This window comes from Actinomadura sp. SCN-SB (genome assembly GCF_043906805.1).
Lineage (GTDB): Bacteria > Actinomycetota > Actinomycetes > Streptosporangiales > Streptosporangiaceae > Spirillospora.
Map to the genome: position 1 here is coordinate 1 of NZ_JBIMPP010000011.1, position 54,438 is coordinate 54,438.

Annotated in this window: 60 protein-coding genes (1 of these 60 only partly in view); 14 read left to right on the top strand and 46 right to left on the bottom strand. The window is 71.2% G+C overall.

Going from position 1 to position 54,438, the window contains the following annotated elements:
- The first annotated feature begins 251 nt into the window (after window positions 1-251).
- From ACGWYJ_RS09515 to ACGWYJ_RS09525, 3 genes are all read left to right on the top strand, one after another.
- Window positions 252-566, top strand: a complete 315-nt coding sequence (locus ACGWYJ_RS09515) for a hypothetical protein (RefSeq protein ID WP_395105317.1) — start codon at window positions 252-254, stop codon at window positions 564-566.
- Window positions 567-583: 17 nt separating this feature from the next.
- Complete coding sequence (locus tag ACGWYJ_RS09520; protein WP_395105318.1) at window positions 584-1,477, top strand: hypothetical protein; 894 nt, start codon at window positions 584-586, stop codon at window positions 1,475-1,477.
- 77 nt (window positions 1,478-1,554) lie between these two features.
- A complete protein-coding gene (locus ACGWYJ_RS09525) occupies window positions 1,555-2,358 on the top strand; it encodes a hypothetical protein (RefSeq protein ID WP_395105319.1) in 804 nt (267 codons plus the stop codon).
- A 2-nt stretch (window positions 2,359-2,360) separates the two neighbouring features.
- Here ACGWYJ_RS09525 and ACGWYJ_RS09530 read toward each other — a convergent pair whose 3' ends face one another.
- The 8 genes from ACGWYJ_RS09530 to ACGWYJ_RS09565 all read right to left on the bottom strand — a co-directional run bounded on the left by ACGWYJ_RS09530 (window position 2,361) and on the right by ACGWYJ_RS09565 (window position 10,581).
- Window positions 2,361-2,813: a YbaB/EbfC family nucleoid-associated protein gene (locus tag ACGWYJ_RS09530; protein WP_395105320.1), complete on the bottom strand. Its 453-nt coding sequence runs from the start codon at window positions 2,811-2,813 to the stop codon at window positions 2,361-2,363.
- A gap of 167 nt (window positions 2,814-2,980) precedes the next feature.
- Window positions 2,981-4,504 carry an NADH-quinone oxidoreductase subunit C gene (locus tag ACGWYJ_RS09535; RefSeq protein ID WP_395105321.1) on the bottom strand — a complete coding sequence of 508 codons (1,524 nt, stop codon included), beginning with the start codon at window positions 4,502-4,504 and terminating at the stop codon, window positions 2,981-2,983.
- Window positions 4,501-5,982 (bottom strand): proton-conducting transporter membrane subunit, encoded by a 1,482-nt coding sequence (locus ACGWYJ_RS09540; protein WP_395105322.1) that lies wholly within the window; start codon window positions 5,980-5,982, stop codon window positions 4,501-4,503. Before ACGWYJ_RS09540 ends, ACGWYJ_RS09535 begins: the two co-directional genes overlap by 4 nt.
- Entirely contained in the window at window positions 5,982-6,641 is a 660-nt protein-coding gene (locus ACGWYJ_RS09545; RefSeq protein ID WP_395105323.1) for a hypothetical protein, read from the bottom strand. Before ACGWYJ_RS09545 ends, ACGWYJ_RS09540 begins: the two co-directional genes overlap by 1 nt.
- Window positions 6,638-7,585, bottom strand: coding sequence for a respiratory chain complex I subunit 1 family protein (locus ACGWYJ_RS09550; protein WP_395105530.1), 948 nt, complete (start codon window positions 7,583-7,585; stop codon window positions 6,638-6,640). The genes ACGWYJ_RS09545 and ACGWYJ_RS09550 overlap by 4 nt, the downstream gene beginning before the upstream one ends.
- Before the next feature lie 5 nt (window positions 7,586-7,590).
- Entirely contained in the window at window positions 7,591-9,621 is a 2,031-nt protein-coding gene (locus ACGWYJ_RS09555; RefSeq protein ID WP_395105324.1) for a proton-conducting transporter membrane subunit, read from the bottom strand.
- On the bottom strand, window positions 9,618-10,106 hold the full coding sequence (locus ACGWYJ_RS09560; protein WP_395105325.1) for an NADH-quinone oxidoreductase subunit B family protein: 489 nt from the start codon (window positions 10,104-10,106) through the stop codon (window positions 9,618-9,620). Before ACGWYJ_RS09560 ends, ACGWYJ_RS09555 begins: the two co-directional genes overlap by 4 nt.
- Window positions 10,107-10,227: 121 nt before the next feature.
- The gene (locus tag ACGWYJ_RS09565) at window positions 10,228-10,581 is read right to left on the bottom strand and encodes a helix-turn-helix transcriptional regulator (RefSeq protein ID WP_285702006.1); all 354 of its coding nucleotides are present in this window, start codon (window positions 10,579-10,581) and stop codon (window positions 10,228-10,230) included.
- A 422-nt stretch (window positions 10,582-11,003) separates the two neighbouring features.
- Between ACGWYJ_RS09565 and ACGWYJ_RS09570 the strand changes: the two genes are divergently transcribed.
- The gene (locus tag ACGWYJ_RS09570; protein WP_395105326.1) at window positions 11,004-11,402 is read left to right on the top strand and encodes a hypothetical protein; all 399 of its coding nucleotides are present in this window, start codon (window positions 11,004-11,006) and stop codon (window positions 11,400-11,402) included.
- 53 nt (window positions 11,403-11,455) lie between these two features.
- Here the strand turns inward: ACGWYJ_RS09570 and ACGWYJ_RS09575 are convergent, their stop codons facing one another.
- On the bottom strand, window positions 11,456-12,148 hold the full coding sequence (locus ACGWYJ_RS09575; protein WP_395105327.1) for a hypothetical protein: 693 nt from the start codon (window positions 12,146-12,148) through the stop codon (window positions 11,456-11,458).
- A 123-nt stretch (window positions 12,149-12,271) separates the two neighbouring features.
- On the opposite strand from ACGWYJ_RS09575, the gene ACGWYJ_RS09580 reads away from it, so the two are divergent.
- Both ACGWYJ_RS09580 and ACGWYJ_RS09585 read left to right on the top strand, forming a co-directional pair.
- A complete protein-coding gene (locus ACGWYJ_RS09580; RefSeq protein ID WP_395105328.1) occupies window positions 12,272-12,637 on the top strand; it encodes a DUF488 domain-containing protein in 366 nt (121 codons plus the stop codon).
- 88 nt (window positions 12,638-12,725) lie between these two features.
- Entirely contained in the window at window positions 12,726-13,019 is a 294-nt protein-coding gene (locus tag ACGWYJ_RS09585) for a hypothetical protein (protein ID WP_395105329.1), read from the top strand.
- Between the two features lie 161 nt (window positions 13,020-13,180).
- Here ACGWYJ_RS09585 and ACGWYJ_RS09590 read toward each other — a convergent pair whose 3' ends face one another.
- From ACGWYJ_RS09590 to ACGWYJ_RS09700, 23 genes are all read right to left on the bottom strand, one after another.
- A complete protein-coding gene (locus tag ACGWYJ_RS09590; protein WP_395105330.1) occupies window positions 13,181-13,675 on the bottom strand; it encodes a beta-class carbonic anhydrase in 495 nt (164 codons plus the stop codon).
- Between the two features lie 40 nt (window positions 13,676-13,715).
- Window positions 13,716-14,480, bottom strand: a complete 765-nt coding sequence (locus tag ACGWYJ_RS09595; protein ID WP_395105331.1) for an alpha/beta hydrolase — start codon at window positions 14,478-14,480, stop codon at window positions 13,716-13,718.
- Between the two features lie 212 nt (window positions 14,481-14,692).
- Window positions 14,693-15,625, bottom strand: a complete 933-nt coding sequence (locus ACGWYJ_RS09600; RefSeq protein WP_395105332.1) for a DMT family transporter — start codon at window positions 15,623-15,625, stop codon at window positions 14,693-14,695.
- 10 nt (window positions 15,626-15,635) lie between these two features.
- Window positions 15,636-15,824, bottom strand: coding sequence for a hypothetical protein (locus tag ACGWYJ_RS09605; protein ID WP_395105333.1), 189 nt, complete (start codon window positions 15,822-15,824; stop codon window positions 15,636-15,638).
- Window positions 15,825-15,854: 30 nt separating this feature from the next.
- A complete protein-coding gene (locus ACGWYJ_RS09610) occupies window positions 15,855-16,448 on the bottom strand; it encodes an ABC transporter permease (RefSeq protein ID WP_395105334.1) in 594 nt (197 codons plus the stop codon).
- Entirely contained in the window at window positions 16,445-16,609 is a 165-nt protein-coding gene (locus tag ACGWYJ_RS09615) for a hypothetical protein (RefSeq protein ID WP_395105335.1), read from the bottom strand. The genes ACGWYJ_RS09610 and ACGWYJ_RS09615 overlap by 4 nt, the downstream gene beginning before the upstream one ends.
- Window positions 16,554-17,126 carry an ABC transporter substrate-binding protein gene (locus ACGWYJ_RS09620; RefSeq protein ID WP_395105336.1) on the bottom strand — a complete coding sequence of 191 codons (573 nt, stop codon included), beginning with the start codon at window positions 17,124-17,126 and terminating at the stop codon, window positions 16,554-16,556. Before ACGWYJ_RS09620 ends, ACGWYJ_RS09615 begins: the two co-directional genes overlap by 56 nt.
- A 237-nt stretch (window positions 17,127-17,363) precedes the next feature.
- The gene (locus ACGWYJ_RS09625) at window positions 17,364-17,900 is read right to left on the bottom strand and encodes a 3-isopropylmalate dehydratase (protein ID WP_395105337.1); all 537 of its coding nucleotides are present in this window, start codon (window positions 17,898-17,900) and stop codon (window positions 17,364-17,366) included.
- Window positions 17,897-19,177 carry an aconitase family protein gene (locus ACGWYJ_RS09630; protein WP_395105338.1) on the bottom strand — a complete coding sequence of 427 codons (1,281 nt, stop codon included), beginning with the start codon at window positions 19,175-19,177 and terminating at the stop codon, window positions 17,897-17,899. The genes ACGWYJ_RS09625 and ACGWYJ_RS09630 overlap by 4 nt, the downstream gene beginning before the upstream one ends.
- Window positions 19,174-20,436, bottom strand: a complete 1,263-nt coding sequence (locus ACGWYJ_RS09635; RefSeq protein ID WP_395105339.1) for an aconitase/3-isopropylmalate dehydratase large subunit family protein — start codon at window positions 20,434-20,436, stop codon at window positions 19,174-19,176. The genes ACGWYJ_RS09630 and ACGWYJ_RS09635 overlap by 4 nt, the downstream gene beginning before the upstream one ends.
- Entirely contained in the window at window positions 20,433-20,990 is a 558-nt protein-coding gene (gene leuD / locus ACGWYJ_RS09640) for a 3-isopropylmalate dehydratase small subunit (RefSeq protein WP_395105340.1), read from the bottom strand. The genes ACGWYJ_RS09635 and leuD overlap by 4 nt, the downstream gene beginning before the upstream one ends.
- Window positions 20,987-22,066: an ornithine cyclodeaminase family protein gene (locus ACGWYJ_RS09645; RefSeq protein WP_395105341.1), complete on the bottom strand. Its 1,080-nt coding sequence runs from the start codon at window positions 22,064-22,066 to the stop codon at window positions 20,987-20,989. Before ACGWYJ_RS09645 ends, leuD begins: the two co-directional genes overlap by 4 nt.
- Entirely contained in the window at window positions 22,063-23,124 is a 1,062-nt protein-coding gene (locus tag ACGWYJ_RS09650; RefSeq protein ID WP_395105342.1) for an aminopeptidase P family N-terminal domain-containing protein, read from the bottom strand. Before ACGWYJ_RS09650 ends, ACGWYJ_RS09645 begins: the two co-directional genes overlap by 4 nt.
- Entirely contained in the window at window positions 23,121-24,260 is a 1,140-nt protein-coding gene (locus ACGWYJ_RS09655; protein WP_395105343.1) for a M24 family metallopeptidase, read from the bottom strand. Before ACGWYJ_RS09655 ends, ACGWYJ_RS09650 begins: the two co-directional genes overlap by 4 nt.
- Window positions 24,257-25,036, bottom strand: coding sequence for an ABC transporter ATP-binding protein (locus ACGWYJ_RS09660; RefSeq protein ID WP_395105344.1), 780 nt, complete (start codon window positions 25,034-25,036; stop codon window positions 24,257-24,259). Before ACGWYJ_RS09660 ends, ACGWYJ_RS09655 begins: the two co-directional genes overlap by 4 nt.
- Window positions 25,037-25,047: 11 nt before the next feature.
- On the bottom strand, window positions 25,048-25,983 hold the full coding sequence (locus tag ACGWYJ_RS09665; protein ID WP_395105345.1) for an ABC transporter permease: 936 nt from the start codon (window positions 25,981-25,983) through the stop codon (window positions 25,048-25,050).
- Window positions 25,980-27,035, bottom strand: a complete 1,056-nt coding sequence (locus ACGWYJ_RS09670) for an ABC transporter substrate-binding protein (protein WP_395105346.1) — start codon at window positions 27,033-27,035, stop codon at window positions 25,980-25,982. The genes ACGWYJ_RS09665 and ACGWYJ_RS09670 overlap by 4 nt, the downstream gene beginning before the upstream one ends.
- 162 nt (window positions 27,036-27,197) lie before the next feature.
- Window positions 27,198-27,608 carry a MarR family winged helix-turn-helix transcriptional regulator gene (locus ACGWYJ_RS09675; RefSeq protein WP_285697797.1) on the bottom strand — a complete coding sequence of 137 codons (411 nt, stop codon included), beginning with the start codon at window positions 27,606-27,608 and terminating at the stop codon, window positions 27,198-27,200.
- A gap of 246 nt (window positions 27,609-27,854) precedes the next feature.
- Window positions 27,855-28,682: an HpcH/HpaI aldolase/citrate lyase family protein gene (locus ACGWYJ_RS09680; RefSeq protein WP_395105347.1), complete on the bottom strand. Its 828-nt coding sequence runs from the start codon at window positions 28,680-28,682 to the stop codon at window positions 27,855-27,857.
- On the bottom strand, window positions 28,675-30,144 hold the full coding sequence (locus ACGWYJ_RS09685; RefSeq protein ID WP_395105348.1) for a dihydroorotase family protein: 1,470 nt from the start codon (window positions 30,142-30,144) through the stop codon (window positions 28,675-28,677). Before ACGWYJ_RS09685 ends, ACGWYJ_RS09680 begins: the two co-directional genes overlap by 8 nt.
- Entirely contained in the window at window positions 30,141-31,586 is a 1,446-nt protein-coding gene (locus tag ACGWYJ_RS09690) for an MmgE/PrpD family protein (RefSeq protein WP_395105349.1), read from the bottom strand. Before ACGWYJ_RS09690 ends, ACGWYJ_RS09685 begins: the two co-directional genes overlap by 4 nt.
- Window positions 31,579-32,463: a cyclase family protein gene (locus ACGWYJ_RS09695; protein ID WP_395105350.1), complete on the bottom strand. Its 885-nt coding sequence runs from the start codon at window positions 32,461-32,463 to the stop codon at window positions 31,579-31,581. The genes ACGWYJ_RS09690 and ACGWYJ_RS09695 overlap by 8 nt, the downstream gene beginning before the upstream one ends.
- A gap of 45 nt (window positions 32,464-32,508) precedes the next feature.
- A complete protein-coding gene (locus ACGWYJ_RS09700; protein ID WP_395105351.1) occupies window positions 32,509-32,706 on the bottom strand; it encodes a hypothetical protein in 198 nt (65 codons plus the stop codon).
- Window positions 32,707-33,091: 385 nt separating this feature from the next.
- Here ACGWYJ_RS09700 and ACGWYJ_RS09705 point away from each other — a divergent pair, with 385 nt between their 5' ends.
- Window positions 33,092-34,129: a nitrilase-related carbon-nitrogen hydrolase gene (locus tag ACGWYJ_RS09705; protein ID WP_395105352.1), complete on the top strand. Its 1,038-nt coding sequence runs from the start codon at window positions 33,092-33,094 to the stop codon at window positions 34,127-34,129.
- A gap of 21 nt (window positions 34,130-34,150) precedes the next feature.
- Entirely contained in the window at window positions 34,151-34,603 is a 453-nt protein-coding gene (locus tag ACGWYJ_RS09710; RefSeq protein ID WP_395105353.1) for a DUF3598 family protein, read from the top strand.
- On the opposite strand, the gene ACGWYJ_RS09715 is transcribed toward ACGWYJ_RS09710, so the two are convergent.
- Entirely contained in the window at window positions 34,604-35,356 is a 753-nt protein-coding gene (locus tag ACGWYJ_RS09715; RefSeq protein WP_395105354.1) for a FadR/GntR family transcriptional regulator, read from the bottom strand.
- A gap of 124 nt (window positions 35,357-35,480) precedes the next feature.
- On the opposite strand from ACGWYJ_RS09715, the gene ACGWYJ_RS09720 reads away from it, so the two are divergent.
- Window positions 35,481-36,974, top strand: a complete 1,494-nt coding sequence (locus ACGWYJ_RS09720; RefSeq protein WP_395105355.1) for a class I adenylate-forming enzyme family protein — start codon at window positions 35,481-35,483, stop codon at window positions 36,972-36,974.
- Between the two features lie 32 nt (window positions 36,975-37,006).
- Window positions 37,007-38,236, top strand: a complete 1,230-nt coding sequence (locus ACGWYJ_RS09725; RefSeq protein WP_395105356.1) for a DUF4437 domain-containing protein — start codon at window positions 37,007-37,009, stop codon at window positions 38,234-38,236.
- Between the two features lie 85 nt (window positions 38,237-38,321).
- Here ACGWYJ_RS09725 and ACGWYJ_RS09730 read toward each other — a convergent pair whose 3' ends face one another.
- The 8 genes from ACGWYJ_RS09730 to ACGWYJ_RS09765 all read right to left on the bottom strand — a co-directional run bounded on the left by ACGWYJ_RS09730 (window position 38,322) and on the right by ACGWYJ_RS09765 (window position 45,925).
- Window positions 38,322-39,053 (bottom strand): ABC transporter ATP-binding protein, encoded by a 732-nt coding sequence (locus ACGWYJ_RS09730; protein ID WP_395105357.1) that lies wholly within the window; start codon window positions 39,051-39,053, stop codon window positions 38,322-38,324.
- A gap of 6 nt (window positions 39,054-39,059) precedes the next feature.
- Window positions 39,060-40,940, bottom strand: a complete 1,881-nt coding sequence (locus ACGWYJ_RS09735; RefSeq protein WP_395105358.1) for an ATP-binding cassette domain-containing protein — start codon at window positions 40,938-40,940, stop codon at window positions 39,060-39,062.
- Entirely contained in the window at window positions 40,940-41,809 is an 870-nt protein-coding gene (locus ACGWYJ_RS09740) for a branched-chain amino acid ABC transporter permease (protein ID WP_395105359.1), read from the bottom strand. Before ACGWYJ_RS09740 ends, ACGWYJ_RS09735 begins: the two co-directional genes overlap by 1 nt.
- Window positions 41,806-42,996, bottom strand: coding sequence for an ABC transporter substrate-binding protein (locus ACGWYJ_RS09745; RefSeq protein ID WP_395105360.1), 1,191 nt, complete (start codon window positions 42,994-42,996; stop codon window positions 41,806-41,808). The genes ACGWYJ_RS09740 and ACGWYJ_RS09745 overlap by 4 nt, the downstream gene beginning before the upstream one ends.
- Window positions 42,997-43,187: 191 nt before the next feature.
- Window positions 43,188-43,961 carry an IclR family transcriptional regulator gene (locus ACGWYJ_RS09750; protein WP_395105361.1) on the bottom strand — a complete coding sequence of 258 codons (774 nt, stop codon included), beginning with the start codon at window positions 43,959-43,961 and terminating at the stop codon, window positions 43,188-43,190.
- A gap of 6 nt (window positions 43,962-43,967) precedes the next feature.
- On the bottom strand, window positions 43,968-44,312 hold the full coding sequence (locus tag ACGWYJ_RS09755) for a hypothetical protein (RefSeq protein WP_395105362.1): 345 nt from the start codon (window positions 44,310-44,312) through the stop codon (window positions 43,968-43,970).
- A 36-nt stretch (window positions 44,313-44,348) separates the two neighbouring features.
- Complete coding sequence (locus ACGWYJ_RS09760; protein ID WP_395105363.1) at window positions 44,349-44,957, bottom strand: cupin domain-containing protein; 609 nt, start codon at window positions 44,955-44,957, stop codon at window positions 44,349-44,351.
- A complete protein-coding gene (locus ACGWYJ_RS09765) occupies window positions 44,954-45,925 on the bottom strand; it encodes a VOC family protein (protein ID WP_395105364.1) in 972 nt (323 codons plus the stop codon). The genes ACGWYJ_RS09760 and ACGWYJ_RS09765 overlap by 4 nt, the downstream gene beginning before the upstream one ends.
- 138 nt (window positions 45,926-46,063) lie before the next feature.
- Here ACGWYJ_RS09765 and ACGWYJ_RS09770 point away from each other — a divergent pair, with 138 nt between their 5' ends.
- Complete coding sequence (locus ACGWYJ_RS09770; protein ID WP_395105365.1) at window positions 46,064-46,510, top strand: hypothetical protein; 447 nt, start codon at window positions 46,064-46,066, stop codon at window positions 46,508-46,510.
- A gap of 37 nt (window positions 46,511-46,547) precedes the next feature.
- Here ACGWYJ_RS09770 and ACGWYJ_RS09775 read toward each other — a convergent pair whose 3' ends face one another.
- Window positions 46,548-46,994 (bottom strand): YybH family protein, encoded by a 447-nt coding sequence (locus tag ACGWYJ_RS09775; protein WP_395105366.1) that lies wholly within the window; start codon window positions 46,992-46,994, stop codon window positions 46,548-46,550.
- Window positions 46,995-47,126: 132 nt separating this feature from the next.
- On the opposite strand from ACGWYJ_RS09775, the gene ACGWYJ_RS09780 reads away from it, so the two are divergent.
- Complete coding sequence (locus tag ACGWYJ_RS09780; RefSeq protein WP_395105367.1) at window positions 47,127-47,945, top strand: IclR family transcriptional regulator; 819 nt, start codon at window positions 47,127-47,129, stop codon at window positions 47,943-47,945.
- A gap of 15 nt (window positions 47,946-47,960) precedes the next feature.
- On the opposite strand, the gene ACGWYJ_RS09785 is transcribed toward ACGWYJ_RS09780, so the two are convergent.
- A complete protein-coding gene (locus tag ACGWYJ_RS09785; RefSeq protein ID WP_395105368.1) occupies window positions 47,961-48,674 on the bottom strand; it encodes a hypothetical protein in 714 nt (237 codons plus the stop codon).
- Window positions 48,675-48,778: 104 nt separating this feature from the next.
- On the opposite strand from ACGWYJ_RS09785, the gene ACGWYJ_RS09790 reads away from it, so the two are divergent.
- Window positions 48,779-50,194, top strand: coding sequence for an aldehyde dehydrogenase family protein (locus ACGWYJ_RS09790; protein WP_395105369.1), 1,416 nt, complete (start codon window positions 48,779-48,781; stop codon window positions 50,192-50,194).
- 1 nt (window position 50,195) lies between these two features.
- On the opposite strand, the gene ACGWYJ_RS09795 is transcribed toward ACGWYJ_RS09790, so the two are convergent.
- Window positions 50,196-51,032: a VOC family protein gene (locus tag ACGWYJ_RS09795; RefSeq protein WP_395105370.1), complete on the bottom strand. Its 837-nt coding sequence runs from the start codon at window positions 51,030-51,032 to the stop codon at window positions 50,196-50,198.
- A gap of 118 nt (window positions 51,033-51,150) precedes the next feature.
- On the opposite strand from ACGWYJ_RS09795, the gene ACGWYJ_RS09800 reads away from it, so the two are divergent.
- Window positions 51,151-52,584 (top strand): FAD-dependent oxidoreductase, encoded by a 1,434-nt coding sequence (locus ACGWYJ_RS09800; protein ID WP_395105371.1) that lies wholly within the window; start codon window positions 51,151-51,153, stop codon window positions 52,582-52,584.
- Window positions 52,585-52,633: 49 nt separating this feature from the next.
- Here ACGWYJ_RS09800 and ACGWYJ_RS09805 read toward each other — a convergent pair whose 3' ends face one another.
- Window positions 52,634-53,566: an ABC transporter substrate-binding protein gene (locus tag ACGWYJ_RS09805; RefSeq protein WP_395105372.1), complete on the bottom strand. Its 933-nt coding sequence runs from the start codon at window positions 53,564-53,566 to the stop codon at window positions 52,634-52,636.
- Window positions 53,567-53,619: 53 nt separating this feature from the next.
- A protein-coding gene (locus tag ACGWYJ_RS09810) for an ABC transporter ATP-binding protein (RefSeq protein ID WP_395105373.1) crosses the window boundary here: on the bottom strand, window positions 53,620-54,438 show its 3' portion. It continues 12 nt past the right edge of the window; the window shows 819 of its 831 coding nt (coding positions 13-831); its start codon lies beyond the right edge, outside the window; it ends in the stop codon at window positions 53,620-53,622.

Sequence of the window (54,438 nt, forward strand, 5' to 3'; positions counted from 1 at the left end):
GGTGATGGCACGGGGGCAGCATTGTCTGTAAGCGAACTGGGTCTGGCATGGACAAAACCGGCTGAGCTCGCGAGCGGAAATCGTGCTGGCAGTGCAGAGGATCTCGTTGGCCCGTTTGAGCTCGCTGTTTCTTTGTGCAGCCGTTTGGGCTCTTCGTAGGGTTTGGTGGGGGAGGAGGTGCCTTTTTGAGGGGTTGCGGTCTAGGCTGTTGGGCGCGCGGCAGGAGTGCGGGCGCGGACGTGGGGGTGCGGATGAGTCCGGGTGACGGAGCGGACCGCAGGGCGGCGCCGGAGCGGATGGCGCAGCACGGCCGGGATCTGCATCGCAATGTCAACCAGCATCTTCAGGCCGCATGGAACAACCTCCAGGGGTCGCGGGGAGTCACTCAGAGCAATTTCACCGCGACGTCGTATGTCCTGGCGATGGCCTACACCGCGGCGATCGACGTCGCGGAGGAGGATCTGGAGACCAAGAAGAAGGTGCTCAACAGGTTCCGTGACCTGCTCGCCGTTTCGGCGACCAACTGGGCCTCCGCGGAGGTCAAGAGCACGCTCAGCCGTCCCTGAGGCGGGATTGGAGCCCGATGTCCACGACGAGCAGCGCGGCGCTGACGGCCCTGGTCGCCACGCAGGCCAGCGCGATCTTCGTTCCGCCCGCCTGGTCGACCGCGATCGTGATGTACCTCAATCAGTGCGATCCCGAGGCCATCTTCGACGCGGGCATGAAGTGGCTGGAGAACTACGACAAGCTGGGCTCCGCTCAGGAGGCCGCCAACAACACCGGCCTTCCCGAGACCGAGTGGTCCGGTGACGATCGCCGGGCCTATGACGAGCGAATCGACGAGTACCGGTCGCAGCTCACCGGTTCCAAGCAGCTCGCGTTCGCCGTCGGGACCTCCATGACCATCACGGGCGCGCTGCTCTTCCTGGTCGTGGTGTGCATGTGCGTCATCGCCGCCATTCTGGTGGCCTGCGCGGTCTATGTGGCGGCGGCCATGGCCGGTGTCTTCACCTACCCCGCGGCGCTCGCCCAGGCGTCCTCGATCGCCGTCGAGTGCACCAGCTACCTGGAGACGGTGTCGGGCATCGTCACCAAGGTCGCCGCCGGTGGGGCCGCGGTGATCACGGCCGCGATGGCGCTGGACGTCGCGTGGCAGAAGGCGCATGGCAACGACGCGGCGCTCGACGATTTCGCGGGCGGTCTGCGGGACGCCTCCGACAACATGATCTGGGGCACGCTGTCCCGGCTGGAGCGCATGATCATGGTGGCCGGGATGAAGACCGGCGGGCCCACCCTCGGGAAGGGCGACCCCGGTCTGCGGCTGCCCAACCCGGTGCCCGGACGCCAGCGTGGCTTCGGGGCGGGCGGCACGGTCAGCGGCGTGGCCGGAGGCAACCTCACCGACCAGATCCAGAAGCGCGTTCCCGACTACAACAGGCGCGACGAGGGCCTGTTCGACGACCCGCCGGACAGTTGATCGGCCGCGCTCGCCGCCGGCGGGTCGCGCTTCTGGTGGCACCCGTCCTTTTGGCCTTCCCGCTGTGGGCGGGGACGGTGATCTACACGCACCTGTGGGGCCAGGAGGTGCGGGTGACGGTCGAGCAATGCTCGCACTCGCGCAGTGGCTGGAAATGCCAGGGGTCGTGGAACGACTCGCGAGGGAGGCGGCATTCCGGCGAGGTCGCGCACACCGACATCGATGACAAGGGAACGTCTGTTAAGGCGCGGTCCAGTGTGTTCGGCGTTCACGCCGGAAGTCTGTGGCAGGACGCGCCGCTCCTTTTCGCCGCCGGTCTGTTCCTGGCCGGGGCAGCCGCGATCGTGGTGATGAGCCGGTTCGTCAACCGCGAGGTGGCACGGGTCGCCCAAGGAATCCTCGCTGATTCCGGACCGGCGCTCACTCTGCTGGTCGATCACAGCATGGCTCGGCGTCCCGATGGGCAGGAGTACGCTTCCCTCCGGTTCGGTGACCCGGAATCACCGTCCCTGGGCACTGGGCGCTTCGCGACCGTGCGGCGTTCCGACGGCCAAGCGTCTTTCAGTCTCACCTGGGGCGACGATGAAGTCCGGGTCTTGAAGCCCGGCCAGTTGACCGTCGAGGCCAGAATTCCGCACCTCGCTCTCCAGTCGGGACGGCCCCGGATAGAGAGCGCGGATGGCCGGCTTCTCGCGGAGATCGTGGGCGCCCCCGGTCAGACCGGGAATGTTCACCGCATCGCGGCCCCGGATGGGACGGAGCTTGGAAGGTTCGCCCGGTATCGCCGCCGCACCTGGGCGCTACGGCTGGAGCCGGGCTGCTCCGGCCTCGTGGCGGACACGGTCTTGGCTTATCTCTTCACCGCCGGCCGTGCGGCGTGACGTCACTGGCCTAGGCGCCTGCGTACCTCGTCCATGAGGGCGGTCGTGTCCTTGGACAGGCCCGAGAAGATGTCGTTCATGTCCTGAAGCGATTCCTTCAGCTTCTCGGCGTCGGGTGGGGTGGCGGCCTCCGGATCGTTCCCGTAGACCTGTCGCGCCGCCTCCTGCTTCTGCCGTTCCAGATCCGCCACGGCCTCCCGGGTGAGCCGCTGGATGGTCTCCGCGAGTTCCTCCGACCCCATCCGCATCGCCCGCGGATCGATGTGGAGCTCGGGCAATCCCTGTTCAGGGGAGAATGCCAGCCGCACCCGGCCGTCCTGGCTCTCGGCGCGCCCGACGAGCCCGGACAACCGCTCGTTGAGTGCCGCGGATTGCTCGGCGACGCGCCGTGCCTTCGCGGCCACGGCCTCCATGTCGATGCCGAGCAAGTGCTGGAAATCCGGGAGACCCTGCATGACCGGATATCACTCCTCGTCATGAGCGGCGGCGATCGGCAGAGGCGGGGATGCGGACCAAAGACCACCGGCCGGAAACAGGTAGGCGGCTCATGCTGCCACAAAACCCTCATATGAGCCAGGGCATCGGCCGACGTGCGGAACCGCTGGTCGCGAGCCGGGTCACGTCACAGGTCGTTGCCGGCGTAGGAGAGGTTGAAGCTCTTGTTGACCAGGGGGAAGTCGGGGACGATCGCGCCCGTCAGGGCGATGGGCAGGGCCGGCCAGTTGAAGAACGAGGGGTCAACGATCTTGGTGCGGGTGAGGGTGCCGCCGGGGGCGAGTTCGACGCGGTGGACGATGGTGCCGCGCCAGCCCTCGACGATGCCGACGCCGGAGGCCGGGCCGGTCGGCGGGGCGGGTGGTGAGGCGAGCGGTTGCCCGTAGGTACCCGGGCCGAGGTCGCCGGTCAGCTCGTTGATGAACGCGATGGAGGCGGTGATCTCGCGGGCGCGGATCTGGAAGCGGGCCAGCACGTCCCCGGTGTCGGCGGTCGGGACGGCCGGTGCCGCGCGCAGGTCGGCGAAGGGGTGGTCGCGGCGCGCGTCGGCGTCCAGTCCGCTGGCGCGGGCGACGTAGCCGAGGGCGCCCAGGTCGCGTGCGGCTTGGGTGCTCAGCGGCGCGGTGCCGGTGAAGCGGTCGGCGACCACGGTGTGGCCGAGCGCCAGTTCGACGATCTCGCCGATGTCGGCCTCGATGGCGCCCAGCGTCCCGGGGTCGGGGACGGCGCGCAGGACGGCGCCGCCGAGGTGGACGCCGCCGCGCAGCAGCCGGTGCCCGGTGACCTGGGCGTTGAGGCGGAGCAGCCGCTCGCGGACGCGGCCGAACTGGGCGTTGAGGATCGAGTGGCCCACGTCGTTGCACAGCGCGCCCAGGTCGGTGACGTGGTTGTAGAGGCGTTCGAGTTCCAGCAGTATCGCCCGCGCGCGTTGCGCTTCGGGTGCGATACGCGCTTGGGCGGCCTCTTCGACGGCCAGGCAGAAGGCCAGGGTGTGGCCGACGGTGGTGTCGCCGCTGACGCGCTCGGCGAGCGGCACGGCGTCGGCGGGGAGCCGTCCCTGGAAGAGCTTCTCGATGCCTTTGTGGACGAACCACAGGCGGGCTTTGAGCTTGAGGATGCTCTCACCGACGACGGAGAAGCGGAAATGGCCGGGTTCGATGAGCCCGGCGTGCACGGGCCCGACCGGGATCTCGTACACGCCCGTGCCTTCGACCTGGACGAACGGGTAGGGCCCTTCCGGGTCGCCGAACCGCGGTGGTGGTCCGGCGTCGTCCCGCATCGGGTACCAGCCGCGGGGCCAGTGGTGGTGGCGGACGAGGCGGCGCGGAAGCGGATGATCCTGCGGGACGATGCCGTACAGGTCGTGCATCTCGCGTTCGAAGCGGCCCGCCGGGAAGCTGATGCCGGCCAGGCTGGGCAGGGTCGGATCGGCGGCGTCCAGGCGGACGTGCAGTTCGGTGCGGCGGTCCGGCCCGGTGCGGGTGAACAGGTACACCACGCGCAGGCCGCCGGGATCCTGGTGTGCCGCCACGAGGGCCAGGCGGGCGCCGTCGCCCAGCAGGGCGGCCGCCTGTTCCGGTAGCGCGGCGGCGTCGATCTCGGCGCTGGTACGTTCCGGCCGGGGCACGGCCACGTCGTCGGTCGAGCTCATCGGTGTGCTCCCAGGACGGCGGCGGCCTGGTCCAGAAGGTCGTGCAGCGGGCCGAGGCCGATTCCGATCGCGGCGCACCCCAGGAGCCCCAGGACGAGGGCCGCCGTCCCCGTTCTGGACGGTCGGAGGGGGAAGGCGGCGGCACCGGGGCCGGTCCGCGGGGCGCCGAGCAGCATCCCGCCCGTCCGGGCGGCGAGGGCGGCGGTGATGACCAGGAGCAGGACCAGCGCGGCGGCGACGGCCCAGCCGAGCCCGGCCGCGAAACCGGCGCGGAAGACGCCGAGTTCGCTCGCGAACGGGCCGAACGGCGGGAAGCCGAGCAGCGCGATCACGGCCGCGCCGAACCCGCAGGCCACGACCGGGGAGCGGGCGGCGAGACCGCGCACGGCGTCGATCCGGCTGCTGCCGACGGCCTGGTGGATGTGCCCGGACGCGAGGAAGGCGACCGACTTGGCCAGGCCATGCCCGAGGATGTGCAAGAGCACGGCCATCACGGCGAGGCGTGACCCGATCGCGGCGCCCAGGGCGAGCAGGCCCATGTGCTCGATGCTGGAGTAGGCGAGCATCCGCTTGAAGTCGCGCTGGGCCAGCAGGAGCATGGTGGCGATGCCGAGCGAGGCCAGCGCGAGGATCAGCAGCAGCGTCCGCGCGGGACCCGTGCCGAGCGCGGCGTCGGCGATCATCTTGACCCGCAGGACGGCGTAGAAGGCGACCGGCAGAAGGACGCCGGACATCAGCGCGGACACGGGTGCGGGGGCTTGGCTGTGCGCGTCGGGCAGCCAGGCGTGCAGGGGCGCGAGGCCCGCCTTGGTGCCGAAGCCGAGGATCAGCAGGGCGGCGGCCAGGCGCGTCACGTCCGGGTCCAGTTGCCCGGCGTGTACGGAAAGCCGCATCCAGTCCAGCGCCCCCGAGGACGGGACGTGCGCGTGCCGGGCGGCGAAGTGCAGCAGGACGATGCCGAGGAACGCCAGCGCGATACCGGTGGAGCAGATCACCACGTACTTCCAGGCGGCCTCGGTGGCGTTGCGCGTGCGGCGGTGGCCGACCAGGAACGCGGTCAGGATCGTGGTGGCCTCGATCGCGATCCACAGGACGCCCAGCCCGGAGGCGAGCACCGCCAACGCCATCGCGGCGACGAACCCCTGCGTGAGAACCCCGTAGCGGCGCATGTCCCGTGCGGTGCTGTGCCCGGCGGCGTGCTCGGCGTCCAGGTAGCCGGGGCTCGTGAGCATCGCCGGCAGCGTGACCGCGCCGATCACGATCAGCATGAACGCGCTGAGGGCGTCCGCCCGCAGCAGCCCGCCCAGGCCGGTGACCGGCGCGTCCATGGCGCGGACGGCCAGCGCCACGGCGCTGGCCAGCAGCGCGGCGGCGGCGACGGTGCCCAGCCAGGCCGTGGCGCGCCGCCACCCCAGGGCGGCGTACGCACCGGCCGCCAGCGCCGGCGCCCCGACCGGGGCGATCAACAGCAGCGTCATCAGTCCCGCAACTCCCGCAGGTCGTCCAGGTCGGTGTCGCCGAACGCGGCGCGGATCCGGGCGGTCAGCACCTGGAGCACCAGCACGGCCAGCAGCACGTCCAGCGAGACCCCGAGCTCGACGATGAGCGGCACTCCCGAGGTGGTCAGGAACGCCACCGCCGTGATGCCGTTGTCCACCAGCAGGAACCCCACGACCTGCGACAGGGCGCGCCGCCTGGTGACCAGCACGAAGAAGCCGATCAGCACCACGGTCAGGGCGACCGGCACCGCCTGCACCGCGGGCGAGGGGGCCAGGCTCACCACCGGGCGGGTCACGGCGTAGGCGAGCAGGGCCAGCAGGGCGGCGATGACCAGCGAGGCGGCCACGTTCACCCGGGGATCGGTCTCCCGCACCGCGCCGCCGGCGCCCATGGCGCGGCGCAGCAGCCAGGGCAGCGCGACCGCGCGCAGCAGCCCTATGCCCGCCGCGAGGCCGATCACCTCCGGGTCGCCCTCTTCGACACCGAGCACGGCGACCAGGCAGGCGAGCGCCACGCCCTGGGCGGCGAACAGCCGTACGATCGCGGCCAGGTCGCGCCGCCACAGCACCAGCACCCCGGTGAGGAGGAACGCCCCGCAGGCCAGGTCCAGTAGCTGCACGTACAGGGTGTGGTTCACGGGGCCGCCAGGAAGTAGGACGCGGCGACCGCCAGCAGCGCCAGCACGAAGGAGCCGGCGAGCAGCTCGGGCACGCGGAACATGCGGAGCTTGGCCATGAACACCTCACCGGCGGCGAGGGCCCCGCCGAGCAGCGCGACCTTGGCGGCGAAGGCGGCGAGCGCGATGGGCAGCATCGCCAGGGACGCGCCGGCGATCCCCCAGGGCGCGAACAGGTTGGCGACCAGGCCGAGCAGGATCGTCAAGCGCATCGCCGACGCCCACTCCACCAGTGCCAGGTCCGGGCCGGAGTACTCCAGCACCATCGCCTCGTGGATCATCGTCAGTTCCAGGTGCGTGGACGGGTTGTCCACCGGGATCCGCCCGGTCTCGGCGATGGCCACCACCGCCAGCGCGACCGCGGCCAGCACGCTCACCGGGGAGACGACGCTCTGCGGGTCGTGCAACGTGGAGGTGACGATGGCGCCCAGGTTGGTGGAGCCGACCCGTACCGACAACGCGAAGATCGACACGAGGATGGTGGGCTCGACCAGCGCCATCACCGTCATCTCGCGGCTGGCGCCCATCCCGCCGAAGGCGGTGCCGGTGTCCAGCCCGGCCAGCGCGAGCGCGACCGTGCCCAGCGCCAGCAGGGCGGTCACCGCGAACAGGTCCGCGGCGCCGTCCAGCGGCGACGCCGTGGTGGCGATCGGCATCACGGCCGCGATCACCAGTGCCGTGCCCGCCGGCACCAGCGGCGTGATCCGGAAGACCGGGCCCGTGCCGTCCGGGGTGATCGGTTCCTTGCGCAGGAGCTTGCGCAGGTCCCGCCACGGCTGGAGGACACCGGCCCCCGCACGTCCCTCCAGACGGGCCCGCACCTGCCGCATCACGCCCACCAGCAGCGGCGCCCCGGCACCCACCAGTGCCACCTGGGCGGCCGCCGCCACCGTACCCGCGACCATCGTGCTCACCGCAGCACCGCCAGCACGATCAGCACGCCGGTGAACGCGGAGAACCCGTACCCGAGGTAGCGGTGCACACTGCCGTTGGCCAGCGGCCGTGCCGCCCGCCCGGTCCACGCCACCGCGGCCAGCACCGGCCGGTACAGCCGGTGTTCGATCCGATCACCCACTTGCGCCTGGTAGGTCACGCGCTCCACCAGGTACGCCGACTCGGCGCGCGGCGTGACGTCCAGGTCGGTCTCGGGCGCCAGCACGTCGTCGAACACCCGCTGCAGCGGCTCGGCGAACGAGGTCGCGGTGTACTCCATCCGCGCCGACATCGGTCCGGCACCGCAGTCCCACAGGCGTGCGCGCCGCCGCGCCCGCCGCGACGCGACCGCGCGCAGCAGGGCGACCAGCCCGACCACCGCGACCAGCAGCGCGACCGCGATGATGAGCGGGGACATGGTGCTCGCCGGCCCCGCCAAGTGCAGCGTCGCCGCGCCGGTCACCGCCTCCGGCCCCGGGGCCGCCACCGCGATCGCGCGGGACAAACCCGACGCCGCCCAGCCTGGGGCCAGCGCGAGCGCCAGACAGCACACGGCCGCGATGGCCATCCCCGCCACCATCGTCGCCGGACTCTCGTGGGCCTGCCCGGCCGCACGGGTGCGCGGCCGGGCCAGGAAGCCCACACCGAACGCCTTGACGAACGTGGCGATCGCCAGGCCCGCCGACAGCGCCACCACCGCCACGGCCAGCGGCATCACGACCGCCGCGATCGTGCCGCCCGAGGGCAACGCGTGGATCAGGCTCTGCACCAGCAGCCACTCGCTCACGAACCCGCTGCCCAGCGGAAGCGCCGACGCCATCAGCGCCCCGATGCCGAACAGCACGGTGGTGGCCGGCATCGGCGACCGCAGCCCGCCCAGCGCGTCCAGGTCCCGGGTCCCCGTGGCGTGCAGCACCGAACCCGCCGCCAGGAAGAGCAGCGTCTTGAACCCCGCGTGGTTGACCAGGTGCAGCAACGCGGCGGTCATCGCCAGCGCCGCCAGCGGACGCGCCCCCAAGGCGGCGAAGAAGCCGCAGGCGCCGACCCCCACCAGCACCAGACCCATGTTCTCGCAGGTCGAGTACGCCAGCAGGCGCTTCAGATCGGTGGCCACCGCCGCCTGCAAGATCCCGTACAACGCCGACACCGCGCCCGCCCCGAGCACCACCAGCCACCACCAGACGGGGCCGCCTCCCAGCAGGTCGAACCCCACCCGCACGATCCCGTACACGCCCAGGTTGACCATCGCCGCGCTCATCAGCGCCGACACGTGGCTCGGCGCCTCGGGATGGGCGCGCGGCAGCCACACGTGCAGCGGCACGATGCCCGCCTTCGACGCGAAACCGACGAAGGTCGCGACGAACACCGCGTCGCGCACCGGCGAGGACAAGCCCTCGGATGCCACGCGCAGCCGCGCGAACGTCTCCCCGTCCGCCGCCGCCGCGAACCCGGCCAGGCCGGCCAGGATGACCACCAAGCCCAGGTGCGTCATCACCGCGTACCACAGCCCGGCCTCGGCCACCGCCACCCGCCGCCGATGCTCCGCCACGACCAGCAGCAGCGAGGCCAGCGCCATCAGCTCCCAGGCGACCAGGAACGTGCTCACACTGGCCGCCGCAGGCACCAGCAGCATCGCCGCCACGAACAACGGGACCATCGCCTGGGTGATCCGGCCGTCCAGACCCGGACCATCGGATCCGGGGCGGGCGTAGCCAACTCCGTACACGGCGACGCACACCGCCACCGCACCCGTGACCGCGAGGAAGACCCCGCTCAGCGGATCGACCGCTAACCAGACCCCGGCCAGCGGCAGCAGATCCGGCACCCTGGCCTCCCAGGAGTGCCCGGTCAGCGCCGCCACCCCTGCGACCACGCCCGCCGCCCCCGCGGCACCCGTCCCCAGCGCCGTCCCCGCACGGCGGGCCTTTCGCGGCAGCAGCGTCCCCGCCCCAGCGGCGACCAGACTTGCCCCAAGCCCAGCGGACAGCGCCCCACCCGTAAGGCTCATCGGCCGGAAAGCGCTCGCAACGTGGCCACGATCGCCTCCGGCTCCGGCGGGCACCCGGGCACCTCGGCGTCCACCGGCACCACGTCGCCCACGGCGCCGGCCACGCCGTACGCGCCGGCGAACGCCCCGCAGTTCCGGGCGCAGTCCCCCAGGGCGACGACGACCTTCGGCTCGGGGACGGCCTCATACGTTCGGCGCAACGCCACCTGCATGTTGCGGGTCACCGGCCCGGTCACCAGCAACGCATCGGCATGCCTCGGCGAGGCCACCAGCCGCACCCCGTACCGCTCGGCGTCGTAGACCGGGCCGAACGCCGACGCGATCTCCACCTCACAGCCGTTGCACGACCCCGCGTCCACGTGCCGGACCTGCACGGAACCGCCGAGCTCCCGGACGTGGGCCGGGGATGCGCCCTCTTGGCGCTGGGGCGGCGGCTCCGCGACCCGGCCCGTCTCACGGATCTTGCGCAGCAGACGTTTCACCATGCCCCTCAACGTGAGAATCGCGCCCACGGCGCCAGCCCGCAGGAAGGACTAGCATCCTGCGCAATTGCCAACATTAGCAACTCGTGGCACAGCGGAAGGACTGGTCCCACGGGCGACGGGCTCAGGAGCGGCCGGACCCCTCGGCGGTACCGGCGGCCCGCAGATCGTCCAGCAGCTCCGCCTGCACGGAGAGCACCCCCGACAGGATCTCCCGGGCGACGGCCAGCAGCTCGGCCACGCGCGGGCTGGTCAGCGAGTAGATGACCGTCGAGCCCTCCTTGCGGTAGACCACCAGTCCCGCACGGCGCAGCACCGCCAGTTGCTGGGACAGATGAGCCGGCTCGATCCCCACCTCGGGAAGCATCTCGGCCACCGCGTGATCCCGCTCACTGAGCAACTCCAGGACCCGGATCCGGGCCGGATGCCCCAGCGTCTTGAAGAACTCAGCCTTCAGCTGGTACAGCGGCGCGCTCACCGTGCTCGATCCCCTTCCGCTCACCCTCACGCCAGATTGCGACGCGCCGACCCAACTGACAACATCGGCAATTTCCAACATTAGCAAGCGGGTTTTCCGGACCGGGGCACCCGAGCGGCACGCGCGCGACCGCACCATGAGCGATCTTCGGCCCGGAGATCGTTATGCCGGCGGCGCGCTCACCGTGAGCACTCGTCGCGGACCGTGGTCCGCGTGCGAGGGCTCGCCGAGCCCGTGGTCCGGAGGACCGACCGAAGCAGAGGTCCGAGCCGCGCACAACGAGTACGTCCGCCGGATCAAGACCTGACCGACCCGGCCGCTCATGCCGCCGAGATCTTGTCGGCGGGAGCCGCAGTTCTTTCAGTCTTCGGCCGCTGGTGATGACTTCCGTTCGGCAGCGTCTTCTTCCGTAGGCTGTCCGCGTGGCCGGCGATCGCGACATGGTTGGGTACGAGCCGCTCGCGACCGGGATGTCCTTATCGCTGCGGCTGCGACGTGATTTCACCGTCGCCGATGCCGACCGTCTCCTTGCCGCCGCGCGCCGCATCTACGGGGAGCTTAACCCGGGCGCCGACGCCGCCGAAGCCGTTGAGGCGGTGACCTCCGCCGCGGACGCGCTGTTCGTCATCCTCGAACACGCCGGTCTGCTCGGCGACGCGACCGACGACCGGCTCGCCGACCATGCCGCGGACGGCCTCACGATGGGCGGCTGGCGCGCCGAGATCGTGGTCAATGAGCCGTTCCCCCTGTCACCCGGGCCCAGGAGCAACTGCCTGCGCGGCGACGTCTTCGCCCTTCCCCCCAACGACGACCAAGCCTGATCGCGGCCAAGCGCCAGGAGAACCAGATCGACGGTGCGGCGACCTCGCGCCGGTCAGGTTCGCGCGCCGCCGTCAGGTGCCCTGTTGTCATCGTCGGCCTCCACGGGCACCAGGTATGCGTCGAGCGGAACGATTGTCACGTGCGGGGCCAGGCGTTCGATCCAGGTGCGGATTTCCTGCCACTTGTCGTCGAACATCGTCCATTGCAGTTTCAAGACGACCCGGTCGGCCGTCACGCCGGGTGGAGGATCCGCATCCTTGCGCAGCCAGACGACGAGGTGCGTGGAATTGCGAAGGATGTTCTCGATGCGCTCTACGCAGTCCCAGGGAATGTGGACGTCCACCTGCATGCCGAGGCGAATGCCTGACTCTCCCATCGCGAGTATCAAACCGTCAGGGATGGCTCGCCTACGTCGGCGGAAAACGAACGCGGACACAACCCCCAGGATCAGCGCGCCGCCGACCGACAGCGCAGCCAAGCCCCGCCACAGGGACCCCCAGCCCGGCCACTCAAGCCCGAAGGGAAGCAACACGAGCGATCCCAGGACCGACACGAGCAGGACTATGGCGATCGAGGCCGCGTACATGGCCACGCCGTTGAGCAGGCGCTGCCACCAGAGCCAGCGGTAGACGTACTGGTAGAGACCATCTCTGTCGAGCCCAAGGCCGTCCACGGCGCCTCCTACGGTGAGTTCCGGCCCGATAGCCCGATTGTCGATCCCCATACATGACACGGCCAGCCCCATGGCATCCGCGGTCCTCGCCTTGTGCCAGTACGCGGGTGGGCGTGCGAGGGTAGGTGACCAGGCGAAAGGGCATGACACTGGGCAGCCTCTCCAGCCGGGAGCCAGAGAAGAGGAGGAGACGACATGGCCGCCAAGAAGGCTCGCGTCAAGGTGGGCCGGGTCTACGACGGACCGGCGCAGGAGGACGGTGTGCGGGTTCTGGTGGATCGTGTGTGGCCCCGCGGGCTCAGTAAGGAGAAGGCCCACGTGGACGAGTGGTGCAAGCAGATCGCGCCGTCCACAGAGCTGCGCAAGTGGTACGGCCACGACCCGGAGCGGTTCGACGAGTTCACCCGCCGGTACCGGTCCGAGTTGCAGGAGGATGAGCGGGCCGAAGCGCTGGAGCACCTGCGGAGCATCTCCCGCGACCAGCCGGTGACGCTGCTGACCGCCACCAAGAACGTCGACATCAGCCAGGCCGCGGTACTGGCGGAAATGCTCCAGAGCTGACCTCTATTGCGGTGCGGATTTCCTCTCCGTAATGGTGGGCGTCTCCTTCGACTAGGGTTGCGGTATGCGTCCGATGCCGTCGTCCGACATGGTCAGCCTGATCTCGTTTCTTGCCATCTTGTTGATCTTTTTCAGCATCGATGTGCGTTCGAGGGTCTCGGCGTCTTCCAAGCCGTTGCAGCTTCGATTGTTCGAATGGGCATCCCGTATCGGAGGGATGGCCACCGCGCTGGCGTTGGCGCTGGGATGGGCTGACCTGTTCCTGCCGGATCGGAGCAGCCCTATACATGTGGCTTTCGTGGCGGTCCCCGGGTCCGTGGGGGTTCTGTGCGCCATCGTGCTGGGGCTGGAGATGCTCTGGCAGCGATGTGATTCGCGGTAGGCGGGTGTATTGACCGGCTCGGCGTCGGACGCCAAAGTATCGCCCAGTCCGAAGCACGCCGCCTTCAGGCGTGCCGTCCCCGAGGTGGGCTTCCGCGCCGGCTCCACCTCGGGGGCGACGTTCTTTCCGGCGCCAGGGCCGGGGGTCGTCATCTGGAACGGCTACGCCTTGACCTCGCGCAGGCGGCCGGTCTCCACTTCGTAGACGAACCCGCGTACCTGGTCGGTGTGCGGGATGAACGGGTCGGCCTTGATCCTGCCGATGGACTGCCGCACGTCCTCCTCCACATCGGTGAACGCCTCGGCCGACCAGTCGGGTTTGACCCCGGTCTCCTCCTGGATGGCGGCCTTGAAGGCGTCGTCGGTGAAGGTGAGCATGCCGCAGTCGGTGTGGTGGATGAGGATGATCTCGCGGGTGCCCAGCAGCCGCTGGCTGATGGCCAGGCTGCGCCGTTCGTCCGCGGTGACCACGCCTCCGGCGTTGCGGATGACGTGCGCGTCTCCTTCGCTCAGGCCGAGCAGCCCGTACGGGTTGAGGCGCGCGTCCATGCAGGCCACCACCGCCACCCCCTTGGCGGGTGGCAGGGGCAGGTCTCCCTTGTCGAAGGTGGCCGCGTACCGCTCGGCGTTGGCGATGAGTTCGTCGGTGACGCTCATGGGACCTCCTGCTGCGTCGATGGATGGGGCGGCACCGTGGTCAGGCCACGGCTTGGCTCAACGCCGCGGACAGGACGAAGTCGGCCACCGTGGTGGCGGCTCTGGGTGGACCCGCGGTGTTGAACACGTCGTGTCCGGCCCGGGGGAACCAGGCCAGTTGTGCCACGGGGAGGCGGCAGGCCCAGCTCCGGTTGTCGGTGACGGGCACGAGGGAGTCCTTGCCGCCGTGCACGAACAGGACGGGCACCCGGACCTGCTCGAATCGCTCGGCCAACTCCTGCCATGCCACCTCAAGCGCCCGGGGCGTTACGAGGGGCACGGGGGCCGCGGGGGCGGACGCGCCACCGGCCACCACGGGAAGATAGGAGAGGTCCATGCTGACGAGCCCGCCCGGCAACCGGGCCGCTCTGGGCCGCGGCCTGGTGAGCGGGGTGCCCGACAGGACCAGCCCCGCGTAGGGACCGGCGTTACGCGCTACGGCCAACGCGGCGGCGGTGCCGCCCAGCGAGTGCCCGCCCAGTACGAGCGGCATCCCGGACAACCGCCGCGCGGCGCGTTCGGCGAGCATCTCAACGGCACGTGCCGGTACGTCCAGGGACGACAGGTGTGGCGGCGCGTCGCGCTGGGCCTCGCCGACACCGTTGGTGGCCAGCACGCTGACCCGGCGTTCGTTGAGGGTCATGGCGAGCCGGTGGTAGCGATGGGAATCACCGGCTCCATGCAGGAAGATCAGCCCGGCCAGTGGACGGCGGGCGGGCCAGAAATGGTAGGGGATGCGGCCGGAGGGACCGTTGACGAAGGACATCGGCACTTCCGAGGAGTTCACGGCGCGCGAAGTCGATGCCTCGAACGCCTGATCTTCAGGACCGTGACAGACGTCGGCTTCGACACAGGGCGCTGGCGACGCGACAGAAGTCGACGTGTCCCCGGAAGGTGAGACGGGCCTGGCTCGCCATGACACGACCGTACTCCCCTATTTTGGGTTTTTCCAGCAGGGAATACCGCAATGCCGCTTCCCTACGGCGAACCATCCGCGCATCGCACCTTTTGCCGAGGGCGCACTCGTGGGCGTGCCAGGACCAGCAGGACGCCGATTCCCGAGATGGCCATGCCGAGGATCACGCTCGCGGTGAGGTCCTGGCCGAGGATGGGGACGGCGAGCACGGCCGTGACGGGCGGGACCAGGTAGAGCAGGCTGGTCGCGGCTCCGCCGGTGCCGCGTCTGAGCAGGACGAACAGCAGGAGGAGCGCCCCGATCGAGTTGACGACGGCCAGCCATGCGAGCGAGCCGAGGGCCTGCGCGGTGAGGGGTATGTGCAGTCCGCCGTACAGCATCGCCAGCGGGAAGGTGGTGAGGGTCGCGCCGAGGAGCTGGATCGTGGTGCCGGTCCGCAGGTCGACCGTCCGGCCGAACCGCTTCTGGTAGAGCGTCCCCGCGGCGAGCCCGGCGAGCGCCAAGCCCGTGTAGGCGTAACCCACCAGGTGGGCGCCGCCCGACAGGTTCTCGCTCACCGAGACCGCCACGCCCGCGAGGCCCAGGCCGAGCCCGGCCCACTGCCGCCGTGTCAGGCGTTCGGAGAACATCGGTACCGCCACGGCCGCCACGATCAGCGGGCAGGCGCTCAGGATCAGCGACGACAGTCCCGCCGGCACGCCTTGTCCCAGCCCGAAGAACACCCCGCCTAACTGCACCGTCTGCAACAGCACGCCGGTCGCCAGCAGGTGCCCGTATACGCGGAAACCGACCGGCCATGGCGCCCGGGTGACCACCGCTACCACGCCCAAGACGACGAGCGCGACCAGGAACCGCCAGGCGACCAGCGCCAGCGACGCCCCGCTGCGCGCGCCGATCGTCCCCGCCAAGTACCCGCTGCTCCAGATCGGTACGAACACCACTGGAAGAGCGGCCGCCGTGAAGCGGCCGCCCGGCTCCCTGGACACCGAGGTCACCGGAGGACGGTCAGGTTCCGCGGCGGGGTGTCAGGACGCGCTGGGCCAGTGCGTCCAGCAGGAAGCCGAGCAGACCGATGATCAGGATCACGGCCATGAGCCTGTCATAGGCGAGCTGGTCGCGGGCGTTGAGGACGGCATAACCCAGGCCGGAGCTCACCCCGAGCATCTCGGCGGGGACCAGGACGACCCAGGCCACCCCGAGCGCGAGACGCGGGCCGGTGAGCAGCTACGGGCGGATCGCCGGCAGCACGACCGTGGCCATCACCTCCCACCGGGTCGCGCCGAGCGAACGGGCGACCTGGAGGAAGGCGGGGTCGATGCCGCGCACTCCGGCCGTGGTGTTCAGCAGCACGGGCCAGACCGCCGCCATCGCGACCAGGAACACCACGGGCTGGTGTCCCACGCCGAACAGCGCGACCGCGACCGGCGCCCAGGCCAGCGGCGAGATCATCCGGGTGAACTGGAACAGCGGGCGGGTCGAGCGTTCCAGGCTCGGCAGCAGCCCGCACGACAGGCCCACGGGGATCCCCGCCGCGGCGGCGAGCGCGAGACCGGCGATCAGGCGCCACAGGCTGGCGGCGGCGTCCGGGAGCAGGGGTCCGTCCAGGACACCGCGCACGAGCGCGGGCAGCGCGTGCTGCGGCGCGAATCCGGTGAGGAGCGGGCTTCCGGCGCCCGCCACGGTGGTCAGCAGCCACCACGCGGCGAACGCGACGGCGATCGGGACCAGCCGCCACAGGACCGCGCGGGTGCGCGCCGTGGCCACGGAGGTGTCCGGGGCGGCGTGCGTGGTGGCGGGTGTCCTCTGGTCGATGGTCATCCGGTGCCGACCTCCTCGGTCCTGGTCAGGGTGGCGGGCAGGCCGAACGCGGTGGGCCCACCGGAGAGCCGGATCGCGGCGCGGACGAACCGGTCGTCGACCAGCTCACCGTGGACGGCCGCCGGGTCGATGCCGGTCAGGAAGCCGCGGTCGACGTCCACCGGTGTGGTTCCACGCCACGACCCGCAGCGAGGGCATCATCCCGTACCGCAGCTGGATCGCGAACGGCATCAGCAGGTGCACGAAGTCGACCCGGTCGGCCACCAGCGCCTGGGCGAGCTCGGCCCAGGCGCGGAACCGCACGGGGCGTTCCACCCGCACGCCGAAGCGTTCGTACAGCCCGCGCGCGTGGGCGATCAGCAGCGGGGAGGCGTCGGTGATGGGCAGGTAGCCGATCCGCAGCGCCCGCCCGCCGGGACGGGCGGCGGTCGTGCGCGCGAGGGCGGTGGCGCCGCAGCCGAGGGCCAGTGCCGCGCCCGCTCCGATGCCCGCGCCCAGCAGCCGCCTGCGGTCGAGGCGTTCGGAACCGCCGATCGCGGGCCGTCCGGACGCGCCGCCCCGGTCACCGCCGTACTCGACACTGCCCTCGTCGAGGGACTCCAGCTCACCGCCCTCGCCGTGGGCAGCCGCCCGGCCGGTGACCGTCCCGCCCCGGCGTCCGCCGACCTCGGCTGACACGTTCCGCGCCGACGGCCGGGCTCAGCCGTCCGCCCACGGCGGTTCGCAGGAGCGGACGCGGTCGGCGTGGTCGTGGGGCCGAGCCGGCTTCCCGAGGCCGCTCCGACCACACCGTGGTGGTGTTGACACCGGGGAAGTACGCCGCCAGATGAACCTGCTTCGCAGCGGCCGCTGACGCGGGCATGGCGCTCCCAAGGACGGGCCGATGGATCGTCGGCCATGCCCGCGCGGGCCGCGTCAGCCGGAAGCGGTGGCGGGGGACGTCCGGAACAGGCCGGGACGGGCGATGGCCAGCTCGATCAGGCCGCCGGTGGCGAGCATCTCCAGCAGGAACGGATCGGCGGGCGGGACTTCGCGGGTCGTTCCCGTCGTCAGGTTGGTGAAGGTCCCTTCCGTGATGTCCACCCGCAGGCGGTCGCCGGTGCTCACCAGATCGGTGACATCCGGGACCTCCAAGGCGGGCAGGCCGATCTCGAAACAGTTCCGGTAGAAGGTGCGGGCGAACGTCGCGGCCACCACGCAGCCGATGCCGGTCGCCTGGAGGGCCTTGGTCGCGATGGCCCGGCCGGAGGACTGCCCGAAGTGCCGTCCCGCGACCACGATGTCGCCGGGCTCCACCTCCAGCGGGAACCTCGGGTCCAGATCCTCCAGCACATGCCTGACGATCTCCGACATGGGCTCGAAGACGTAGCGGGACTTCACCAGCCGGTCGGTGGGGATGTTGTCGCCGAACGTCCAGCAGCGGCCCTCGAAGACCATGCTCGTCCCTCTCATCGCGGCCCCGCCCGGTGTGCGATCTCGCGGGGATCGGTGATCTGACCGGTGACGGCGGAGGCCGCCACCGTCGCCGCCGAGGCCAGGAACATGCTGGCCTCGGGGCTGCCGTTGCGGCCGGGGAAGTTGCGGGCATGGGTGGAGATCATCGCTTCGCCCGGCGCCATCGCGCCCATGTTGGCGGCCTGGTTGGAGCCGGTGCTGGGCGGGAACCACGTCCCCCCGGCCTCGTGCAGCCGCCGCACCAGTCCCTCCCGCTCGGCCTCCGAGAACACCTCCCGGCTCGCGGGCACGAGATTGAGGCGCACGTCCGGATGGACGGCGCGCCCGTCCAGCACCTCGGCGGCCAGCCGGAAGTCCTCCAGCCGCCCGCCGCCGTGCCCGCCGAGCTCGGTCCACTGGACGGGGGTCCCGGCCAGGGCCTCCACGGGCTTGACGTTGCCGACCGTGGGCGGGCAGGCCACCTGCGGGCCGAGCCCCGTGACGTCGAACGACGCCACCTCGCAGGCCGCCCCCGGATCGCCGCGCTCGAACACGCCGTCCACGCCCAGCGCACGGGCCTGGGCCTCGGTCACCTCGTCGGGCTCCACGTACCCGCACTTGGCGCCGACGTCCACCGTCAGCAGCGGGAACAGCCAGCGATCCCAGAACGACAGCGCCTTGACGTAGGGGCCGCCGAACTCCAGCGCCTTGTAGACCTGGCCGCCCTCGCCCAGCTCGCCGACCAGCCACAACGCCACATCGCGCGTGGTGGCGCCCGGCCCCGTCCGGCCGTCGATCTCGACGCGGACCGTGGACGGCACCTTGAACCACGCCTTCCCGTACGGCATGACCGTCCCGGCGTGCGAGTCGTTGCCGAGGGCGACCGCGACCGCGCCCAGCACGCCGTGCACGGGCGTGTGGCTGTCGGACCCGACCACGATCGACCCGGGCCGCACCAGCCCGCGCCGCATCACCACGTTGTGGATGTTGCCGCTGCCGCAGTCGAACAGCCGGATGCCGTGGCGGCGCGCCCATTCCCGGTTGGCCTCCAGCACCACCGCCTGCCGCTCGGTCGCGGGCGCGAAGTGATGGTCGAACACCATGGCCACCCGGTCCGGACGCGGGATCGGCCTGCCGACCCGCTCGTCGAAGACCTTGGCGGTCAGGAAACCGCTGAGATCGTGCATGATCAGCAGGTCCACGTCCGCGACCACGATGTCCCCTGCCGTCACCGCCTTCTTCGCGCCGGCCCGCGCGAGGATCTTCTCGACGAAGGTCATGTGAGGCTCGGTCATACGGTGACCTCCCGGGGGTCGGTGATGACGCCGCGGACCGCCGAGGCGGCGGCGGTGGCCGGGCTGCTCAGATAGATCCGCGACTCGTAGGCGCCCATCCGGCCGCGGAAGTTGCGGTTGGCGGTGGACAGCGTGACCTCGCCGTCGGCCATCGCGCCGCCGTTGCCCGCGCACGCCCCGCAGCCGGGGTTGGTGATCGTGGCGCCCGCCTCCAGCAGCGTGGACAGGATGCCGTCGGCGGCGGCCCTCGACATGATCGTGGCGGACGCGGGGGTGACGATCAGCCGGACCCCTGGGGCCACCGTCCTGCCCTTCAGGTAGCGCGCCGCGACGGCCAGGTCGTCGTACTTGGCGTTGGCGCAGGAGCCGACGAACACCTGGTCGAGGCGGGTGCCCTCGACCTCCTCCACGGGGACGACGTTGTCGACGGTGTGCGGGACGGCGATCTGCGGCGAGAGCTCCCGGGTGTCGATCACCTCCTCCTGCCGGTAGACGGCACCGGGATCCGCCTGGAGCTCCACGTAGTCGTCCGGTGCGACACCGGCCTCGGCGAGGTAGGCGCGGGTGGTCTCGTCGGGCGGGACGAACGCGTTCTTGGCGCCCATCTCCATCGCCAGGTTGCACAGCGTCATCCGCTCCGACACCGACATCGCGGCCGGGTAGGAGCCGTGGAACTCGACCGAGCAGTAGGTGGCGCCGTCCGCCCCGAGGTCGCCGATCAGGCGCAGCATGATGTCCTTGGGGTGCACCCCGGCGGGCGGCGGGCCCTCGATCGTGATCTTGATCGATTCGGGGACCTTCATCCAGAGCCGCCCGGTCACCCAGGCCGCGGTGATCTCGCTGAAGCCGACGCCGGTGCCGAGCGCGCCCAGCGCCCCGTAGATGGTGGAGTGCGAGTCGGTGCCGATGATCAGCGCGCCCGGTCTGACATGCCCCTTCTCCATCAGCACGATGTGGGCGATGCCCGCGTTGACGTCGTAGAACGTGCGGATGCCCATCTTCTCGGCGAACTCGCGGCACAGCCGGTGGTCGGCGGCGGTCTTGGCCGAGTTCGCCGGCGAGATGTGGTCCATGACCATCGCGATCCGGTCCACGTCGTACAGCGTGCCGACGCCCATCCGCTCCAGCGTGCGGATGCACCGCCAGCTCGCGGTGTGGCTCATGTAGAGATCGGGGTAGGCGTCGACGATCCTCCCCGGTTCCAGCCCGCTCTCGCCCGAGGCCCGTTCCAGCGCCTTCTGCGCGAAGGTCCTGCTCATCGGGCGCCCCCCTTCGTCGTGGCGATGGTGTTCATCAGGTAGGGGATCAGCCCGCCGCTCTCCAGGATCGTCCGCAGGTTCTCCGGGTACGGCGCGAACGGGAACCGCTCGCCGTCCACCTCCACGACCCCGTCGGCGTAGTCCACCCGGACCTCGCCGCCCGGCACTCCCCCGTCGCCGTCGAAGGAGCCGGCGCGTTCCCTGACGGCCCGCGCCGCGCCGGGCGACTCGACCGCGACCAGCCCGGTGTTGATGGCGTTGCGGAAGAACACCCGCGAGAACGACGCGGCGACCACCGCGGTGATCCCCGCCCCGATCAGGCAGGTCGCGGCCTGCTCGCGGGCGCTGCCGCAGCCGAAGTTGCGGCCCGCGACCACCACGCGGCTCTCCCGCAGCCGCTCCTGGACGCGCGGCCCGAGCGGCTCGAACGCGTGCCCGGCCAGCTCCCGCGGGTCGATGCTGACCAGGTAGCGGCCCGGGATGATGACATCGGTGTTCACGTCGTCGCCGAAGACGACACTGGGCCCGCCCACGCGGTGCGTCCCGGCGCTCACGGGCTGGTCTCCTCAAGGAACCAGTCGGTCGGCACCTCGTGCCCGAGGCCCCGCTCCTCGGCCAGCGCCAGCGCGCGGGCGCAGACGGCGGCGAACTGGAGCCCCATCCCGGTGTTGTTGGCGAAGATCGTGGTCTCGTCCGGGGACGTGCGTCCCGGAGCCCGCCCGGCCAGCACCTCGCCCAGTTCGCGGATGTCGTCCCAGGACATCCGGCCGCGCTCGACCGGCCCGAGGATGTCGAACTGCTTGTCGTGGTGCACCTGCTCGCGGGAGAGCACCACGACCCTGTCGGCCTGGTCGAAGGTGGCGTCGTCCAGCTCGCGCCGGGTCGCGGTGCCGTCCGGGGACGTGATCGCGGTGACATGGGAGCCGGGTTCCAGCCAGCCGCCCTCGAAGCAGGGGTCCATCGCGGCCGTGGCGCAGGTGACGATCCGGCAGCCCTCGACCGCGCCCCTCGGCTCGTCCACCGCCACGATCCGGCGGCCGGTGCGCGCCGACCACTCCGCGGCGAACGTCTCCCGGTTGCGGCGGGTCGGGCTGTAGACGCGCACCTCCTCGATCTCCGGCCGGACCAGCAGCAGGCACTCCAGATGCGCCTGCGCCTGCCAGCCGGAGCCGAACATCCCGGCCACGGTGACGCCCTCCGGCGCCATCTCCCGGATGCCCAGCGCCGAGGTCGCGCCGACCCGCATCTTCTGGACGAAGCTGTCGTGGATGATCGCCAGCGGCTCCAGCGTCGTCATGCTGTAGAGCGTCACCAGGCCGACGTACGTGCCGCCGGGCGCGGCGGGGATGAGCCGCCGCCGCTTCTCCCCGGTGGGGAGCGTCTCCACACCGGCCATGTCGGACGTGATCCGCAGCGCCCACACCCCGCTGGCGGCGTTGCCGCCCTCCTGGGACTTGAACCGGAACCGGAAGCCGGGGTGGTCGGCGTCCTCGACGGGGAAATAGGTGTGGTTGCGGGGGCGGTTGGCGGCACGGCCCTCGGTCAGCTCGACGTACGCCGTCTCCAGCGCGCCGATGGTCTCCTCTGCGGTCAGCACCTTCTCCACGTCGGCGTTCGACAGGATTCTCACGATCGCGGCTCCCTGCTTCCGGTCAGTCTCTCGGCGCTTCCCGGTCCGACACGGACGGTGTCGGCGACGACCGCCCGGCCACCGCCGGGAAGGATGAGTTCGATGGCGACGGCCCCCACCGAGCCTTGCTCCAGCCGGACGTCCTCGCCCGGTGGCCGGTAGTCGCCGCCGGTGGACAGGTCGGCCTGGTCGATCCAGCGGACCTCGGCCTCCGTCCCGTCCGGGAACGCGGTGAGCGCCGGGAGGGCCGCGTACCTGAGCGCGGACTCCGCCGTACCGGCGGCGACGGCGCCGATCGCGGCGTCCAGCGCGGCCTCCAGCGCGCCTGTCGGTGAAGCGCCACCGGGGTCCGCGACGGTTCTCGCGGCGCGCAGCCAGTTGTGCCGGTACTGCCCGGTGACGTCGACCGAGACGGCATCGTCCTGGGCGCTCGCCGTGTCCACCAGCACCTCGGTGTAGCCACCGCGGCGCAGCGTCCGTTCGACGACCGAGACCCTGTCGGCAGGCGTCAGACCCGGCGCGACGGCCTGCCGCAGGGCCTCGTCCAGCAGTGCGGTGGCGTCGCGGATCAAGGCCGTCTCGTTCGGTGACGGCCGCAGCCGCTGCTCGCGGACGAGGCCGCCCAGCGGGCGCAGTTCCCAGCCGGGCAGCGCGCCGGTCAGCTCCGTCACCAGGGCGGCGGGCCACAGCGCCGCGTCGACCAGGCCGGCCACGCCGGGCTCCCGGCCGTCCAGCAGACCGGCCACCAGCGGGCCGAACGCCCGGCCGCTGTGCAGGTCGGAGACCTTCGACGTGCGCCGCATCCAGATGTGCACGCGCGGCGACAGCTTCGTCAGGAAGGACGGCTCGCCTTCCGCCGGGACCGCGACGACGCCCTCGTTCCAATAGATGCACAGGTTCGTCAGGTAACCGATGTCGTCCGACCGGTACACGTCGCCGTAGACGAGGGCGATGTCGATGCCGTCCGCGGCGAGCCTTTCCTGGAGCGTTCCCACGCGGGACGTCCACTCGGACTCGGGGATCTCGTCGTGGTCCAGGACCACCAGCCCGCGTTTCATGACGCCCCCTCCTCGGCGGTGGAGAACAGCTTGCGCTCGGTGCCGATGAGGATCTCGGGGCCGGTCGCGGTCACCGTCACCGGATCGCCCAGCACGTGGTAACCGGCCAGGGGCGTGTAGGTGTTGGGATGGATGATGAACACCGCCCCTTCGGGCAGGACGGTCTCGTTGCCCTCGATGATCGGTGTCTCGTCCAGGTGAAGCCCGTGCCCGTGCCCGCGGACGCGGGTGTACTGGCTGGTGCAGTACTCGCCGTACCCGTACTTGCGGAAGACGTCGTTCTGCGCCTTGGCGACCTCGTGCGCCGTCACCCCGGGCCTCACCACCGAGAGGCCCGCCTCCACCGACTCGTTGAACAGGTCGAACGAGCGCCGCTGCCCGTCGCTGGGCGTGCCGACCACGGCCGACCGGCAGATCTGCAGCCAGTAGCCGTCCATCTGCGGGGTCAGCTCGGTGCGGACCATGTCGCCGTCCTCCAGCAGGCGGGGACCGGGCGGGGTCATGCCGCGCACCTCGTCACCGCCCGAGGCGATGAGCATGAAGTTGTCCTCGGCGCCCCGCCGCTTGATCTCGGCCTCCACCTCCGCGACGATCCGGTACTCGGGCAGCCCGGGTTCCAGCACGTCCACGAACGCGCGCCAGCCCGCCTCGCAGACCTCCGCGCTGCGCCGCATCCTGGCCAGCTCCCAGTCGCTCTTGACCAGGCGGACGCCGTCCATCAGGGCGGTCGCCGACACGATCTCGGTGCCCGGCAGGGCCTTGCGGAGCGCGTCGTCGAGAAACGCGGGAAGCAGTTCGAGGTGGGCGACGCCGAGCCGCCGGGGGGCCAGGTCACGCAGCCGACCGGTCAGCTCGGTGTCCTCGGGGAGCGCGATCGTGGTGCAGTCGGTGACCCAGCCGGCGGCGGTGATCGCGGCGGCGTCGGCATGCCGCACCGTGAACGCGCACGGGTCTCCGGACGCCGGCAGCAGCGCCAGCGCCACGCTCCCCTTCACCGGCGCGTCGGTCAGGTAGCGGACGTTCTCCCGCCGCCATCCGGGCGCGAACGCCAGCAGGACGTCCAGGCCCTGCTCGCCCATCGCGTCGCGAACGCGGCGGTAGCGGTCATCCCGCTCGCGCAGATCCTCCGGCGTCATTCGGCTGCCTCCTCCATGCGGATGAAGTCGCGGGTGACCTCTTTCTCGATCTCGAACAGCCGGTCGTCCTCGGGCACCCGCGGATGCGGGATGTCGATGGGCAGATCGAGATGGGTGGTCGCGGGCCGTGCGGTGACCACCAGCATCCGGGTGGACAGGAAGACCGCCTCCCGGATGTTGTGCGTGACGAAGATGATCGTGCGGCCGGTGGCCTGCCAGATCCGGATCAGCTCCATCCGCAGCTTGCGGGCGGTGATCTCGTCCAGCGCGGAGAACGGCTCGTCGGCCAGCAGCAGGTCCGGCTCGATCGCCAGCCCCCGGGCCAGCGACACCCGCTGCCGCATCCCGCCCGACAGGCGCAGTGGGTAGTACTCGCCGAACTCCCGCAGGCCCACCAGGTCGAGATAGCGGTCGACGCGCTCCTCGGCCTCGTCCCTGGGCACCTTCAGCTCGTCCAGCGGCAGCCGGACGTTGTCGCGGACGGTACGCCAGTTCAGCAGCCGGGGATCCTGGAACACCACGCCGATCTTCACCGCGGACCGCGACCGGCGGCTGATCGTGGTGCCGTTGATGGTGATCCGGCCGGAGGTGACGTCGTCCAGCCCGTTGATGATGTTGAGCAGGGTGGACTTGCCGCAGCCGGAGGGCCCCAGGATGGACAGCAGCGCGCCGTCCTCGACCCGCGCGCTGAGGTTGTCGATCACTCGCAGCGGCGGCTCGCCCTCCCGCTTGAACTCCTTGGAGAGGTCCTCGATGGTGAGGTACGAATCGGACACGGTGCTCCCTCCTAGCCCTGCACGCTCGGCCGCCAGCGGGTCAGATAGACCTCGATCGGCTTGAGCACCACGTACTCGATCAGCAGCAGGACCACGGTGAACGCGATCGTCCAGGCCAGCACCTGGGTCATGTTGAACAGGCCGAACCAGTAGTGCAGCTGGTAGCCGACACCGCTGGACAGGCCGATCAGCTCGACCACGGTGGCGATCTTCCAGGCGGTGCCCAGCGCGTACCGCAGCGCCGCCAGGATGTACGGCACCAGCTGAGGGATCACGATCTTGCGCAGGATCGAGGAACGGGAGAAGTGGAACGCCTCGCCCATGTGGACCAGCGAGGTGTCGATCGCCTTGACGCCCTGCCAGATGTTGATCGCCACGGCGGGGGTGGCGGTGACCCCGATCGCGATGATCGCGGCGAAGTCGTTCAGCCCGAACCACAGGATGGCCAGGATGCCGTAGACCACCGAGGGCACGGTGAACGCCACCATCACCCAGGAGTCCAGGAACTGCTCGCCGAACCTCGACAGCCCCATGATCAGGCCGATCATCAGGCCGGCGAGCACCGCGATCGCCATCCCGGCGACCACCCGCAGCACCGTCTTGTAGAGGTGGAAGTAGGTGGCGCCGTCCTGCACGTTGCGCCACAACGCCTCGCTCACGTCCACCGGGCCGGGCAGGACGCTCTCGCTGAAGAACAGCGACAGCACCCACCAGAGGGCGACCAGGCAGACCAGCGACAGCGCCCGGCGGCGCAGGCTCTGCATGGACCTCCGGGGCGGTGGCGCGATCTCCCCCAGCGCGGCCTTGGCGGGCGCGTCGCTCGCGAGCGGATCGTTCACCCCCGCCTCCGCGCGGTCGGCGGTCGCGGCGCCTTCCTTCGTCAGCAGGCCGTTCACCCTGTCGCGGGCGGCCTGACCCGGAGCGGTGCGCGTACGCCTCACGTTCATGACGGCGTCACCTGGAGGTCGGTGCGGAACAGGCCCTTGGGCACCTCGGACACGAACGCGTCCTCACCCAGCACCGGGATCAGCCGCTGGATCAGCGTGGTCTCCGCCTTGACCTGGGCGTCGTCCCACTTGGTGATGTAGCGGCTGCCGACGCGCTGCTTGAGCATCGCGGGCGCCCTCGGGTCGTCGATCTCGATCTGCTTGGCGTAGGAGGCCCAGATCGCGTCGTCCTTCTGCAGGAAGGCCAGCGAGTCGGCCAGCGCGCCGGAGAACGCCTTCAGAACGCCGCAGTGCTCCTTCGCGTAGTCGTCGTTGGACGCGAGCGTGACATGGCCGGGCGGGCGGCCGAACTTCTTGGTGTAGTCGTCGGCCATGTCCGAGAGCGCCCGGTACTTGCCGGAGAGCAGCGCCTTGACGGTGGCGGTGGTGCCCACCAGCGCGGCGTCCACCCGGCCCTGGTCCAGCAGCCCCAGCAGCGCCGAGTCGGGCGCGTCCAGGATGTCCACGTCCTTGCCGAGGTTCTCGATCCCGTAGGTCTCCCGGGCCACCACGGACTGGATGCCGAACGTGGCGCTGCTCCGGCCGCCGAAGGCGCCCAGCTTCTTGCCCTTCAGATCGGCGAAGGACGTGATGGGCGAGTCCTTGCGGACGAAGACGATGTTGGACGGGCCGGTGAGCACGTTGAAGATCACCGTGCCGCGGCCCCGGGCCCGTGCCACCGCCATCGCGGTGAGCCCGCCGAACCCGATGTCCACCACCTTCTCGCCGATGGCGGCGTGCAGGCCGGCGGGGTTCTGGAACTTCTTGATGTCGAGTTTGAGCTTGTACTTGTCGTCGAAGCCCTGGTTCTGCATCACGAAGGTGATCAGGTCCTGGGCGCCGGGCTGCACGCCGAGCCGCACCGTCTGGGTGCTGCCCGGCAGGCCCTCCGTGCAGGCCGTGGCCGCGCCGCCGCCCGCTCCCCCCTCACCGCAGGCGGCGAGGGCGGTGGTGGTGAGGCCGAGCGCGCACAGCGCCGCGAGGCCGGCCCGTAGCCGAGTGAAGTACCTCATGAGCGTTTCCTTTACGTCGGGCCGGGGCGCCGTCCGGTCATCGCGTGACCCGCGTGAGCGGGCGAGGCGTCCCGTCGGGGTGGTCTGACGAGTACGGATGAGGGACGAGGGCGTGGCGGGAGACGCCGTGTGCGACGTAGCGCGAAAGCGTGAGAGGGCCGGCTAGCCGGAGCGGTCCGCCTTGAAGTGGGTCGTGGCCGCGTCGTAGACGGACGCGAGCGTCTCGTGCAGGACCTCCCGGTGCTCTGGGGGAAGGTCGTTGATCAGGTCCTCCATGATCTTGCCGAGCGCCAGCTGCCCGGCCGTGCACGCCGAGCGCCCGAGATCGCTCAGCTCGAGATGGCGTTGCCGCCGGTCCTGGGGCGCGGGCCTGCGGATGAGCAGCCCGCGGCGGACGAGTCCGTCGAGGCTCTCCGACACCGTCGGCAGCGTCAGGTTCCCGTACGAGGCGAGCTCGGCCAGGGACGTCGTCCCCTTGCTCACCCGGTAGAGCAGCCGATGCTGGCGGTAGGTCAGCGGAATATCGAGCTGGCTGAGCACTTTGTTGGTCAGCCGATTCAGACGTGCCGCCACTACGACCAATAGATGAGCGGTCGGATCTATCTCGGGAATCTGCTCGTCATCGGTCACGAATTCCACGCTCCAGTGGCCGCCATGGGCGATACTTAGGGACCCATAGTGATCCGCGCCACGAGCGCTGTCAAGAGTGTGCCGCCCAGATACTTCGGTACCCATAGTGTCGGGGTGGGCGGTGGACCGGGTCACCCGCCACCGGGGGCGATCGCCGCCCGGTGGCGGGCCGGTATCAGATGGTGACCCTCAGGATCGGGTCGACAGGATGCGGCGGGCCATGCGGATCACGGCCTCGTCCACCATCCGGCCCTGGTCGTCCAGCAGAACGCCGGAGGAGGAATTCTCAAAGCGTTCGACAAGGGCGCGGGCCTTTTCCACCTCTTCCGGAGAGGGGGTGAACACCTCGTGCACCACGGCCACTTGGGCCGGGTGAATGCAGGCCCTTCCGTAAAAACCGAGACGGCGCAGCGCCTCGGTGGAGCGGCGCAGGAATTCGGTGTCCCGGAATTCCGTGCTGACCGGAGCCATCGGCGGGGCTATTCCGGCGGCGGCCGAGGCCAGCACCACCTGGGACCTGGCCCACAGGAGCTCGCGTTCATCCGGGCTCGGGTCAACGCCCAGGTCGGCCCGTAGGTCGGCTTCGCCCAACTGGAGGCGGACGACCCTCGGGGCCGCCGCCAGCGCGGGTGCGTCCAGCACCGCCTTGGCGCTCTCTATCAGCGGGGTCAACACCATCCAGGGGGCGTCGGACAACACCCGGTCAAGGGCCGCTATTTCCGCCGGAGTTTCCGCCTTGGCCAGGCACAGGCCGGTGACCGCGGGAAGGGCGACCGCGCGGGCGTCTTCCAGGCCGCGTTCGCCGGGATTGATCCGCACCCAGATTTGCGGCCGAACGGTGTCGGGCAGCCCTTTCAGCCACTCGGCCACCTGCTCCCTGGCCCGTTCCTTGGCATGGAGCGGGACGGCGTCCTCCAGGTCGACGATGAGGGAGTCGGCGCCCCTGTCCAGGGCCTTGGCCAGCATGGCCGGCCGATCGCCGGGCACGTACAGCGCCGACCTCGTGAGCTCAGTCATGGGCGTACGGGCGGGACAGGTAGCGGCCGATCCGGGATCCGGTGACCTTGCCGTCCGACAGGACGCGATGGCCCCGGACGAACGTGTCGGTGACACGGGCCGTCAGCTCGAAGCCCTCGAACGGCGTGTACTCCTGCGTGGACTCGGAGTCGGCCGCCCGCACCGTCCAGGTGTGGTCCGTGTCGACCAGGGCCACGTCGGCGTCGTAGCCGGGCGCGATGGTCCCCTTGCCGCGCAGGCCGTACCGCCTCGCGGGGTTCCAGGACGTCAGAGCGGCGATACGCCCGTACGACAGCCCCCGCTTGCGCCCTTCGCCCACCATCCCGGGCAGCAGGTACTCGGCGCCGCCGAAGCCCGACTTGGCGAGGAACACGTCGTCCCTGGGGTCGCCGAACTTCATCTCGTCCCGGCAGCAGGCATGGTCGCTGACGACCCAGTCGACCGTCCCGTCCAGGACGTACTCCCACAGCGCCTCGACGTCCTCCCGGGGACGCAGCGGCGGGTTGACCTTGCCGCCGATGCCGGACGCGGTGTCGATGTCGGCCAGCAGGTGCCCGACGGTCACCTCGCGGCGGAAGTCGATGTGCGGGAACGCCCGCGACATCCGCACGGCGGCGTCCACGGCCTTGCGGGACGACAGGTGCAGCAGGTTGATGGTCGGCAGGCCCGTCTCGTGCGCCAGGTAGGCCGCGATGGAGACGGCCAGCCCCTCCGAGTGCGGCGGGCGGGACGCGCTGTAGGCGGCCAGCCCGGTGAGGTCGCCGGCCTCCTCCACCAGCTTGGTGTAGGCCGTCATGATCTCGGCGGTCTCGCAGTGCAGCGACACCGAGATCTCGTCCGCCAGTTCCGGGAACCGCTCGCGGGCGGCCTGGGCGCCGCGCATCACGAACTCGAAGTGCGCGTAGTCGTAACGCTCGCCCTCCGGGATCATCAGGAACGAGCTCTGGTCGGACGAGCGGCCGTGCAGCCCGTGACCGCCGTAGAACATGAAGATCTTGAACGAGGTGACGCCGTGCCGCTCGATGAGGTCGGGGATCTCCTCGATGTGGCGGCTGGACATGGGCGCCAGGTGGAAGGCGTAGTCGACGTGCGCCCGTCCCCGCGCGGCCTCCAGCACCTCGGGGAAGAAGTCGGCGTAGTCGCCGCCCTTGTTGAGGTAGTACTGGCCGGTCCGCATGTAGGTGATGGCCGAGGTCACCCCGCCCTGCGCGCAGGCGCGGCTCTCGGACACGGTGTCGTCGGCGAGCGGGTTGTAGATGCCCCAGTGCTGGTGGGCGTCCACCACCCCGGGGAACGCCAGGCGGCCCTTGCCGTCGACCACCTCGGGGACGCCGTCGACCGGGATGCCGGGCGCGACCGTCACGATGCGCCCGTCGGCGATGCCGATGTCGGCGGGGGCCGGGTCGTCGGCGTCGTGGGTGACGACCCGGACGTTCTTGATCACAAGGTCGTGGGTGCTCACGGGGTCTCCTCCAGTTTCGCGGCTGCGAGCCCGGTCAACGGGCCGAGCAGGGATGCGGCGGCCCGCGGGAGCCCTTCCAGCTCGCGCACCCGCCGGACCACCGTGGCGGCGGCGTCCTCCGGCAGCCACCCGGCGGTGTTGTCGCCGAACTTGCGGATCAGCTCCGCGTCGGACAGGGGACGGTCGGGGCCGCCCCGGTTGGTGAGGACCTCGTGCCGCCACACCCGTCCCTCGGTGTCCCGGACGGTCAGCACCGCCGGGAACCGCATCGGGAAGATCTCGGTGCATCGCTCGTCGGCCACCACCTCGACCCGGGCCATCAGGGCGCGGCGGCGCGGGTCGCGGGCCAGCTCGTCGGTGTAGTCGGTCAGCGCGGCGCCCAGCCCGCCCCCGCCCAGCAGCCCGACCGCCACCGCGTACGGGCCGCTGAACTGGGCCTGGTAGCCGGTCTCCGGGGCGCGCTTGACCTCGATCGGCTGCCCGATCGTCCGGATGACCGGGGCCGGGACGCCCAGCGTCACCGACTCGACCTTCTCCGGCGGCAGGCCCTTCTCACGCAGCGCGATCGCGGCGTCCACGGCGGCGTGGGTGAAGTGGTTGGCCGGATACGGCTTGAAGAAGATCCCCGGAACGTGCCACTCGGTGCCGAGACCGCCGGTGATCTCCTTGGCGTCGAACCGGCCGCGCAGGAACGCCTCGAAGAAGCCGAACCGTCCCTCCAGCACGGTCGGCGGACCGGTGAAGCCGCGCCGTACCAGGTCGGCGGCCGTGACGGCGGAGTGCGCGGCCCAGCCGCAGTGCAGCCGCTTGACGGTGCCGCCGGTCCGGTTGGCCTCGATCAGCCCGGACGCCATGGACGCGGCGACGCCCAGGCAGTCCAGCAGCCGATCGCGCGGAAGCCCCATCAGGACACCCGCCGCGACGGCCCCGCCGAGGGCCCCGCAGATCGACGTGGCGTGCTGCCCGTGCTCGAAGAAGATCGAGTTGCCCGCCTCGGGGTCGTAGCCCGCCATGCCGATCCGGACGCAGATCTCAAGGCCGAGGGCGACGGCCCTGATGAGCTCCCGTCCGTCCGCGCCGGACACCTCGGCGGCGGCCAGCGCGGCCGGGACGACGCACGCGCTGGGGTGCAGGACGGACGGCAGGTGCGTGTCGTCGTAGTCCAGCGAGTGCGCCAGCACCCCGTTGGCGAGCGCGGCCTGCGCGGCCGGGACCTTGTCCGGGCCGCCGCCGACGACCTGGGCCTGCGCGGCGCCGCCCTGGTCGCGGACGTACTCGACGATGGCCCCGCTGGTGGGAAGGCCCTGCGAGGCCACGCACAGGCCGAGGATGTCCAGCACCCGCCAGCGGACGCTGTCCACGACCTCCGGAGGCAGGTCGTCGAAGGTCGTCTCGGCGGCGAACCGCGCCAGGACGACGGCGAGGGGCTCCTGCTCACCCATCGGCGCCCTCCCCGGTGCGGCCCACGAGGGCGAGCGGCCGGACGGGCGACCCGGTGGCGCCGACCAGCGGCAGCGGCGACAGCACGAACGTGAACTCGTGCACCCCGGCGGCGGCCAGGCCCTCCAGGTCGAGCGTCTCGATGATGTAGATGCCGGACTCCACCAGCAGCACCCGGTGGGCGGGCAGCAGGCTGTGGCCCTGGCCCGGCGGGAGGCACTCGAACGCGATGGTGTCGGCCCCGGCGGCGTGCACGTCGCGGCTCGCCAGCCAGCGCGCGCCGTCCTCCCCCACACCGGGGACGCCGCTGTCGGCGCCGACGTAGGTGGCGGGGTCCGGCGCGTCGAAGAGACGCCCCCAGCCGCTGCGGATCAGCACGACGTCGCCCGCACCCGGCGGGGTGCCCTGCCGCTCCACCGCCCGGTCGAGGTCGGCCGGGGTGATCTCGTAGCCGGGTTCGCAGGAGTCCAGCCCGAGCGCGGCCGGCACGTCCAGCAGCACACCACGGCGGACCATCGGCTCGATGGTGTGCACGCCGTGTTCCAGGTACCGGCCGCCCACGCCCGCCTGTGCCGCGTCGGCGCCGCCATGGAGCCGCCCGTCCTGGGACACGTGCGCCAGCGCGTCGATGTGCGTGCCGACATGCGTGCCCATGACGAGCATGTCGTTAGCGGCCGACGCTCCGTCCGCGCGGACCCGGTCGCCGTGCCTGCGCGGCAGCGTGTGCCAGTACGCCGGATGGTTGGGCGACTGCGGCATGCCGATGAACAGCGGGCGGCCCAGGTCGTGCACGTCCACGCCGCCGCGCAGCGCCTCCAGGAGCGGGTCCGCCGGGCCGCCGTGTCCGGCCCGTGGGAGCGCCCGCGTCGTTTCACTCACGTTCGTCTCGATTCTCGGTCGCTTGCGTTCATGCCTGCCACGGGCTCATGCCACGACGCGCCGCTCACGCAGCGCGTCGACCTCGGCCGAGGCCATTCCCAGCTCGCCGATCAGCACCTCGTCGGTGTCGGCGCCCGGCCCGCGGCCGGAGAAGCGGATGCGGCCCGGTGTCTCCGACATCCGCCACAGCACGTTCTGCATGAGCAGCTCGCCCAGGTCGGGGGCGGGGACCCTGGTCAGCATCCCGGTCTCGGCGGACCCGCCAGGATCGTCGCGATGTCGATGACCGGAGGCCCTGCAGGGGGCCGTCCCGGGGCTCGCCGATCTCGCCGCTCATCCGGTGGTCTCGGCGTCCCGCTCGCGGGCGCCGTCGATCGATCCTGGGCTGGCGGGTTGGCGGGTGGTCACACTTCCTCCAGAGCGATGCGCGGCGGCCGGGCCGGAGCCATGCCGGCCAGGCCGTTGTTCGGGTTCTTCTCGCCCCATGGCCCGTAGGTGATCCTCATGCAGTGAGCGGCCCCCCGAAAACCTAAAGGTCTGACTTTTCGGCAGTCAAGCCCTTGTGCGGGCGAGATATTCCGCTTAGCGTAACGGCGTTCCAATCCCCAACGGAAGGGGTGGTCGATCCGTGGACCAGAACGCGCCTCCCGCGGAACCCGCCTACCGGGCCCTCGCGCTCCAGACGAGGACCGAGGCCGTCAACGGCCTGTCGCCCGCCGAGGCGCGCGAGGCGATGGCCGCGTCCATCGCCCGGATCGGCGCCGAGGTCGCCGCCGCCAAGCGCTGGGTCGGCCCCGACCTGCGGCTGGTCGTCCTGCCCGAGTACGTGCTCAGCGGCTTTCCCATGGGCGAGCCGATCGAGCGCTGGCGGGACATGGCCGCGCTCGCCCCGGACGGACCCGAGTACGAGGCGCTGAGCGGCGTGGCCGCGAGCGAGGGCGTGTTCCTGTCCGGCAACGCCTACGAGACCGACCCGAACTTCCCCGCCCTGTACTTCCAGGCGTCCTTCGTCATCGACCCGTCCGGCGAGGTGGTGCTGCGCTACCGGCGCCTGCACTCGCTGTACTCGCCGTCCCCCTACGACGTGTGGGACCGCTACCTGGACCTGTACGGCATGGACGCGGTGCTCCCGGTCGCGCGGACCCGGATCGGCAACCTGGCCTGCGTCGCCTCGGAGGAGATCCTCTACCCGGAGCTCGCCCGCGCCCTCGCGCTGCGCGGCGCCGAGGTGTTCTGCCACTCCACGTCCGAGGTGACCAGCCCCGCCCTCACCCCCAAGGGGATCGGGCGGCGCGCCCGCGCCATCGAGAACCTCGCCTATGTCGTGTCCGCCAACAGCGGCGGGCTGCGCGGCATCCCGATCCCCGGCGACTCCACCTGCGGCGGCTCCGAGATCCTCGACTTCGAGGGACGGGTGCTGGCCGAGGCCGCCGGCGGCGAGAGCATCGTCGCCCACGCCGAGCTCGACCTGGCCGCGCTGCGCCGCACCCGTGTCCGTCCCGGCATGGGCAACCTGCCGTCCCGCGTCAAGACCGGCCTGTGGGCGGAGGAGTACGCCCGGCACGACGTCGAACGCCCGAACGGCCTGGACGGCGCCGCCCCCGAACGCGCGTGGTTCACCCGCAGGCAGCGCGAATCGATCGCCCGCCTGACCGACGACTCCTGACAGAGGGGAACGGGAACACCGATGGGATCGCTCCGCGAGGACATGCCGCTGCTCGCCCGGCACGAGGGCCGGTGGAAGGGCACCTACACCTACGTCGACGCCGAGGGAACGGTCACCGACCGGCACGAGTCGCTGCTGACCTGCACCCTCCCCGAGGGACAGGACCACGACTACCACCAGGTCAACGAGTACACCTGGCCCGACGGCCGCACCGAGACGCACGTCTTCCCCGGCGTCTACCAGGGCGGCGGACGCTGCGTGTTCGACACCGACCGGCTGCGCGGCGAGTTCTGGCAGCTCGACGACCAGGTCATCTACCTGACCTGGATGTACAAGGCCGAGGGCGAGGACCTGCGGCTGTTCGAGCTGATCCACCTCAGCGCGGACGGCCGCACGCGCAACCGGGTGTGGCAGTGGATCCGGGACGGCGTCTGCTACCAGCGCACCCTGATCAACGAGACCAGGATCACCTGATCATTCCGAGGCCCGCCGGGCGAGCGCGCGGGTGCGGTCGATGCTGGTGTAGGTCTCGCGCAGGTTCTCCAGGTGGGCGTGGCACGCCTCGCGGGCGCCCTGCTCGTCGCGCGCCTCGATCCGGTCGAGGATGTCGCGGTGGTCGCGGTCGACGCCGTACCAGAACCGGTCCGGGGCGTCCTGGCGCAGGAACCGCTCGTTGAGCACCCGGAACACCGGCTGTGTGAGGACCTCCAGGAACGGGTTGTCCGCCAGCTTCAGCAGGACGGCGTGAAAGTGCCGGTTCGGGGCGAAGATCTCGGCGGGGTCGACGGAGCCCGGGTCGAACAGCGAGCCCCGCAGCTCGGCCCGGCCCTCGTCGTCCGCGCGGACGGCGGCCAGCCCGGCGGCGGGCACCTCCAGCATCTCCCGGATCTCCAGCAGCCTGCCGACCGTGATCCGGGTGTCCGAGGCGAGCAGGTTGAGGCTGGTCGCGAGGTACTCGGTGATCTGGCCGGGCTGCGGGTAGGCCACGAAACTGCCACCCGCCACGCCGCGCGTGGTGGTGATGAGGTTCTGGCTCGCCAGCAGCCGCAGCGCCTCGCGCACGGTGCTGCGGCTGACCCCGTGCTCGGCCGACAGCTCGGGCTCGACCGGCAGCCGGTCGCCGGGCTTGTACTCCCCGGCGAGGATGCGGTCGCGCAGTTCGGCCGCGATCCCGGCGTAGGCGGGGAGCGGGGCGGTCGGCCGGTCGGGTCCTCTGGCGGCGGTCACACTGATCATCGTAAAGGTCAGACTTTCCAGCGGCCAGGCATTGACGCGCCCGCCCCGCACTCGGCAAGCTCTCTATAACGCAATACGGAATCTCATTCCGATAATCGGAACGTGGAGGTGACTCGTGGCGCTGTCCCCGGGCGGTGCGCCGCTCACCATGGCCGGTGGCGTGCGCGAATTCGCCGCCGCCACGCCGGGCACCGTCGCGGTGATCGAGGGCGAGCGCGGCCTGACCTACCGGGCGCTGGACGACCGCGCGAACCGGCTGGCGCAGGCCCTGCTCGGCCGTGGGTTGCGTCCCGGCGACCGCGTCGCCGTCCGGCTCGGCAACCGCCTGGAGTTCCCCGAGATCATCGCCGCCGCCGCCAAGGCGGGGCTGGTGCTCGTCCCCATCGGGACGCGCCTCACCGACGCCGAGTCGGCCTACATCCTGGAGCACTCGGGAGCCCGCGCCCACATCTCCGACGTCGAGCCTCCGGTGCCGGCCGACGTCGTCCTCCAGATCGGCGGGACGGGCGCGGCCTCGTACGAGAAGGCCCTGGAGGACGCGGCGCCCACCGACCCTATGGTGCCCGTGGACGAGAACGACCCGTGCTGCGTCTACTACACGTCCGGGACGACCGGTAAGCCGAAGGGCGTCCTCAGCAGCCACCGCGCCCGCACCCTGATGTGCTACCTGTCCGCGATGGAGTGGGGCCTGGGCGCGCGCCGCGTCAGCCTCGCCATCGCGCCGATGTACCACGGCGCCGGGATGGTGTTCGACTACGCCCCCATCGTCGCGGGCGGCACCGTGGTGATGCTGCCCAAGTGGGATCCCGAGCACATGCTCGCGCTCGCCGGGAAGCACCGCGCCCAGTCCGCGTTCCTCGTGCCCACACACGCGCAGGCGCTCCGCGCGTCGGACGCCGTACGGCGTTACGACGCCTCAAGCCTCGACACCCTGTACTTCAACGCCGCCGCCCTGCCCGCCGCCCTGAAGGAATGGGTGATGGAGGCGTTCCCGCACGCCGGGGTGCACGAGCTGTACGGCTCCACGGAGGCCGGCGTCGTCACCAACTGCCGTCCGCATGACGCCGACCGCACCGGGTCGGTGGGCCAGCCCTGGTACATGACGGAGATCCGGGTCGTCGACGAGGCCGGGAACCCCGTCGGCCCCGGTGAGCGCGGCGAACTGTTCAGCCGCTCCCCGTTCCTGATGAACGGCTACCTGGACGACGAGGCCGCCACGGCCGCGTGCACGACCGACGACGGCTTCCTCACCAGCGGCGACATCGTGGTGCGGGACGAGGACGGCTTCGTCTACATCGTCGACCGCAAGAAGGACATGATCATTTCCGGCGGCGTCAACATCGCGCCCCGCGAGGTGGAGGACGTCGTACGGGAGTATCCCGGCGTGGCCGACTGCGCCGTGGTCGGCCTGCCCGACGAGCGGTGGGGCGAGCGGGTCGCCGCGTTCGTCGTCCCCTTGCCGGGCGCCTCCATCGAGGCGGACGCGCTGGAGGCGCACTGCCGCGAGCGCCTGTCGGGCCCGAAGGTGCCCCGCGGCATCGAGCTTGTGGACGCCCTTCCGCGCAACGCCGCGGGCAAGATCCTCAAACGCGAGCTGCGCGACCGCTGATCACCATTCCGCTCATCTGAAAGAGGTATCCGTTGCGACCCCATGTTGAACTCATCCAGGAGGGCGACTACATCTGGCACGCCGCCGAGCTGGTCGGCGGCGAGGGCCGGGCCAGCGAGCGCCGGTTGTCGGTGGACGAGGAGGACGGCTCGTGCTCGCTGCGGATCGACTTCCACACCGACTGGGGACGCGGCCCCGGCATCCACCATGCCAACACCGAGTACTACGTCCTCGAAGGATCGATGACCTACAATGGGAAGGACATCGGCAAGGGCGGCTACGTCTACGCGCCCAAGGGCGTCCCCACCGAGGCCATCACCTTCAGCGAGGGCTCCCGGATCCTGCACTACCGCGAGTACGGTGACGCGGGCTTCGACCCCGTGGAGAACACCAAGGCGCCGCGCTGGAAGGACGCCCGCGAGGACGTCATCGTCATCGACAGCGAGGCGATGACGTGGGACGCCGTCCCCAACCCGGGCCCCATGCCCGGCCTGTTCATCAAGTATCTGCACGTGGACCCGGTGACCGGCTTCTACACCCGGCTCGTCCACGCCCAGGAGGGCTGGACCGACCACCGCCTCGCGCACCACCCGTGCTACGAGGAGGCGTACACCGTCCAGGGCCACATGGAGTACAACTTCGGCACCCTGGACCTCGGCACGTACTTCTTCCGTCCGGCCCGCGTGAAGCACGGCCACTTCACGAGCATGGAGGGCGGCGCCACCTGGCTGCTGCGCTCGGACGGCGAGCTGTTCAACTGGTACACGCAGTCGGAGTGGGTCCGCTGGGGCGGCGAGGCCATCAACTACGGCCCCGGCGGCGGGCGGATGCGCTGGTCGATGTCGTCCCACGACCTGGGCGTCGGCAGCCCGGGACGCAGCGAGCGCGACCTGGCCGACCTGCAAGCGTCCGTCCAGTACCAGCGCGACCAGGGCGAGATCGACGAGGACTACGTGCAGCACGGCACGGGCACCGACAAGAGCCTGCTGGCCATCGCCAAGGCCCTCGACGCCGCCCGCCTCCAGGACGGCCACGGTCACGACCACGAGCACGACCACGACCACGACCACGGGCCCGTGGACGCCGACTGGGGCGCCGACCCGGCCACCCTGGAGCACCCCGGCGACCGCACCGACGACCTCGCCCATGTCTGGGGCGCCGGCCGCGTCTGGAAGCAGGGCGACCCCATCCCCGCGCCCATCCTCTCCAGCCGTCCCATCCGCAGCCGCTCGGCGGGCCGCTGGAACGGCGACGGTATGTGAGAACGGCGGGGTCACCCCCTCCTCCACCTCGGGCTCCCCTTGAGCGACGGTCGCTCAAGGGGAGCCCGAGGTGTATCAGAGCGGGTCAGGCGGCTGGTTCGGCGCCCAGGTAGAGGGTCTTCACCATGGGGTCGGCCGCTATCTGGGCCGCGGTGCCCGAGAGGGCCACCCGGCCGCGCTCCAGGACGTAGGCGCGGTCGGCCAGGCGTAGGGCTATCAGGGCGAGTTGTTCCACCAGCAATACCGAGATGCCGCGTTCCTCGTGCAGGCGCTTGACGTAGGAGAACAGTTCCGCGGCCTTCAAGGGGGCCAGTCCCAGGGACGGTTCGTCCAACACCAGCAGCTTCGGTTCGCTCATCAGCGCGCGGCCCATGGCCAGCATCTGAGCCTCGCCGCCCGACAAGGTGCCGGCCGCCTGGTCCCGCCGTTCCGCCAGGCGCGGGAACAGGTCCAGTACCTCGTCCATCAGCTTCTGAGTGCGGGTGCGGTCGCGCCGCAAGGCGAAGCCGCCTAGTTGCAGGTTCTCCAGCACCGTGTGGTCCGGGAAGATCCGGCGGCCCTCCGGGACGTGGCCTATGCCCAGGCCCGCCCGGCGCCAGCCCGGTACGCGGGTGATGTCCTTCCCGGCGAACGACACCTTTCCGGCGGACGGCTTCAGCAGGCCCGACAGGACCCTGAGGGTCGTGCTCTTGCCGGCGCCGTTGGGGCCCAGGAGGACGACGAACTCGCCCTCTCCGACGGTCAGGCTCACGTCGTCCAGGACGCGGACGCCTCCGTAGCCCGCGCTGATTCCTGACAGCTCCAGCAACTCGCTCATGCGGTCCTACCTCTCTCGCTCGGGGCCGAGCGAGCCGTCCGCGGGGTCGGCTCCCCCGGGGGTGCCGGGTGCGGAGGTCGCCTCCACCAGGTCGGGGCGGCCCAGGTACGCCTCCAGGACCGCCGGATCGGACCGGACCTCCTCGGGAGTGCCGTCCGCGATCACCTTGCCGCTGTCCAGGACGGTCAGGCGGTCACAGACGTCCATGACGAAGCCCATGTTGTGCTCGATCAGCACCACCGCCAGGCCGTGGTCGCGGAACTCCCGGCACAGGCGTGCCAGCGCGTCGATCTCCGCCGGGACCAGGCCGGTGGCGGGCTCGTCCAGGATGAGGACCCGGGGGCCGGACGCCACGGCGCGCACCACTTCCAGGAGGCGCTTCTGGCCGTGCGAAAGGGAGCCCGCCGGCTGTTCGGCGCGTCCGGACAGGCCCGCGAACTCCAGGAGGCGAGTGGCCTCGGCGCGGGACGCGGCCTCGCGGCGCCGGTAGGCGGGGAGGCGCAGTACCGCTGAGAGGAGGCCGTACTTCTCACGGCCGCGCATTCCGGCCAGGACGTTGTCCATGACGCTCTGCTGCGCGAACAGGTGCGGGACCTGGAAGACGCGCGTGACGCCCCGCTCGGCGACCTCGAAGGGACGGCCGGGCGCGGGGACGCCGCAGATCAGCACCTCGCCCCTGTCCACCTTGTGGAAACGGGTCAGGCAGGACAGCAGCGTCGACTTGCCGGAGCCGTTCGGGCCGATGATGCCGTGCACGCTGCCCGCGGCCACCGAGATGTCGACGCCGTCGACCGCCTTGACGCCGCCGAAGTGCTTCATCAGGCCGCGTCCCTCCAGAGCGGGGACGTTCGGGTCCACGGCCTTCGGCAGGACCGACTCGGGAAGGTCCCCGGACGGCTCGTGGTCCTCGCCCGCTTCGGGACGGCCGAACCTGCTGCCACGCCACGTCCCCGCGACGCCCTTCGGGACCAGCATCATCGCCAGCAGCAGCGTGCAGCCCAGGAACAGCGTCGTGTAGCGGGCGTGGTCCTTGATGAGCTCGACGACGGTGGCGATGACCGCGACGCCCAGCACCGGGCCGGCGAGGGTGTTGATGCCGCCCAGGAACAGCCCGACGAAGAAGACCAGGCCGTTGTCCAGGATGCCGACGTCCGGGTTGATGAAGCCGAGCTGGAACGCGTACAGGCCGCCGGACAACCCGGCGATCGCGCCCGAGAGGGTGAAGACCAGGACCTTGGTGCGGGTGGGCCTGATGGCCAGGGCGGCGGCGGTGTCGGGGCTTTCCTTGACCGCCATCACCGCGCGTCCCACGCCGCTGCGGATCAGGTTGCGCTGGACGATGTACACCAGCACCAGCGCGGCCAGCGTCACGTAATAGAACTGCACCTTGCCCAGGCCGCCGGGCTGCACCCCCACGATCCCGTTGACGCCGCCGGTGACGGCGTCCCAGGTCTTGCCGCCCTCCACCACGATCAAGTTGGCGGCGAGCGTGATCATGCCGAAGTACAGGTACGTGGCGCGCAGGCTGACCGCCAGCACCAGGCCGGAGAACGCGGCGCCCAGCAGCATCGCCAGCGCCATCCCGGCGAACCACGGCAGGCCCGCCTTCACGGTGAGGTAGGCCGTGGCGTACCCGCCGAGCAGTTGCATGCCGGTGTGCATCATCGACAGCAGGCCGCCGTAGCCCATCGACAGGTTCAGCGAGATCGTCAGGATCGCGCTGATCGCGGCGGACGCGACGAGGCCGTTGTAATAGGAGGCGTTGTAGCTGTAGAAGTCGGTGATCGCGGGCCAGCACAGCAGCAGGACCAGGGCCACGCCGGTCAGGACGGCGGGCAGCCGCCGCATCGCCGTCGGCAGCCACCGCTGCGGGACACGGGCGTCCATCAGTGCGCCTCCATCGGCTTTCCGAACAGGCCGGCGGGGAAGGCCACCAGGATCAGCACCAGCAGCCCGAAGACGACGAACTCGCCGGTCGTGGCTCCCGCCAGCGAGCGCACGACCGTGTCCAGCAGGCCGACGATCAGCCCCCCGGCCAGCGCGCCGCGCGGCGAGCCGACGCCGCCGATCACCGCGGCGATGAACCCCTTGATGGTGAACAGGAGCCCGGCCGCCGGGCCGATGAACAGCAGCGGCGCGGCCAGCATGCCCGCCACCGCGCAGATCACCGACGCGATCACGAAGCTGAGCAGCACGACCCGGCCGACCGGGATGCCCATGATCACGGCGGCGTCGGCGTCGTGCGAGGCGGCCCGGATCGCGCGCCCGTAGGCGGTGCGGCGCAGGAACAGGTCGTAGCCGGCCATCACGGCGAGCGCGACGGCGATGGTGAGCAGTTGCTGCCAGGCCAGCCGCTGCCCGAGCACCTCCAGGTGCCCGGGGGCGAGCGGGCCCGGCCGCAGCGCGTCCTCGTCGAAGTAGCGCAGGGTGAACAGCGCCTGGAAGATCATCGCGGTGGCCAGGGTGGCGATGATCCAGGCGTACCGGGAGCCGGACAGCCGCACCGGCAGCATGATCATCCGCTCGCTGAGCAGGCCCATCGCCGCGCCCAGGAGAAGGGTGACCAGCACCGCCGCGAACCAGCCCCAGTGCCACAGCGCGACCAGTTGGTAGCCGACGGCCGCGCCGAGCACGATCGGCTCACCCTGGGCGAAGTTCAGCACCCTGGTCGGCTGATACACGATCGCCAGGGCCAGCGCGACCAGCGCGTACACCGAGCCGGTGAACAGCCCGTCGACCACGACCTGGACGCTCACTTGGGCGTGATCTCCTCGGTGTACCAGCCCTTGTCATCCTTGTTCCACTGGTACAGGTGCACCTTCTTGTAGAACTCGTGGTCGCCGCCGGGCTGGAGGGCGTTGCCGGAGGGGGTCTGCTCGGCCGGGACGTTCAGCTTCTCGATGGCGGCGGCCAGCGTGTCGGCGTCGGTGCTCTTGGTGGACTTGACGGCCTGCTCGAAGGCGAAAACGCAGTCGGCGGTGATGGCCGCGCCCTTGGGCGAGGTCGCGCCGGTCTTCGGCCCGACGTTCTTGCCGTACTTGGCCTCGATCGCCTCGATGTGCCTGCGGTAGCCCGGCAGCCACTGGGACCGGTCGAGACGCTGCGGGTACTGGTAGAGCGCCGCGGGGAACACCGCGCCCTTGGCCGCGTCGCCGGCGGCCTCGACGAACGAGATGTTCTGCATGCCCGAGCCGCCGCCGACGATCTTGCCCTTGAAGCCGACCTCGGACACGGCCGCCATCGTCTTCGCGCCGCTGGCGTTGCTGGACACCATGATGGCCCCGGCGTCCTTGAGCTTCTCGACGTAGGCGCGGTGGCTCTGGTCGTCGGTCCGGCTGACCTGCCAGCCCTTGTACTCGATGCCCGCCTGCGGCAGCATCTGCTTCAGCAGCGCGTCGGTGTTCTTGCCGGTGTCGTCGCCCTCGTAGACCAGGCCGAGGGACTTCACGCCCTCCTGCTTCAGCCAGTCCACGACCGCCTTCGCGTCGAGGGGCGCGGGGTCCTGCGAGCGGAAGCCGTACTTGAGGTCGGCGAAGCTGCCGGTGGAGACGGTGGGCTGGCAGTTGAGCTTCTTGCCCGACTCGTAGGAGCCCTTGGCCGCGTTGTAGAACGCGGTCAGGGAGGGGCCGATGACCAGCTTCACCGCGTCGTTCCCGACCATCTCGTTGGCCTGCTGGACGGCCTTGCCCGGGTCGAGGCCGGAGTCGCGCACGACCAGCTTGAGCTTCTGGCCGTTCAGCCCGCCGCTCGCGTTGATGCGTTCGATCTCCACGTTGATGGAGTTCTGCTGGGAGATGCCCAGCACCGCGAAGGCGCCGCTCATCGGGGCGATCAGGCCGATCTGGATGTCGGGCTTCGGGCCGGCGGCCTTGCCCGAGCATCCGGCAGCGGTCACGGCGAGGGCCGCCAGGCCCACGGTGATCCTTACGGCTGGTGTGCGCATCCTGCACCTCCGCTGAGGGCGTTCCTATTGCCGGAACGCAGTTCCGTTCCCGCTGGAAGCTATAGATGACCGGATCACACTGTCAATAGGTCCGACTTTTTCGGACGATGACGTTTTCGTTAAGCATGACCTGCGGGGACGCCGAGTGCCGTGTCCGCACCACGGCGGACACGGCACTCCGTGGCGATAGGTCAGTTCCCGCCCGGGGTATGCCCCATCAGCTCGGAGAGCCGCGCCGTCGCCGCGAGCAACGCCTCGGCGCACGCCTCCGCCTCGCCGCGGAACCGCTCGACCGGCCCGCACACGCTGACGACCGCGGCGGGCAGGCCGTGGTGGTCGAAGACCGGCGCGGCGACCGAGGCCGCGCCGGACTGCCGTTCGGCGAACGACCGGGCGTAGCCGAGCCGCCGGATCTCGGCCAGCTCCGCGCGCAGCGCGTCCGGCTCGACGACCGTCCGGTCGGTGACCCGGCTGAGGTGGTCGGCGTTCAGGTACTCGCTGATCTCGGGCTCGGTCAGGAACGCCAGGAACGCCTTGGAGGACGCCCCGGCGTGCAGCGGGAAGGGGACGCCGAGCGACACCGACATGATGACGTCGCGGTCGGGCGTCACCTGGTCGACGTAGACGCGCTGCGCGCCGACCCGGGTCGACAGCGTCGCGGTCTCCCCGGTCGCGTGGCACAGCGCGACCAGCTCCGGCGCCGCCAGGCGCCGCACGTCGATGTGGTCGAGGTAGGTCAGGCCGAGCCGCATCGCGGTCAGCCCGAGCGCGTACTTGCGGGTCTGCCCGTCCACTTCGACGAGCCGGCGGCTGCGCAGCGAGGTGAGGATGCGGTGGACGGCCGGCTTGGACATCCCGAGCGTGTCGGCGATCTCGGTGACGCCCAGCGTCCTGGTGCCCGCCTCGGCGAACAGCACCAGCACGTCGGCCGCCCGCTCCACCGTCGAGCGGGTGGTCTGCGACATGGCTGGTCAGTTCCTCCGCAGGCCGATGGGCACGGGCGGGTCGGTGACGATACGGGTGTCCAGGAACTCCCACCAGTCGTCCTGGGTGACGCGCTCGCCCTCCCATTCGGCGTCGGCCTTGAGCGTGCCGAGCGCGGCGCGGTAGGCGCCCCACGCGGCCTCGTCCTCGAAGGCGGCCCAGTTCTCGATGGTGTAGACGTCCCCGATCACGCTGTAGTACCAGCGGACCTCCTTGACCATCGGGAGGTCGCGGTAGAACCAGCGCTCGCGGTCCTCCAGCCACGCCCAGAACTGCTTCTGGTTGCGGCGGGCCCGCTCGCTCAGCTTCATCCGGTAGACCAGGTAGATCATGCGCAGCCCTCCAATGTTCCTTTATGTGTGATGCCGTTACGATCCGTGAGATGGTAGGCCGAGGTGGACGACGGCCCGTCCGGGACGCCTCGCGACCGGCTCGCCCGGCCCGTACGCCGACCAGCGCGGACCGTCCAGGAACAGCACCCGCGCGGGCGAGGTGAACGCGGCGGGCACCCGCTCATAGAGCCGGGTCCGGCTCGACTCGCCGGAGCGCAGCGGCAGCCCGCCCTCGGGTATCGGCACCGTGAGCAGCGGGGTGACCTCGCCGGTCGGCGCGGACCCCGGGGCGTCCACCCAATCGGGGACACCGGAGAACCAGGCCAGCGCCAGTGCCCCGGTCTCCGTCCGGGAGCCGTGCCGGGTGGCGCCCGCCGGAATCCAGCCGTGGTCGCCCGGCCCGTACTCCACCCCCGAAACGGTGAGGCCGCCCTCAAGGACGACGAACTCCTCGCCCACCAGGTAGTGACCCGCGTCCGGACGGCTCCAGCCCGGCGGGAAGCGGACCAGCGACGTGGACGACCCGTCCGACCGGTCCACCTCCAGCCGCAGCAACCGCACCGGCGGAGCGGACGAGGGGATCGTGAACGACCGCCATGGCAGCTCCGCCGCGGCCGGGTCCACGTCCGTGAAGTACAGGCTCATGCGCGGGACTCGTACAGGGTCACCGAGATCCCGTTCGGGGTGGTGACGGACGCGGCGGCGGCCTTGCCGTGCAGCGGGTCGTCGGTCTCCACCGGCTCGCCGGACACCTCGCCGCCCGTCCGGCGGACGGCGTCGAGCGCGGCGCCGAGGTCACGGGTGCGCACCGTCCACCCGCTGTGCCCGAGCGACCGGCCGGGACGCTGGACGGGCCGCAGGTCGGCGCGGTGGTCGCCCTCCGCGCAGGTCACCTCGATGCGCGCGGTCCTCTCGCCCGCGAGGAACGCCAGCCGCATGCGGGTGCCGGGCGGCAGGTCGGCGACGGTGTCGAAGCCGGGCGAGGAGAAGGTCACGTCGTACCAGAGCGCCATGCCCAGCCCGTCCGGCCCCCAGAACGCGACCTCGGCGTCCACGTCGGGCACGTGGCAGACGACCGAGGTCAGCTCGGTGAACATGCGGCCGGGATCGGCCTCCCACGCCGCGGTCCCGCGCGCCGCCGCGGGCTGGACGAACACCACGGCCGTTCCGTCGGGCGCCGGGCACACGCCCTGGGTGACCATGACCTCCTTCCCGCCCACGGCCACGCCGTAGGTGGCGGGCGGGCTCGTCCAGGAGATCCCGGCGGCGGCGCACCGGGCGTGCGCGTCCTCGATGTCGCGGGCGTACATGTCGATGCCGATCAGGCCGCGGTCGAGGTTGTGCGGCCGGCCCGCGGGGGCGACGGGTTCGGGGACCCGGACCAGATGGACGCGGCCGGTCCCGGCTCCGGCCGCGGTGAGCGCCACGGCGTCGACGTCCCGGGGTCCGGTGCCCCACAGCGCGTCCGCGACCGCGGCCGGGACGACGCCCTCCGCGGCCACCTCGTAGCCGAGCCGGTGGCCGAAGAACTCCAGATGGGGACGGAAGGCGGCGACCCCGATGACCGCCCCGGTGATGCCCTCGACCAGCGGGGCCGAACCCTGATCGCGCACAAGCGAACCCTTCTGTTCCTTTTTGCGGAATGGTGTTCCGACTTTGTGATCGTTGACGCTAGGCTCCGGCCGTCGGCCTGTCAACATCCCCGCGCGGGCCCCGACGACCACGCGGGCCCCCGATGACCAGGAGGAACCATGCGCGCCGGAGTCCCGGGCATGCCCATCAACGCCAAGCACCTCGGCGAGTGGCGGGGCGAGTACATCCATCTCGACGCCGAGGGCGCCGTCGTCGACCGGCACGCCTCGCACCTGAAGTGCTGGGTACCGGACGACGGCTCGTACGACATCGTCCAGATCAACACCTACACCTGGGCGGACGGCCGGGTGCGGGCGCTGGAGTTCGGCGGCCGGCTCGACGGCGGGGTCTGCCGCTTCGACAACGACCGGATCATCGGCGAGATGAGCCAGGTGGACGACCAGGCGATCGTCCTGACCTGGTCCTACAAGGACGACCCGGACAACTACCTGTACGAGCTGATCCAGCTCTCGCGGGACGGGCGGCACAAGTGCCGCACCTGGCACTGGATGGACGCCGACCGCCTGGTCAAGCGCACGATCATCAACGAGTTCAAGGTCGCCTGACCCGTCCCACGGCGCGCCGGCCACGGGCCGGTACGGGTCAGCTCGGGGCGCCCAGGGGACGGGCGCCGTCCGGCCACCAGTCGCCGGCGCCGTAGGGGTCGGCGAGCGGCTGGGAACCGTGCTCGTGCACGACGCGCCAGCGCTCGCCCTCCCGGCGCACCAGCCAGCTCATCCGCATGCGCAGCCGCCCGTCCTTGCCGTCACCGTGGACGTCGTAGTCGATGACCCCGGCGACCTGTGCGAGCGTGTCGGACTCGAACAGGTACGGGCCCTCGATCCAGCGGAAGCCATCGATCCGTATCGGCGCCTCGAAGTACGCGCGCCAGCCCCGCTCGATGCGGTCGCCGCCCCGGGTCGTCCAGCGCGGCCCCTCAGGGAAGACGTAGGCGTCGGGCTCGGCGGAGAACGCGTCGAGCACGGCGTCGAGGTCCCGGTCGATGACGGCTTGCAGCATTCCCTCGACGGCTGCGAGCGGAGTCCCCATGGCATTCTCCATCAGATCGTGTCCCGCGAAGCGGAACGGTTTTACACTGGTGAAACGGGCCGTGATCGCGCGCGCCTGCTCCGTGTTCCGGTTCGGCCGGTGACAGCTCGGGATCGGGAAGGATCCACCCCAATGACCAGCACCGCTGACGTCGGCGAGGTTTCCGTGCCCAAGCAGGAACGGAACGGCGGGCAGACGACGGCCACGGTGGAGCGCGCGGCCGACGTCCTGATGTTCTTCGCCGAGCAGCGGTCGCAGACCCTCGGTGTCACGGAGGTCGCCAAAGCGCTCAAGCTGTCCAAGGCCGCCGTGCACCGCATCCTCACGTCGCTGCGCCGGCACGGGCTGATCGAGCTGGACGAGTCGTCGCGGCGGTACTCGCTCGGCATCGGCGCGATGAAGCTCGGCATGGCGTACCTGGAGCGGATGGACGTGCGGACGGTCGCGCGTCCCGAGCTGGTCGCGCTGTCGGAGCGCACGGTCGAGACCGCGACGCTGTCGGTGCGTTCCGGCTGGACGCGCTCCTACATCGACCAGGTGACGCCCCGCCGCGAGCTCATCATGTCGGTGACGCTGGGCGTCCCCTATCCGCTGCACGCGGGCGCGTCCTCCAAGGCGTTCCTGGCGTTCCTGTCGGACGAGGAGATCGAGCACTACCTGTCGCAGCCGTCGCTGGAGCAGCTCACCCCGGCCACCATCGCCAACGTCCCCCGGTTGCGGCGCGAGATCGAGGAGATCCGTGCCCGCGGCTACGCCCGTTCCACTGCCGAACGGCAGGCGGGCGCGGCGTCCGTGGCCGCCCCGATCCTGGACCAGAGCGGGCGGCCGATCGCCGTCGTGAGCGTCAGCGGCCCGATCGAGCGGTTCCTTGAGGACGCCGACGCCCACGCCGCCGCGCTGCTGCGCACGACGCGCCTGCTGTCGGAGCGCTTCGGTCATCGTCCGGAGTGAGCGTGCCATCCGGGTTCAGTACGCGGTGGTGCCGGGCTTGACCACGCCGAGCACCGCGGCGACGACCACCAGTGCCCAGATGAGCAGGACATAGGGGATGCTGCCCTGGACGGCTCCCCGGATGTCGCGTTCGACCTCCGGGCTGCTTCCCTTGGCGAGCAGCGTGCCCCAGGCGGCGCCGAACGGCCGCAGCTTGACCCGGATCATCAGGCCCCCGGCGATGCACAGCGCGTACGCGGCGACCTTGCCGGCGAGCCACTTGGGGTTGGACGTGACGCCGAACGGCTCCTCCGCCACGAAGGTGTAGGCGGCGGTGCCGAGCAGGCCTGCGACGAGCGCGCCTCGTACGGCGAAGTCGGTGCGGTGGACGGCGTCGCCGAACCGGCCGGGCCGCCTTCGGTAGTCGGCGATGACCAGCCCCAGCCAGGCGAGCGACAGCACCCACACGGCGGCCAGCGGCCAGCCGTAGAACAGGTCGCGGCCCAGCTCGTCGGCGGCCATCAGCGTGACGCCGCTCGGCAGGAACAGCACCAGGCAGATCCGCGGTGACATGTCCACCACGTGCATGACCTTCACGGCGACACCCCGCGCCTCGGCGGACAGCTCCGGCTTGAGGATGAACCGGCTGGAGTAGAAGACGCCCAGGTCACCGCCCAGCCAGTAGGCGAACAGGATGATGTGCAGCAGGATCGCCCAACTGTGCAGCGTCCAGCCGTGCGTGCCGACCACGGGTCCTCCGTCATGGCGCTAAAACGTCAGACTTATTCGTACCATCATTCTCCTCCCGGCGGAACATCGTTACATTAATCGGAACAGGATCTTTGGAGGCGTCCATGGGACGACCGATCGGCGTGCGCGACCCCCGCACCGGCGCGACCGACCACACCCTCGTCTGCGCCGACGCCGCGGAGGTCGGCGCCGCGGCGGAACGGGCGCGCGCGGCGCAGCCCGGATGGCTGGCCCTGGGCGCCACCGGACGGGTGGCGGCGCTGCGGTCGTTCCGCGACGCGCTCGCCTCGCGGGACGAGGCGATGCTGGACGCGCTCGTCCGCGACACCGGGCGCCTGCCCGTCTCGCGGCTGGAGGTGGACAGCGTGCTGGCGTCGCTGGACCGCTGGTGCGTGCGCGCTCCTGAGCTGCTCGCCTCCGACGGCACCGTCCCGACCTCCATGCCGGGCATCGCGCTGCGCCAGGAGCCGCTGCCGTACCCGCTGGTCGGCGCCATCAGCCCGTGGAACTTCCCGCTGCTGCTGGCGATGATCGACGCGGTGCCCGCGCTGCTGGCCGGATCGGCGGTGCTGCTCAAGCCGAGCGAGATCACGCCCCGCTTCGCCGAGGTCCTGCGCGAATGCGTGGCCGCCGTCCCGGAGCTGGACGGCGTGCTCACCGTCGTGGACGGCGACGGCGCCACCGGCGCGGCCGTCGTGGACGTGGTCGACCTGATCTGCTTCACCGGCAGCGTCCGCACCGGACGCGCGGTGGGCGCGGCGGCCGCGGCCCGGTTCATCCCCGCGTTCCTGGAGCTCGGCGGCAAGGACCCGGCGATCGTGTGCGCGGACGCCGACCTCGACCGCGCCGCGCGGGCGATCCTGTTCGGCGGGACGGTCAACACCGGCCACTCGTGCATGTCGATCGAGCGCGTCTACGTGGCCGAGCCCGTGGCCGACCGGTTCGTGGACCTGCTGGTCGCGCGGGCGCGCAAGGTCGGCCTCGCCTACCCGGGACCGGCGGACGGCGAGCTGGGGCCGGTCATCTCCGCCGCGCAGATCGGGATCATCGAGGACCATCTCGCCGACGCCGTCGCCCGGGGCGCCACCGTCCACTGCGGCGGCGAGGTGCGCGTCCTGGGCGGCGGCGCCTACGTCGAGCCGACCGTCCTGACCGGCGTCGACCACGGCATGCGGATCATGCGGGAGGAGACGTTCGGCCCGATCCTGCCGGTCATGCCGTTCGCGGACGCCGACGAGGCCGTGGCACTGGCCAACGACAGCGAGTACGGCCTGTCGGCCGCCGTGTTCGCGTCCACCACCGAGGCCGCCATGGAGATCGGGCTGCGGCTGGAGGCGGGCGGCATCAGCGTCAACGACGCGTCCCTCACCGGTTTCGTGATGGACGGCGAGAAGAACGCCTTCAAGTCCTCCGGGCTCGGCGGATCGCGGATGGGTCCCGCCTCCCTCCGGCGCTTCTACCGGCAGCGCTCCTTCCTGATCCGCGACCCGCGGGACACGGCGCTCTGGTGGTTCGCGTGAGCTAGGGCGTGAGCCGGGCGTGCCTGACCTGGAGTTCGATCCCGGCCGGGCCGCGCAGCGTGGTGCCGTCCAGGCGCGTGGCCCCCGCCTTGACGAGGTCGTCCAGGGTCGCCCCCGGATCGTCGGACGCGAACACCAGGCGGCGCAGGCCGAGCGGGGACGCGGTGCGGTCCGCCGCGTCCACCCCGCGGAACGACATGATCTCCAGCCGGGCGGGCGGGTGGTCGCGCGCGACCAGGAACGTCAGCCGCAGCGACGCGCCCTCCGGCATGCCGGTCATCCGGTCGAACGGGTCGCCCGACATCTCGCCCTCGAACAGGACCTCCAGGCCGCCCGCCCCGGTGAAGAAGGCGACGGCCGCGTCATGGTCGTCCGGGACGAGCACGGCGGTGTGCAACTCGCCGTGCAGGCGCCGCGCGTCGCCTTCGAGAGCGGGGCTGGGCCGGTGCGCGGCGCCGGCCCGCGGGATCGTCCACCAGACGCCGTCCGCGCCCAGCGCGACGAACTCGCTGAGCGTCGCGGCGCCGTAGGGGTAGGTCACGCGGTCGCGGGACGTGCCGCCCGCGGCGTCGATCGCGGCGGCGGTCCGCTCCAGGTCACGGGAGTAGATGCCGAGCAGCCGCGGCCCGATGTCCCAGATCCGGGGGGCCGGGGTCGCGGGGACGCCGGGCGCGGCGGCGAGCCGGAGCCGCCCGGTCGGCGATCCCGCGACGCCCAGTAGGGCGCCGCCCGCGTCCCGTTCGAGGACCTCCAGGCCGAACGCCCGGGTGTGGAAGTCGATGGACGCGGCCGGATCGCGGGTGGCGACCACGGCCTCGATGACCGCTCCGAGCGGCATGGGCAACCTCCGAGTACGCGCCGGGTACTTGCGCCCACCCCGTGCGGGCGAGCACCATGAACCGACCATACTGAAACATAGTTCCTCATTGCGGAACGCAGAGGGGTGAAATGCGCCGATGACCCAGCAGTACGACCTCGTCATCATCGGAGCCGGCACCGGGGGCATCCCCTGCGCGATCGAGGCCGCGGCGCTCGGCGCCCGCGTGCTGCTGGTCGAGAAGGACTCCAGGATCGGCGGCACCCTGCACACCACCGGCGGCCACATGTCGGCGGCGGGCACGCGGCGCCAGCGCGAGCGCGGCATCGAGGACTCCGTCGAGGCGCACCTGGCCGACATCGAGCGGATCAGCGGCGGCACCGCCCGCGCCGACCTGGTCGAGATGGCCGCCCGCAACGCGCCCGAGACCATCGAATGGCTGGCCGACCAGGGCTTCGAGTTCGCGCCAGAGACGCCCCGGCTCGTCTACGGCCACGAGCCCTACGGCGTCCCCCGCACCTACTACGGCAAGGACGCCGGGCTGTCGATCCTCGCCGTCCTCAAGCGCCTGCTGGACGAGCGGATAGCGGCGGGAGGCGTCGAGTTGTGGCTGCGCAGCACCGCCTTCTCCCTCACCGAGGCTCCCGGGGAGTCCCCCCGCGTCGGCGTCCTCCGCTCGGGCGTGGACGAGATCGAGGTGACGGCCCCGGCGATCGTGCTCGCCACCGGCGGTTTCGCGTCGGACGCCGACCTGTTCCGGGAGCTGGAGGGCGGGACGCTGGTCAGCGCCGCGCATCCCACGTCCACCGGCGACGGCCTGGTCATCGCGCGGGAGGCGGGCGCGGCGATCGCCGGGCAGGGCCGGTACCTGCCGACCTTCGGCGGTCTCCCCCACCCCACGACGCCCGGCAAGGCGTTCTTCGAGGAACGCCCCCTGCTCGTCGCCACCGAACGCCTCCCCTGGGAGATCTACGTCGACCGGCGGGGACTCCGCTTCGTCGCCGAGGACGAGCCGAGCATCGACACCAAGGAACGCAGGCTCGCCACGTCCACGGACGGGACCTTCTGGACCGTCTTCGACGACAAGGCCCGGCTCAACTCCGTCCCCATGGTCGTCGGCTGGAGCCCCGAGGACGTGCTGTCCAAGGCGGGCGTCCGCGCCGGCGTCCACAAGGCCGATACGCTCCCCGAACTCGCCGCGCTGGCCGGCATCGACCCGGACGGCCTCACCGCCACCGTGGCGCGTTACAACACGGCCGTCGCCGAGGGACGCGACCCGGAGTTCGGCCGCACCCACCTGCCCGCGCCCATCGCCGAGCCGCCCTTCTTCGCCATGGAGAACCACGCCATCACCCTGGTCACCTTCGCCGGCCTCGACGTCGACGAGCACCTCCGGGTCCGCCGCACCGACGGCACCCCCATGGCGGGCGTGTACGCCCTGGGCGAGGTGATCGGCGCCGCCGCCACCTGCGGGAACAGCTTCTGCGGCGGCATGCTCGTCACCCCCGCCCTCACCTTCGGCCGCCTCCTGGGCCGCCGCCTGGCACGCGCTCACTCCCCGTCCGGCGGCTGATGGCCGCCCCCGGGCCGGCACGGGGCCGGCCCGGGGGCTCCGTCCGCGGTCAGGCTTTGGCCAGGGGCGTCACATAGGTCCGGATGTCGTTGAGGATCTTCCCGGCGGCCGTGACACCGATGCCGGTCATCCAGATCTCGTCGTCCACGACCTTCACGCGCCCGTCCTTCACGGCGCCCAGCTTCTTCCACAGCGGACCCGCGGTCACCGTCGACATCTGCTCGGCGGCCTTCTGCCCGAACGCGCTGACGAAGATGAAGTCGCCGTCGACCTGGTCGATCCGTTCCGTGCTGATCGGGGCGAACCTGCGGTCGTCCTTGCCCTCCAGTAGCTGGGCCTTCGGGCGCCCCAGGCCGATGTCGTTCAGCACGATCCCGGCGAACGACTCCGGCCCGTACTGGCGGATCTCATCGGGGCGGAAGCGGATGAGGCTGATCTTCAACGCGGCCGGGTCGCCGAGCCGCCGCCCGAGCTGCTTGGCCTGTGCCTCGTACTGCTGGAGCTTCTGCCGACCCTCGTCCTTCTTGCCGACCGCCTCGGCGTCGAGCTGGAAGTTCTCCTTCCAGGTGATCCCGACCCTCTCGGTGAACACCGTGGGGGCGATCTTCGCGAGTTCGGCGTAGAACTTCTCCTGGCGGAACTTCGACCCCAGGATCAGGTCGGGCTTGAGCGCGGCGATCGCCTCCAGGTCGGGCTGCTGGAGCGTGCCAACGGACTTCACCTTGGCGAACTCGGGGCCCAGGTACTTGGGCATGCCGGACGCCTGGTCCGGCAGCGCCGCGCCGACCGGGGTGATCCCGAGGGTGTAAAGGCTGTCCAGCTTGTCCTGGTCAAGGACAACGACGCGCTTCGGGTGCTCGGGCACCCGGGTCTCGCCCATGGCGTGCTTGACCGGACGGGTCGGTCCGTCGGCCGTGTCGGCGCCGCCGCCTCCGCACGCGGTCAAGGCGAGTCCGCTCGTCACCGCGATGGCCAACGTCATGCCAAGCCGTCGCGTGAGTGAAGGGAATTTCACAGTCATCCTCCGTTTATGTGTCATGCCGGAGCGTCCGGCACCACCATCGGCGCCCCGGTGGCGGGGCAGGGCACCACGACGCCGGCCAGGCCGAACACATCGGCCAGGCACTCGGCGTTCATCACCTCGGCGGGGCTGCCCTGGTCCACCACCCGCCCGGCCTTCATGACGATGAGATGGTCGGCGTAGCGGCACGCCTGGTTGAGGTCGTGCAGTACGGCGATCACCGTTCGGCCGCCGTCCCGGTTCAGCCGCCGCAGCAGATCGAGCACCTCGATCTGGTGGGCGAGGTCGAGGTAGGTGGTCGGTTCGTCGAGAAGGAGCGCGTCGGTGTCCTGCGCGAGCGTCATGGCGATCCACACCCGCTGCCGCTGCCCGCCCGACAGGGCGTCCACGGCCCTGTCCCGCAGGTCGGTCAGGCCGGTGAGGGCGAGCGCGAGCTCGACCGCCGCGGAGTCCTGCGCGCTCCACTGCCGGAACCAGCGCTGGTACGGCTGCCGTCCGCGCGCCACCAGGTCGGCCACGCTGATCCCCTCGGGGATGACCGGGCTCTGCGGGAGCACGCTCATCCGGCGGGCCAGCTCGCGGGTGGGCAGGCCGTGCACGTCGGCGCCATCGATGAGCGCGGCGCCGTGGCGCGGGGACAGCAACCGCGCGAGCGTCCGCAGCAGCGTGGACTTCCCGCACGCGTTCGGGCCGATGACCACGGTGAACGCGCCGGCCGGGATCTCCAGGTCCAGGCCCTCGATGACGAGCCGGTCGCCGTATCCGACGCTGAGGTCGCGGGCGGCCAGCCGTACGGGGTCGCGCGCCTCCGTCCTGGTCTCGGTCCGGACGTC

Excerpts from the sequence above, each read along its gene's own strand:
- ACGWYJ_RS09655 (WP_395105343.1), bottom strand. The coding sequence starts at position 24,260 with ATGACGCCGGAGGATCTGCGCGAGCGGGATGACCGCTACCGCCGCGTT.
- ACGWYJ_RS09530 (WP_395105320.1), bottom strand. The coding sequence starts at position 2,813 with ATGCAGGGTCTCCCGGATTTCCAGCACTTGCTCGGCATCGACATGGAG.
- ACGWYJ_RS09690 (WP_395105349.1), bottom strand. The coding sequence starts at position 31,586 with ATGGGTGAGCAGGAGCCCCTCGCCGTCGTCCTGGCGCGGTTCGCCGCC.
- ACGWYJ_RS09800 (WP_395105371.1), top strand. The coding sequence starts at position 51,151 with ATGACCCAGCAGTACGACCTCGTCATCATCGGAGCCGGCACCGGGGGC.
- ACGWYJ_RS09585 (WP_395105329.1), top strand. The coding sequence starts at position 12,726 with ATGGTCAGCCTGATCTCGTTTCTTGCCATCTTGTTGATCTTTTTCAGC.
- ACGWYJ_RS09515 (WP_395105317.1), top strand. The coding sequence starts at position 252 with ATGAGTCCGGGTGACGGAGCGGACCGCAGGGCGGCGCCGGAGCGGATG.
- ACGWYJ_RS09710 (WP_395105353.1), top strand. The coding sequence starts at position 34,151 with ATGGGATCGCTCCGCGAGGACATGCCGCTGCTCGCCCGGCACGAGGGC.
- ACGWYJ_RS09520 (WP_395105318.1), top strand. The coding sequence starts at position 584 with ATGTCCACGACGAGCAGCGCGGCGCTGACGGCCCTGGTCGCCACGCAG.
- ACGWYJ_RS09625 (WP_395105337.1), bottom strand. The coding sequence starts at position 17,900 with ATGAGAGGGACGAGCATGGTCTTCGAGGGCCGCTGCTGGACGTTCGGC.
- ACGWYJ_RS09550 (WP_395105530.1), bottom strand. The coding sequence starts at position 7,585 with ATGGTCGCGGGTACGGTGGCGGCGGCCGCCCAGGTGGCACTGGTGGGT.
- ACGWYJ_RS09770 (WP_395105365.1), top strand. The coding sequence starts at position 46,064 with ATGCGCGCCGGAGTCCCGGGCATGCCCATCAACGCCAAGCACCTCGGC.
- ACGWYJ_RS09590 (WP_395105330.1), bottom strand. The coding sequence starts at position 13,675 with ATGAGCGTCACCGACGAACTCATCGCCAACGCCGAGCGGTACGCGGCC.
- ACGWYJ_RS09595 (WP_395105331.1), bottom strand. The coding sequence starts at position 14,480 with ATGTCCTTCGTCAACGGTCCCTCCGGCCGCATCCCCTACCATTTCTGG.
- ACGWYJ_RS09555 (WP_395105324.1), bottom strand. The coding sequence starts at position 9,621 with ATGAGCCTTACGGGTGGGGCGCTGTCCGCTGGGCTTGGGGCAAGTCTG.
- ACGWYJ_RS09665 (WP_395105345.1), bottom strand. The coding sequence starts at position 25,983 with ATGAACGTGAGGCGTACGCGCACCGCTCCGGGTCAGGCCGCCCGCGAC.
- ACGWYJ_RS09775 (WP_395105366.1), bottom strand. The coding sequence starts at position 46,994 with ATGGGGACTCCGCTCGCAGCCGTCGAGGGAATGCTGCAAGCCGTCATC.
- ACGWYJ_RS09680 (WP_395105347.1), bottom strand. The coding sequence starts at position 28,682 with ATGACTGAGCTCACGAGGTCGGCGCTGTACGTGCCCGGCGATCGGCCG.
- ACGWYJ_RS09580 (WP_395105328.1), top strand. The coding sequence starts at position 12,272 with ATGGCCGCCAAGAAGGCTCGCGTCAAGGTGGGCCGGGTCTACGACGGA.
- ACGWYJ_RS09575 (WP_395105327.1), bottom strand. The coding sequence starts at position 12,148 with ATGGGGCTGGCCGTGTCATGTATGGGGATCGACAATCGGGCTATCGGG.
- ACGWYJ_RS09780 (WP_395105367.1), top strand. The coding sequence starts at position 47,127 with ATGACCAGCACCGCTGACGTCGGCGAGGTTTCCGTGCCCAAGCAGGAA.
- ACGWYJ_RS09760 (WP_395105363.1), bottom strand. The coding sequence starts at position 44,957 with ATGAGCCTGTACTTCACGGACGTGGACCCGGCCGCGGCGGAGCTGCCA.
- ACGWYJ_RS09750 (WP_395105361.1), bottom strand. The coding sequence starts at position 43,961 with ATGTCGCAGACCACCCGCTCGACGGTGGAGCGGGCGGCCGACGTGCTG.
- ACGWYJ_RS09735 (WP_395105358.1), bottom strand. The coding sequence starts at position 40,940 with ATGGACGCCCGTGTCCCGCAGCGGTGGCTGCCGACGGCGATGCGGCGG.
- ACGWYJ_RS09635 (WP_395105339.1), bottom strand. The coding sequence starts at position 20,436 with ATGAGCAGGACCTTCGCGCAGAAGGCGCTGGAACGGGCCTCGGGCGAG.
- ACGWYJ_RS09610 (WP_395105334.1), bottom strand. The coding sequence starts at position 16,448 with ATGACCATCGACCAGAGGACACCCGCCACCACGCACGCCGCCCCGGAC.
- ACGWYJ_RS09670 (WP_395105346.1), bottom strand. The coding sequence starts at position 27,035 with ATGAGGTACTTCACTCGGCTACGGGCCGGCCTCGCGGCGCTGTGCGCG.
- ACGWYJ_RS09630 (WP_395105338.1), bottom strand. The coding sequence starts at position 19,177 with ATGACCGAGCCTCACATGACCTTCGTCGAGAAGATCCTCGCGCGGGCC.
- ACGWYJ_RS09755 (WP_395105362.1), bottom strand. The coding sequence starts at position 44,312 with ATGATCTACCTGGTCTACCGGATGAAGCTGAGCGAGCGGGCCCGCCGC.
- ACGWYJ_RS09540 (WP_395105322.1), bottom strand. The coding sequence starts at position 5,982 with ATGACGCTGCTGTTGATCGCCCCGGTCGGGGCGCCGGCGCTGGCGGCC.
- ACGWYJ_RS09745 (WP_395105360.1), bottom strand. The coding sequence starts at position 42,996 with ATGCGCACACCAGCCGTAAGGATCACCGTGGGCCTGGCGGCCCTCGCC.
- ACGWYJ_RS09535 (WP_395105321.1), bottom strand. The coding sequence starts at position 4,504 with ATGAGCTCGACCGACGACGTGGCCGTGCCCCGGCCGGAACGTACCAGC.
- ACGWYJ_RS09790 (WP_395105369.1), top strand. The coding sequence starts at position 48,779 with ATGGGACGACCGATCGGCGTGCGCGACCCCCGCACCGGCGCGACCGAC.
- ACGWYJ_RS09650 (WP_395105342.1), bottom strand. The coding sequence starts at position 23,124 with ATGAAACGCGGGCTGGTGGTCCTGGACCACGACGAGATCCCCGAGTCC.
- ACGWYJ_RS09560 (WP_395105325.1), bottom strand. The coding sequence starts at position 10,106 with ATGGTGAAACGTCTGCTGCGCAAGATCCGTGAGACGGGCCGGGTCGCG.
- ACGWYJ_RS09805 (WP_395105372.1), bottom strand. The coding sequence starts at position 53,566 with ATGACGTTGGCCATCGCGGTGACGAGCGGACTCGCCTTGACCGCGTGC.
- ACGWYJ_RS09700 (WP_395105351.1), bottom strand. The coding sequence starts at position 32,706 with ATGCTGACCAGGGTCCCCGCCCCCGACCTGGGCGAGCTGCTCATGCAG.
- ACGWYJ_RS09730 (WP_395105357.1), bottom strand. The coding sequence starts at position 39,053 with ATGAGCGAGTTGCTGGAGCTGTCAGGAATCAGCGCGGGCTACGGAGGC.
- ACGWYJ_RS09795 (WP_395105370.1), bottom strand. The coding sequence starts at position 51,032 with ATGCCGCTCGGAGCGGTCATCGAGGCCGTGGTCGCCACCCGCGATCCG.